This window comes from Pedobacter sp. JCM 36344 (genome assembly GCF_046546555.1).
Lineage (GTDB): Bacteria > Bacteroidota > Bacteroidia > Sphingobacteriales > Sphingobacteriaceae > Pedobacter.
This window is the reverse complement of sequence record NZ_JBKHKK010000008.1, coordinates 1-57671: the sequence shown is the minus strand read 5'-3', so window position 1 is coordinate 57671 and position 57671 is coordinate 1. Positions and strand designations below refer to the sequence as shown.

The 57671-nt window shown below is 40.1% G+C and carries 44 protein-coding genes; 11 read left to right on the top strand and 33 right to left on the bottom strand.

The annotated features are described in order from the left end of the window. Position 1 precedes the first annotated feature (1 nt). Positions 2-1132: a polymerase gene (locus tag ACHFIZ_RS09375; RefSeq protein ID WP_410885128.1), complete on the top strand. Its 1131-nt coding sequence runs from the start codon at positions 2-4 to the stop codon at positions 1130-1132. 510 nt (positions 1133-1642) lie between these two features. Here the strand turns inward: ACHFIZ_RS09375 and ACHFIZ_RS09370 are convergent. Then, the gene (locus ACHFIZ_RS09370) at positions 1643-2425 is read right to left on the bottom strand and encodes an O-methyltransferase (protein ID WP_410885126.1); all 783 of its coding nucleotides are present in this window, start codon (positions 2423-2425) and stop codon (positions 1643-1645) included. Between the two features lie 35 nt (positions 2426-2460). Here ACHFIZ_RS09370 and ACHFIZ_RS09365 point away from each other — a divergent pair, with 35 nt between their 5' ends. Continuing rightward, positions 2461-3330 (top strand): transglutaminase-like domain-containing protein, encoded by an 870-nt coding sequence (locus ACHFIZ_RS09365; protein ID WP_410885124.1) that lies wholly within the window; start codon positions 2461-2463, stop codon positions 3328-3330. Here the strand turns inward: ACHFIZ_RS09365 and ACHFIZ_RS09360 are convergent. From ACHFIZ_RS09360 to ACHFIZ_RS09350, 3 genes are all read right to left on the bottom strand, one after another. Further along, on the bottom strand, positions 3325-4239 hold the full coding sequence (locus ACHFIZ_RS09360; protein ID WP_410885122.1) for an alpha/beta hydrolase: 915 nt from the start codon (positions 4237-4239) through the stop codon (positions 3325-3327). The two genes, ACHFIZ_RS09365 and ACHFIZ_RS09360, sit on opposite strands and share 6 nt — an antisense overlap. Before the next feature lie 2 nt (positions 4240-4241). Further along, positions 4242-5316 (bottom strand): peptide chain release factor 2 gene (gene prfB, locus ACHFIZ_RS09355; protein ID WP_410885120.1). Its coding sequence is split into 2 segments (ribosomal slippage): positions 4242-5255 and positions 5257-5316, totalling 1074 coding nucleotides; the frame shifts between segments, so codons are not numbered across the junction. Positions 5317-5372: 56 nt separating this feature from the next. Beyond that, positions 5373-6677 carry an amidohydrolase gene (locus tag ACHFIZ_RS09350; protein ID WP_410885118.1) on the bottom strand — a complete coding sequence of 435 codons (1305 nt, stop codon included), beginning with the start codon at positions 6675-6677 and terminating at the stop codon, positions 5373-5375. 120 nt (positions 6678-6797) lie between these two features. On the opposite strand from ACHFIZ_RS09350, the gene pgi reads away from it, so the two are divergent. Further along, positions 6798-8444, top strand: a complete 1647-nt coding sequence (gene pgi / locus ACHFIZ_RS09345; protein ID WP_410885116.1) for a glucose-6-phosphate isomerase — start codon at positions 6798-6800, stop codon at positions 8442-8444. A 110-nt stretch (positions 8445-8554) separates the two neighbouring features. Continuing rightward, positions 8555-9091: a DUF4251 domain-containing protein gene (locus tag ACHFIZ_RS09340; RefSeq protein WP_410885114.1), complete on the top strand. Its 537-nt coding sequence runs from the start codon at positions 8555-8557 to the stop codon at positions 9089-9091. A gap of 25 nt (positions 9092-9116) precedes the next feature. Here ACHFIZ_RS09340 and ACHFIZ_RS09335 read toward each other — a convergent pair whose 3' ends face one another. The 15 genes from ACHFIZ_RS09335 to ACHFIZ_RS09265 all read right to left on the bottom strand — a co-directional run bounded on the left by ACHFIZ_RS09335 (position 9117) and on the right by ACHFIZ_RS09265 (position 32037). After that, positions 9117-10205, bottom strand: a complete 1089-nt coding sequence (locus ACHFIZ_RS09335) for a glutaminyl-peptide cyclotransferase (RefSeq protein WP_410885112.1) — start codon at positions 10203-10205, stop codon at positions 9117-9119. Next, a complete protein-coding gene (locus tag ACHFIZ_RS09330) occupies positions 10186-10548 on the bottom strand; it encodes a YraN family protein (protein ID WP_410885110.1) in 363 nt (120 codons plus the stop codon). The genes ACHFIZ_RS09335 and ACHFIZ_RS09330 overlap by 20 nt, the downstream gene beginning before the upstream one ends. Then, a complete protein-coding gene (gene dnaG, locus ACHFIZ_RS09325; RefSeq protein WP_410885108.1) occupies positions 10548-12500 on the bottom strand; it encodes a DNA primase in 1953 nt (650 codons plus the stop codon). The genes ACHFIZ_RS09330 and dnaG overlap by 1 nt, the downstream gene beginning before the upstream one ends. 21 nt (positions 12501-12521) lie before the next feature. Further along, positions 12522-13187 carry an SGNH/GDSL hydrolase family protein gene (locus tag ACHFIZ_RS09320; protein WP_410885106.1) on the bottom strand — a complete coding sequence of 222 codons (666 nt, stop codon included), beginning with the start codon at positions 13185-13187 and terminating at the stop codon, positions 12522-12524. 61 nt (positions 13188-13248) lie between these two features. After that, positions 13249-14199, bottom strand: coding sequence for a hypothetical protein (locus tag ACHFIZ_RS09315; protein ID WP_410885104.1), 951 nt, complete (start codon positions 14197-14199; stop codon positions 13249-13251). Next, a complete protein-coding gene (locus tag ACHFIZ_RS09310) occupies positions 14196-15383 on the bottom strand; it encodes a M20 metallopeptidase family protein (protein ID WP_410885102.1) in 1188 nt (395 codons plus the stop codon). The genes ACHFIZ_RS09315 and ACHFIZ_RS09310 overlap by 4 nt, the downstream gene beginning before the upstream one ends. Further along, the gene (locus ACHFIZ_RS09305; RefSeq protein WP_410885100.1) at positions 15373-15828 is read right to left on the bottom strand and encodes an SPOR domain-containing protein; all 456 of its coding nucleotides are present in this window, start codon (positions 15826-15828) and stop codon (positions 15373-15375) included. Before ACHFIZ_RS09305 ends, ACHFIZ_RS09310 begins: the two co-directional genes overlap by 11 nt. Positions 15829-15842: 14 nt before the next feature. Further along, positions 15843-19154, bottom strand: coding sequence for a preprotein translocase subunit SecA (gene secA, locus ACHFIZ_RS09300; protein WP_410885098.1), 3312 nt, complete (start codon positions 19152-19154; stop codon positions 15843-15845). Positions 19155-19280: 126 nt separating this feature from the next. Next, positions 19281-19583 (bottom strand): hypothetical protein, encoded by a 303-nt coding sequence (locus ACHFIZ_RS09295; RefSeq protein ID WP_410885096.1) that lies wholly within the window; start codon positions 19581-19583, stop codon positions 19281-19283. 64 nt (positions 19584-19647) lie between these two features. Then, a complete protein-coding gene (locus ACHFIZ_RS09290; protein WP_410885095.1) occupies positions 19648-20427 on the bottom strand; it encodes an NIPSNAP family protein in 780 nt (259 codons plus the stop codon). A 7-nt stretch (positions 20428-20434) separates the two neighbouring features. Further along, positions 20435-21706 carry a phosphoribosylamine--glycine ligase gene (gene purD, locus ACHFIZ_RS09285; RefSeq protein WP_410885093.1) on the bottom strand — a complete coding sequence of 424 codons (1272 nt, stop codon included), beginning with the start codon at positions 21704-21706 and terminating at the stop codon, positions 20435-20437. Between the two features lie 27 nt (positions 21707-21733). Further along, positions 21734-22804: a mechanosensitive ion channel family protein gene (locus tag ACHFIZ_RS09280; protein ID WP_410885092.1), complete on the bottom strand. Its 1071-nt coding sequence runs from the start codon at positions 22802-22804 to the stop codon at positions 21734-21736. Between the two features lie 30 nt (positions 22805-22834). Further along, complete coding sequence (locus ACHFIZ_RS09275) at positions 22835-29005, bottom strand: MG2 domain-containing protein (RefSeq protein WP_410885091.1); 6171 nt, start codon at positions 29003-29005, stop codon at positions 22835-22837. A gap of 174 nt (positions 29006-29179) precedes the next feature. Next, positions 29180-30928, bottom strand: coding sequence for an alpha-L-rhamnosidase (locus ACHFIZ_RS09270; RefSeq protein WP_410885089.1), 1749 nt, complete (start codon positions 30926-30928; stop codon positions 29180-29182). Between the two features lie 8 nt (positions 30929-30936). Further along, on the bottom strand, positions 30937-32037 hold the full coding sequence (locus ACHFIZ_RS09265) for a glycoside hydrolase family 105 protein (protein WP_410885087.1): 1101 nt from the start codon (positions 32035-32037) through the stop codon (positions 30937-30939). A gap of 260 nt (positions 32038-32297) precedes the next feature. Between ACHFIZ_RS09265 and ACHFIZ_RS09260 the strand changes: the two genes are divergently transcribed. Further along, entirely contained in the window at positions 32298-32825 is a 528-nt protein-coding gene (locus ACHFIZ_RS09260; RefSeq protein ID WP_410885085.1) for an OmpA family protein, read from the top strand. Between the two features lie 122 nt (positions 32826-32947). Here the strand turns inward: ACHFIZ_RS09260 and ACHFIZ_RS09255 are convergent, their stop codons facing one another. Next, the gene (locus ACHFIZ_RS09255) at positions 32948-34093 is read right to left on the bottom strand and encodes a redoxin domain-containing protein (RefSeq protein ID WP_410885083.1); all 1146 of its coding nucleotides are present in this window, start codon (positions 34091-34093) and stop codon (positions 32948-32950) included. A gap of 98 nt (positions 34094-34191) precedes the next feature. Further along, positions 34192-35373 carry a formimidoylglutamase gene (locus tag ACHFIZ_RS09250; RefSeq protein WP_410885081.1) on the bottom strand — a complete coding sequence of 394 codons (1182 nt, stop codon included), beginning with the start codon at positions 35371-35373 and terminating at the stop codon, positions 34192-34194. 76 nt (positions 35374-35449) lie between these two features. On the opposite strand from ACHFIZ_RS09250, the gene ACHFIZ_RS09245 reads away from it, so the two are divergent. The 6 genes from ACHFIZ_RS09245 to ACHFIZ_RS09220 all read left to right on the top strand — a co-directional run bounded on the left by ACHFIZ_RS09245 (position 35450) and on the right by ACHFIZ_RS09220 (position 42834). Beyond that, complete coding sequence (locus ACHFIZ_RS09245) at positions 35450-36424, top strand: NAD-dependent epimerase/dehydratase family protein (protein WP_410885079.1); 975 nt, start codon at positions 35450-35452, stop codon at positions 36422-36424. Continuing rightward, complete coding sequence (locus tag ACHFIZ_RS09240) at positions 36421-37719, top strand: HAD-IB family phosphatase (protein ID WP_410885077.1); 1299 nt, start codon at positions 36421-36423, stop codon at positions 37717-37719. Before ACHFIZ_RS09245 ends, ACHFIZ_RS09240 begins: the two co-directional genes overlap by 4 nt. Positions 37720-37728: 9 nt before the next feature. Beyond that, positions 37729-38691, top strand: a complete 963-nt coding sequence (locus ACHFIZ_RS09235) for a tryptophan 2,3-dioxygenase family protein (RefSeq protein ID WP_410885075.1) — start codon at positions 37729-37731, stop codon at positions 38689-38691. A 23-nt stretch (positions 38692-38714) separates the two neighbouring features. After that, entirely contained in the window at positions 38715-39779 is a 1065-nt protein-coding gene (locus tag ACHFIZ_RS09230) for a branched-chain amino acid aminotransferase (protein WP_410885074.1), read from the top strand. 133 nt (positions 39780-39912) lie between these two features. After that, a complete protein-coding gene (locus ACHFIZ_RS09225; protein WP_410885072.1) occupies positions 39913-42030 on the top strand; it encodes a DPP IV N-terminal domain-containing protein in 2118 nt (705 codons plus the stop codon). Positions 42031-42033: 3 nt separating this feature from the next. After that, positions 42034-42834, top strand: a complete 801-nt coding sequence (locus ACHFIZ_RS09220) for a family 16 glycosylhydrolase (protein WP_410885070.1) — start codon at positions 42034-42036, stop codon at positions 42832-42834. 3 nt (positions 42835-42837) lie between these two features. Here ACHFIZ_RS09220 and ACHFIZ_RS09215 read toward each other — a convergent pair whose 3' ends face one another. The 12 genes from ACHFIZ_RS09215 to ACHFIZ_RS09160 all read right to left on the bottom strand — a co-directional run. After that, entirely contained in the window at positions 42838-44580 is a 1743-nt protein-coding gene (locus ACHFIZ_RS09215) for a hypothetical protein (RefSeq protein WP_410885069.1), read from the bottom strand. Between the two features lie 100 nt (positions 44581-44680). Continuing rightward, entirely contained in the window at positions 44681-46492 is a 1812-nt protein-coding gene (locus tag ACHFIZ_RS09210) for a hypothetical protein (RefSeq protein WP_410885067.1), read from the bottom strand. Positions 46493-46540: 48 nt separating this feature from the next. Then, positions 46541-47383 (bottom strand): hypothetical protein, encoded by an 843-nt coding sequence (locus ACHFIZ_RS09205; protein ID WP_410885065.1) that lies wholly within the window; start codon positions 47381-47383, stop codon positions 46541-46543. Position 47384: 1 nt separating this feature from the next. After that, complete coding sequence (locus ACHFIZ_RS09200) at positions 47385-49835, bottom strand: TonB-dependent receptor domain-containing protein (protein ID WP_410885063.1); 2451 nt, start codon at positions 49833-49835, stop codon at positions 47385-47387. Positions 49836-49920: 85 nt separating this feature from the next. Next, positions 49921-50916: a FecR family protein gene (locus ACHFIZ_RS09195; protein WP_410885061.1), complete on the bottom strand. Its 996-nt coding sequence runs from the start codon at positions 50914-50916 to the stop codon at positions 49921-49923. 10 nt (positions 50917-50926) lie between these two features. Beyond that, positions 50927-51541 (bottom strand): RNA polymerase sigma factor, encoded by a 615-nt coding sequence (locus ACHFIZ_RS09190; protein ID WP_410885059.1) that lies wholly within the window; start codon positions 51539-51541, stop codon positions 50927-50929. 9 nt (positions 51542-51550) lie between these two features. After that, the gene (locus ACHFIZ_RS09185; protein ID WP_410885057.1) at positions 51551-52024 is read right to left on the bottom strand and encodes a hypothetical protein; all 474 of its coding nucleotides are present in this window, start codon (positions 52022-52024) and stop codon (positions 51551-51553) included. Positions 52025-52080: 56 nt separating this feature from the next. Then, the gene (locus tag ACHFIZ_RS09180) at positions 52081-53163 is read right to left on the bottom strand and encodes a DegT/DnrJ/EryC1/StrS family aminotransferase (RefSeq protein ID WP_410885056.1); all 1083 of its coding nucleotides are present in this window, start codon (positions 53161-53163) and stop codon (positions 52081-52083) included. Next, positions 53160-53540: a sugar 3,4-ketoisomerase gene (locus ACHFIZ_RS09175; protein WP_410885054.1), complete on the bottom strand. Its 381-nt coding sequence runs from the start codon at positions 53538-53540 to the stop codon at positions 53160-53162. Before ACHFIZ_RS09175 ends, ACHFIZ_RS09180 begins: the two co-directional genes overlap by 4 nt. Further along, positions 53524-54531 carry a glycosyl transferase gene (locus ACHFIZ_RS09170; protein WP_410885052.1) on the bottom strand — a complete coding sequence of 336 codons (1008 nt, stop codon included), beginning with the start codon at positions 54529-54531 and terminating at the stop codon, positions 53524-53526. Before ACHFIZ_RS09170 ends, ACHFIZ_RS09175 begins: the two co-directional genes overlap by 17 nt. Further along, entirely contained in the window at positions 54524-55324 is an 801-nt protein-coding gene (locus tag ACHFIZ_RS09165; RefSeq protein WP_410885050.1) for a TIGR04325 family methyltransferase, read from the bottom strand. The genes ACHFIZ_RS09170 and ACHFIZ_RS09165 overlap by 8 nt, the downstream gene beginning before the upstream one ends. A 113-nt stretch (positions 55325-55437) precedes the next feature. Next, positions 55438-57671 (bottom strand): hypothetical protein (locus ACHFIZ_RS09160; protein WP_410885048.1); only part of this gene is annotated, 2234 nt, incomplete at its 5' end.

Below are 57671 nucleotides of genomic sequence, written 5' to 3'. Positions count from 1 at the left end.
AATGAAGAAAATTTCACTTTTCACATTGCTTATCATTATCGTTGCAAACGCATTTGGGCAAAAGAAATTGATTGAACGCTACTTTTCCAACAAAACTGATTCCTCCAGAAAAGCCAGTTTTATGCCATTACCGGTAATCAGATATACTCAGGAGGTCGGGATTGAGTTTGGATTAGGAGCGCTGTTTTCTACCTACCTAGATAAAGATGATTTAACAAACAGAAGTTCCAACTTTTCAAGCATAGTCTCCATTTCAACAAAAGGTCAATACAATTTGACCATTAAAAGTGATATCTGGACCAAAAGAAACAAATACCACTACGTCGCCGAAACCCGTTTTAAAAAGATGCCCTTCGATTTTTATGGCATCGGTAATCAAACGCTGGAAGCTAATAAAGACCGACTGGTACAGGGATTTGTCGAAATCGTTCTGGAAGCCGAAAAGATGCTGATGCGCCATTCGTATACAGGAATTTCATTAGATTTTGAAAATTATCACTTTGAAGACAAGGTTATAGGTGGGTTATTTAGTACCGATCAGTCTCTCATTCATAAGATTGGTGGTTCTGTGCTATATACTGGCGTGTCACAAAGCTACGATACACGAAATTCAAATAATTATACTACCAAAGGGTTCATGGGCCGGCTAACCTATCAGTACGCGCCAGACCTATACGGAGGAGAGAACTTTACGGGGAGCCTAATTAAATTGAACCTTAGAAACTTCTGGCCACTCTCGCGTAAATTCGTGCTGGGCGTAAACGGTCTTTTCCATACTATTCAAGGTGAAAACACGCCATTTTATTTATTGCCACAACTCGGAAATGATGAGATTATGCGTGGCTATTACACTGGAAGATATAGGGGAAAAAATCTATTAGCGGCACAAACAGAACTGCGCTACCGCTACAACAGCCGTTTCGGTTTGGTGGCATTTGCAGGCGGCGGACAAGTGTTCGACAATAAAGATTTTGCAATAAAGGGATTCAAACCCTCCTACGGCGGTGGGGGAAGGTATTTCTTTGACCCTGAGAAAGGCTTGAGTGTTCGGGTAGACTATGGCATTGGCGAGAAACGTCCAAATGAAAAACGCCAGACTGGCTTTTACATCAGCCTGGCTGAGGCGTTTTAAAAGCATTATTTGATTCCAAAATGCTTAAACTTATTACTGGCAAAATCGAACTGAATAGAGTGGTGTGTCAAATACATTCATCTATACTTTCACCACAATGGTTCATCTCAATATCATATGACTACGCTATCTTAGATTTTACTTAAACCCGAGATTGGGTTATATTCGGTTATTAGGTAAACAGAACTTAATAGAAAGTTAAGCCGAAGTTAAAAAGGAGTTGACAGGGGCAATATCCCTGTTACCTCCCTGTTACCTCCCTGTTATGTCCCTATTATATCCTTATTATATAAGAGCACATTATGATCTCTATAGCAATCTGCTACCTACAAATCCCTTGATTATGTCTTTAAAGTTAAGTTGAATTGTTTGCATTTCCAGCCTCTATTATAGTTTTGATACTCTATAGCATTTGATTGCCTATTTATCCAACGTGCATAACTATCATTGCCCTGTTTTGTATTTAATGCTTAGGTCCAAGAATAAGGTGATGGAACAACCAATTTAAGACTAGTATTTTATTTTAAAGTGCTCTTTGACCTGGCCTTTTCTAAAAAATACCAGGCCTATCCAAAACAAATCAACCGTAACAGTAACCTGGGGGTTGGCTTTAATCTCCTCCCAGGCCTCCTTCATCCCCTCACTCCAATAGATATCATCAAAAATCAACAACGAGCCCTCATGAACCTTGGGTAAGCACCAGTTAAAATAGTTAAGAGTTGCATCTTTACGGTGGTTACCGTCTACATAGACGAAATCAAGTTGAGGTTGTTCCGCAATAATTTCAGGCAGTAGCAAATCAAAATTTCCAACCTGCAATTCTACATTTTCCAAATCTAACTGTCGGAAGTTGTTGTAGGCTACCTTTGCGGTCTCCGGACAACCTTCAATAGTGATTATATCTGCATCAGGACATGCCTTGGATAAATATGCGGTTGTAATCCCTAAGCATGTCCCTAATTCAATAATGCGCTTAGGATCATTATTTTTCGCTAGTCGATAAATCAATTGAGCAAGCAACGGACTCTTTAAGGCATTCTTAGCAATCTGACGAACCTTCTTCTTATTATTTTTATTTAGATGCGATCCCGCCCCTAAGTCGGTGACTTTGACTATGGAATCGTCATTCAAAAGTTTTTTTCGTTGAGCCTCAATGCTTTTATAGTCATCTTTAGACTTAAAATCGTAAATTACCTCATCAGTCAACTTATAAACGAACGGAGAGTGAGTTCCATGCCTACTTTTTGAACTGAGGCGATGCTTAATGTAATCGCTAATGAAACTAAAAACCATAATCGCAAAAATAGGGATTCATAATTGGATGTTTAATGGAAAACGTTAAAGAAATAAATGCGCTAGTGAAACTTCTTGATGATCCTGATCAGGAAGTTTTCCAGCATGTGGAAGAGAAGCTATTAGAATACGGTAATGAGGTTGTTGACTTTTTAGAAAACACATGGGAACATTCGTTAGATGCATTGCTACAACAAAGAATTGAAAACATTGTTCATAAGATTCAATTCAATAGCGTAAAAGAAGATTTGAACCTTTGGTACCAAAGTGGAGCTTTTGATTTGCTTCAGGGGGCTTTAGTGATCAACCGTTACCAATACCCCGATCTAAATGAAGAAAAGATTATCCTGCAAATGGAGGAGATCAAACGTGAAATTTGGCTGGGTTTGCAATATGAGATGAGTTCTATTGAGAAAATAAAACTCATTAATCACATCTTCTACAATGTATATGGCTTTGGAGGGAATACTAAGAATCATTTGGACCCGCAAAACTCATTTATCAGCCAAGTGATGGAAAGCAAAAAAGGAAATCAAATTTCCCTGGCTATCATCTATTCTACGCTGGCACAAAAGCTTGACATCCCTGTATATGGCGTTAACTTACCACAGCATTTCATTCTTGGATACATCGATGAGAGCAAACGAGAAGAGCATGAATTTGGTGTGCTATTTTATATCAACGCATTTAATAAGGGTGCAATCTTTGGAAAGCATGATGTAGACCAGTTCCTTCGTCAGCTTAATCTTGACTCCCAGCCAGGATTTTATGCGCCCTGCAGCAACGTAGAAATCATAAGACGTGTAATTAGAAACCTGATTTCCGCGTATGAAAATGCAGGAGCTAAAGAAAAGGTAGATGAACTGAAACAGCTTCAGGAAATTCTGGTAAACCCCGACCTATAAAAATTTGTTAGATTTCATCCAATTATGAAGTCGTTCAAACCAATCGTCTGTTGTGGTCTTGTTATTCAATCCAAAACCATGTCCACCAGCCTGGTAAATGTGCATCTCCCCTTTAACCTTGTGTTCTACTAATGCCGCATTGAAATCCATACTGTTCTGAACAGGAACTGCACCATCATCATTTGCATGCACTAAAAATGTAGGAGGCGTATCTGCTGTAACATGTTTTTCATTAGAGAAATATTCTTTCTGTGCATCTGTAGGGTTAGGGCCTATTAGGTTAGCCATTGAGCCTCCATGGGTATATTTACCGAAAGTAATCACGGGATAGGCCAAAATAGAGAAATCAGGACGAAGACTAATCTTCTCCTTATTCTCTATTTTAACATCGTTGTAATGCACAGTTAGCGTAGAAGCAAGGTGCCCACCTGCGGAAAAGCCCATGATACCAATCTTCTTAGGATCAACGCCCCATTTTGCAGCATCCTTTCTTACCAGATACATCGCTTGTTCTGCATCCATCAAAGGCCCAAAAGATTTGTCGACCATTATGGCATCACTTGGCAATCTATATTTTAACACAAAAGCTGTAACTCCGTATTCATTGAAACGCTTTGCGATATTAAAACCCTCGTGATCAATAGCTAGAATTCCATAGCCACCACCCGGGCAAATAATTACAGCGGCTCCAGTAGCTTTACCCTTCTCAGGTTGGTAGACAATCATGGTAGGTTCGCTTACTTTCGATGTTCGGGTAATCTTATCTTCACCTAGCGGCGATTCTTCTTTATAATCAGACGGCGCTGGCTTAGAGCCAGGGATAATGCCTTTATAAAGTTTTATAACTTCTTGTCCTTTAACCGTGTTGAACAAACAAATTACCATAAACAATGCGATGTAGTGTTTCATATTTAGAATTCCATTAAGTATGCTTTTAAAAAATCATTGATATCACCATCAAGAACAGCTTGTGGGTTAGATGTTTGGAAGTTAGTTCGGTGGTCTTTTACCCTTCTATCATCCAGCACGTAACTTCTGATTTGTGACCCCCATTCAATCTTCTTCTTATTTCCCTCCACCAGTGCAGATGCTTCCATACGCTTACGCATTTCGGCCTCATACAATTGGGATTTCAGTAATCGAATTGCATTTTCCTTATTCTGCAATTGTGAACGGGATTCCTGGTTTTTAATCACAATACCTGACGGCTTGTGATATAAACGAACTGCGGTCTCCACCTTATTCACATTTTGACCACCTGCACCACCTGAACGGAAAGTCTCAAATTCAATCTCCGAATCTTTAACTTCTATTTCGATGGTATCGTCAACAAGCGGGTAAACGTATACTGATGCAAAAGAGGTATGCCTGCGGGCGTTAGAGTCAAATGGTGATATCCTCACCAAACGGTGTACGCCGTTCTCTCCCTTCAAATACCCGTAAGCGAATGCGCCTACAAACTGGATCGTTACTGACTTAACACCGGCAACTTCCCCTTCCTGGGAATCTTGCTCTGTAATTTTGTAACCGTTCTTTTCACCCCACATCATGTACATCCGCATGAGCATATAAGCCCAATCGCAACTTTCTGTACCGCCCGCCCCAGCGGTAATCTGCATTACAGCGGGCAATTGATCCTCTTTGTTTTTAAGCATGTTTTTAAGCTCCAGAGTCTCTACAGCTTCCTTACAAAGGTCAAACTGCTCTTGCATCTCTTCCGTGGAGGCATCACCTCCCTGGAAAAAGTCAAATAGCACTTGTGTATCTTCCAGTAACCCATTGGCTTCCTGCCAGGCATCAGTCCACACTTTCTTAGAATTGATCTGCGCGATGTGTTGTTCTGCTTTCTTGGGATCGTCCCAAAAGTTGGGCTGCAGTGTCATTTGCTGCTCAACATATATATCTTCTAAACGCGTTTCGACGTCAAAGATGCCTCCTCAGCGACGTTATTCTGTCCCTTAAATCCTGAATTTGTTCTTTTGTCATAATCGCAAACTTACCTAAAATTGTTAATTATATCCGATAGAAAGAAATGGCATGTGTTACTTCTTCATTACCATAAAATCGATAGCCAGATTACAAAGGGCGTTTACACCAAGCGTAAAGCCACTCTCGTCAATAAAGAAATCTGGCGTATGGTGTGAAGGTGCCTTAACAGGATCCCCATTTTTGGGCATCCCTCCTAGGAAGATGAATAAGCCGGGAACCTTCTCCTGATAAAAAGAGAAGTCTTCAGCTCCTGTAACAGGTGGCTTTAGTTTTACATGCTCCCTCCCAGCACTCGCCTGTAAACTCGGCAACATCTTTTCTGTAAGCGATACATCATTGAACGTTACCGGATAATGTGCGCTGTAAGGAATGATAACCTCTGCTTTACCTCCGCCAGCTTCGGCAGTTTTGGTTGCAATGGTCTTAACGCGTTCGATAAACATCGCCTCGTCTTCTTTGCTAAAGTTCCGGATGGTTCCCAACATTTCTACCTTCTCGGGTATGATGTTAGACCTTATCCCTCCGTTAATAGACCCGATGGTAACCACCCCAGGATTTTCAGTAACATTCAGATTCCTGCTAACGATTGTCTGCAGGTTATTTACAATTTGAGAGGAGATGACAATTGGATCAATACTACTCCATGGATAAGCACCATGCGCTTGTCTGCCAGTAACAATAATTTTCATGTCGTTAACTGCTGCCATTGTTCCCCCGGGACGATAAGTTATATCGCCCACCGGAGTTTGCGAATTAATATGCAATCCGAACACTGCATCAACTTGGGGATTCTGTAACACTCCTTCCTTTACCATCAACTCGGCACCACCTTCCTCCCCAACAGGCGCGCCTTCTTCTGCGGGCTGAAAAATAAACTTGACAGTACCCGGAATGTCTTTTTTCATGGAAGCCAACACTTCAGCTACTCCCATCAAAATGGCTACGTGTGTATCATGCCCACAAGCATGCATTACCCCAACTTCCTGACCATTATAAGTTGCTTTAACTTTCGAGGCAAAAGGTAAGTCCACCCTTTCTGTAACTGGCAGGCCATCCATATCAGCTCTTAGTGCGACAACCGGACCAGGCTTTCCGCCCTTCAATATCCCTACGACTCCTGTCTTGGCGACACCTGTTTTCACTTCAATACCTAATGACTGAAGGTGCTTCGCGATGATGCCTGCAGTTCTTGTTTCATTATTTCCTAATTCAGGATGTTCATGCAAATCCCTTCGCCATGCAATTACCTTTTGCTCAATGCTCAAAGCCTTACTTGAGATCGCTGTTCTTAAAACATTCTTTTGTCCTAAGGCGTTAAATGAACTGAGCACAAACAGTATAAAGTAAAGTTTTTTCATGGATCGGCCATTTTCTTTTAAATATAGTATTATAGACCGATGATTTTGCCTGAGATAATATCATAATTCAATTTTAGCAAATAAAATAAACAATTACATTTACAAAAAACACAAGACCATATGTTCCCAACTATAAATTTCACAGAAACAGAAGCCTACAAATATCTTGCTGACCATTTCATCAGCATTAACGAAAAAAACTTAAAGCAACTTTTCCAGGAAGACAATGCAAGATTTGAAAAATTCTCACTCTTGTTTGAGGATATACTTGTTGACTATTCAAAAAATAGAATTGACGATACTACCATTGCACTTTTAATTCAGCTTGCGAGAGAGTGTAAGCTTGATGAGGCAATTAAATCAATGTTCAGCGGAGAAAAAATAAATGAGACTGAGGGCAGGCAGGTGCTGCATGTAGCACTTAGAGCACCGGCAAATTCAGAAATTCTCGTGGATGGCAAGAACGTTGTTAAAGATGTTCATACAGTACTTGATAAAATGAACAAATTCTCTGAGCAGATCATTTCTGGAAACTGGAAAGGTTACACCGGGAAAGCAATCACTGATGTTGTCAACATTGGTATTGGGGGCTCAGATCTTGGTCCGGTAATGGTAACTGAAGCGCTGAAGGCATATAAGAATCACCTGAACCTACACTTTGTATCTAACATTGATGGAACGCACATCGCAGAAACATTAAAGCTGGTAGATCCAGAAACTACTTTGTTTTTAGTCGCATCGAAAACTTTCACTACACAGGAGACCATGACAAATGCGAATACTGCACGTACTTGGTTTTTAGATAAAGGCGCTAAAGAAGAAGATATTGCGAAACACTTCGCTGCCTTGTCGACGAATGCAAAGGACGTTGCAGCCTTCGGTATTGATACGGAGAATATGTTTGAATTCTGGGATTGGGTTGGAGGAAGATACTCTTTATGGAGCGCCATAGGATTGCCGATAGCCTTAAGTATTGGTTTTGACAATTTCAAACAACTGCTTGCTGGTGCACATGCTGCAGATCAACATTTCGAGAATGCAGAATTTGAGATCAACATCCCGGTAATTCTTGGTTTGATTGGCGTGTGGTACATAAACTTCTTCGATGCAGAAACCCAGGCTATACTTCCATACGATCAGTATATGCACCGTTTTGCAGCCTACTTTCAACAAGGGGATATGGAAAGCAATGGTAAACATGTAGACAGGGATGGTAAGGATGTAACCTATGAAACGGGTCCAATTATTTGGGGCGAACCCGGAACTAACGGCCAGCACGCGTTTTACCAACTTATTCACCAGGGCACACGCTTAATCCCATGCGATTTCATCGCACCGGCACAAAGCTTGAATCCGATAGGAGAACACCACCCTATACTGTTATCTAACTTTTTTGCACAAACAGAGGCTTTAATGAATGGTAAAACCAGAGAGCAAGTAGTAAAAGAATTGGAAAAAGATGGTAAATCTACTGAAGAGATTGAGAAACTAGCGCCGTTTAAGGTCTTTGAGGGTAATAGGCCGACAAACTCAATCATAATTAAAAAAATAACGCCATTTAGCTTAGGAAACTTGATCGCAATCTATGAGCACAAGATCTTTGTACAAGGTGTGATCTGGAATATATTTAGCTTTGATCAATGGGGGGTGGAGCTTGGAAAGCAATTGGCAAAAAGTATTTTACCAGAGCTGGAGGGCAATAAAGAGGTGAGCAGCCATGACGGTTCTACCAATGGGCTCATCAACCAATACAAAGCCTGGAGATAATATTGGTCCTCTGAAATTTCTTTCTTAGCAACGTAACCTTTTGACTTCTAATTTGTTCTCTTATTAGAAGTCAAAAAAATTACGTATATTCACATAAACAACCACGTATTATGAAAACGCTAAAAAACATGTTATTAATTGCCGGGCTTTTCACGGCAGTTCAAGTATCAGCTCAAACTGATAAAGCCACCACGATCAGATTGGTAGAGGGTAAGAATTTCATTTTTAATGCAACAAGTGCCCAACCAATGAATTCGGTAGAGATAAGTGCTATTTTTAGCAGAATACCTGGTGCAATGGCGGGAGCCTCAGTTCCACTACGGAGTGATGTTTATCAACTTAATGTATCCAATGATAATGTTGAAGCCTATCTTCCATACTATGGTAGGTCATACAATGCACCAAAAACCTCAAATGAGGCCGGCATAAAATTCAATACAAAAGAGTTTAGCTACAAAGCAGACAAAAAGAAAAAAGGAAATTACGTTGTTACCATTAAACCCGCTAACACAAAAGCAGATGTCCAATCAATGACTTTGCATATCAGTGAAAAAGGTTACGCTTCTTTAAGTGTGATCAGTAACAACAGACAAACAATTAGCTACAGTGGTTTTATTAGCGACCCTGCCAAGTTAGCTTCAAACTAAGATTTTTCTTCAACGTTAGTTCTTCCTATTGGGGAACTAACGTAATTTCAAATAATTTAGGCCACTTTTTGCCAGTCACAAATAGCCGGTTATTCTTCCTATCCCAGGCAATGCCATTTAAAACATCAATATTAGTATCGGTCGATTTTCTGTTGTATCCTTTCTCAAGCAGTCTGCTCAAATCAATCTTTTTCTCTACTATACCAGAATTTGGATCGATAACTACAATATAGTTCTTGGTATAGACATTTGCATAGATCTTTCCTTCGATATATTCTAGTTCATTCAACGAATTCACCGGGCCATCATTGTCATAGACTTCTATTGAACGCTCTTCTTCGTAAGTATCCTTATTTAGGAAATAGAGTCTGTTACTGCCATCAGATTTTATGAGTTCTTTACCGTTAAAACATAGCCCCCAGCCCTCGCGACTCGCTTGATATGGAAAACTTGATTTTTGTACAAGAGTTTTTGCATCAAAAACAAGCCCTATACCATTTTGCCAGGTAAGCATTACAATTTTATCACCTACCAAGGTTGATCCCTCTCCAAAATACTTTTTATCCAGGTCTGCTTTCTGTAATGTTTTACCCGTTTCCAGGCCTACCCAGCGCAACGTAGAGCTACCATCCAGCCCAGTGCTTTCTAAAATCCGACCATCATGGTATTCCAGTCCCTGTGTATACGAAGAGGTATCATGGGGAAAGACGCTTTTTACTTTATAACTGTAAAGTTCAGGCTTGCTCCCGGGCAACATAACAATATTTACGGTAATGGTATCCTTTGCAGACCCGTTAACAACTATAGCCGTAATGATTTTATAACCGACAGAAAAATTCGTTGTCGGAATTAAAATTGAATCTGCAGTATTTTTGACTGCAACTTTCTTGCCATCAATAAGATAGGTGGCAGATTTGAGATTCATATTCTGGGGGACATCCAGCTGAATTGCGATTGACTTACCAATAGCAACCGTTTGGCCCTGTTCTGGAAACTTAAAACTTACGCTGCTTGCAACACTAGGCTCGTTTTTACAAGAGCTGATTAATGAACTTGACAGGATACAAAGAAAGAAGACTAGGTAATAGTTACTTTTAACTTGGCCAGAATGCATCTTCAATATGATTTACAATATAATTGTTCTTATTCTCAAAAGTGATTGCTATAATATCAAAACGAATTTCGCCCTCATGATTACTCTGTTCAATAAAAAAAAGGGAAGCAAACTCAAACTGCTTTTCCTTCTTCCAATCCACAAACTCTTCAGGCTGACCGAAATTGGTAGAACTTCTAGTTTTAACTTCAATAAAAACTAAAGTATCTTTCTGCTTTGCAATCAAATCTATCTCTGCTCGTTTATGACGCCAGTTCATCTTTAAAATCTGATACCCTTTATTCTCAAGATATTCTTTAGCTAGTTCTTCCCCCCTTTTTCCAAGGTCATTGTGACTTGCCACTATTTCAGTATTACAGATCCCAGGAATTTGGAAATCTCTTTCTCAACGCCTTTAATGAATGAATAACGTTGCATTAATATCTCTTGATTTACAGGATCTTCTTCTGTTTTGATCTCCTGCAATAGCTGAAGCAACATTTTGTCTACCTTACGCTTTTTTAGATGGTATATGCCACCGAGTATAGTCGCCTTAAGATTCACGGTTTCATCCCTCACATAAATCTTATGCTTATTGTACCAATTGTCGCTCAACATATATGGGGAGGTAGATAACGTAATGGCGAGATCAGCAATCTCTCTTTTTTCACTTTTGATAAATTGATTTGCAACGGGCAAGTGTCCATTCTCAATTTCCTCGCGGTACGTATCTATCACTTGTTTGCATAAGGCGTCTTGAAAGGTTACATCAGATAAATTTTGCATGATAAATGAACCTATATACATATTGTCGATTTTATCCCAGTTGACAAGCTCATGGCCAAAAGCTAGAAGTAACCTCACAATTTCCTGCTCCTGGATAGAATCATCATCTACAGATTCTTCGTTTGCAACAACAACTATAGAGGGATCTGGATTTTCAAAGAGCTTATCTGGCGGACCGTCTAAAGGCTGGTTGTAAGATTGCGAGGCATTACTGGCTTTCTTAAATTTGGCAGCCCTCATCTTATTGAGTTCAGATAGTAAGATCCGCTCCTCAATCTGCAATAAACCGCTACACTCCCTGATAAATATGGAAGCTTTAATATCGTCTGGAATCTTTGAAATACTTTCCACGATATCCTTGATAATCCCAGCCCTTTTGATGGGGTCGTTGCCGGCTTCCTTTAATAGTATATCAGCTTTATAAAGAATGAAGTCCTTACGTGAATTCTCAATATAATTCTTGAAGGCAGCAGCACCCATATGGTGCATGTAAGAATCAGGATCATGTCCGTCTGGAAACGAAACTACCTTCACGTTCAGGCCTTCTTCAAGAATCATGTCCAAACCTCTTAATGAAGCCTTAATCCCTGCTGCATCTCCATCATAAAGAATGGTTACATTCTCCGTAAAGCGACCAATCATTCTAATCTGCTCAACTGTCAGCGAAGTTCCAGAAGAGGCAACTACATTCTCAATTCCCGCCTGATGGACAGCGAGTACATCGGCATAGCCTTCAACAAGATAACAGTTGTTAGTATCTCTAATCGACTTTTTTGCATGAAAGAGGCCATACAATACGCTCGATTTATGATAGATATCACTCTCAGGAGAGTTGACATATTTGGGAACGTTCTTATCCGTTTTTAGAGTCCTCCCACCGAATCCAATTACTCGTCCAGTGAAGTTGTGAATAGGAAACATAACCCGACCTCTAAAACGATCATAGACCTTTCCTTTATCGTTTCTTATCGCTAGTCCAGTCTTATCAAGGTACTCTTCTTTATGGCCTGCTGCGACTGCATTTTGAATCAATGCATCCCATACATCAGGCGAATAGCCCAACTGAAACTTCTTGACAATATCTTCTCTGAAACCACGCTCTTTAAAGTAACTAAAACCTATGGCACGGCCTTCTTCTCCCGTAAAAAGTTCATTTGCGAAATAGTTAGCTGCGAATTCAGAAACAATATATAAGCTTTCCCTCGCATTCTGCAGTTCGATATTCTGAGGCGACTGCACAGTCTCCTCAACTTCGATATTGTATTTGTTCGCAAGGAATTTTAAAGCTTCTGGGTAGGAATATTTCTCATGATCCATAACAAAATGGACCGAGTCGCCTCCTTTGCCACAGCCGAAACACTTATAGATACCCTTTGTTACAGAAACGTGGAAAGACGGGGTCTTCTCATTATGAAATGGACAATTACCAATCAGGCTTGTACCACGCTTCTTTAAGGCCACAAAATCACCAACAACTTCCTCTATTCGGGCAGTGTCCATGATCTTGTTTATGGTATCCTGATTAATCATATTGTAGGGGCAGTAGTAAATTTATTTTATTAACGGCAACAACTTATCGGCTAATGTTTGGTTTCCCAATGTGTTTAAATGCACACCATCGGAAGTTAATATCCCATTTTCTTTGTTGTCAGGATTATTCGCAGCATCATATTCTTTGAAGATTGTTCTCAAATCACATATGCGCAAATTATTCTTGGTAGCAAGCTCGCGGATTGCTCCTGAGTATTTATCGAGGTCAGCATCCATTTCGTTCTCGTTATTTTTCCTTTCTCCGATAACAGCAGGGGTACACAAAACTACTTTAGCGCCATTGCTCTGGATCTTCGTGATTAAACCTTGATAAAATTTAGAAAACTTATCGAAATCAGTACCCGTCTTGCTTAACGCTTTATGCCAAACGTCGTTAACTCCGATATAGATCACTACCAGATCAGGCTTCTTTGTCAACACATCATCTTCCATCCTAAAGAACAGATCATATACTTTATTACCACCTATACCAGCTCCGATAATTTCGTATTTGGTTGGGTCAAGCGCTTTTTTAATAAGGTCCACATAGCCACCAGGCTGAACACCGGCTTGAGTGATAGAATCACCAAAAAAGATGATCTTTTTAGGTTTAAAATTCATTGCAGTAAAAAGCACTACCATCATAAATGCAGATAGAAATGCCATTGATCTAAATAACGTTTTCATTTAATAAGGTTTTAATTTTAGTTAGGCCTGCCGATTCGCAGCGCAGTACGAAGTTAGAAAATTACTTGCCTTTTCCAAGCCGATAATCCTTGTGAACGATCAAAAAGCTGGCGCGTTCTTCCTTTTTAAAAGGGTAGTCCCAATTACCTTGATACGTAATTTTTGTAGGCAATTTCTCTCCTCCGAAGTAGCTCATCTCAATGTTCATCTGCACATCAAAATCGAATACTATATTGCTGTACTTCATATCTACGTACCTACCTAAGATGGCAAAGTTTCGTTTGTCGAAGATGGTGGTCAGGGTCTTGATCATCAGACCATTTCGGGTACTGTTACTAATGTCTTTTTTTACGGCAACCTTGAATCTGTAGACAGGGATTGAATCCAGGTAGGTACCACTGTCATACGAGTAATCGTAATACTGACGCATGTTTGCGGTAAAAATCTGTGTTTTATCCCCTATGAACGGTAGTCCTTTGATTGGTCTTCCTGGGCTAAAAATCAAAGTCTTCAATTTGTCTTTATAGCTTTCGTTGGTTCCTTTTCCTTTCGCACTAGTAGTCATTGGCTCATCGGTCACTAAATCCGAGTTGTATGGATTCATGAAAATGTAATCAAACATTTCAACTGTATACAACTGATACTTACCGTTTTTCTTAAACAACTTACCGACATCTTCCTTTGCAAGGTATTCCATCTTGTAAGGCCCATCGTTATTATGTCTGATCTTTCTATAGATCTTTCCTTCTACCTTATTACTTTTATCGTAAGTATAAATTCGATTCTCAGCTATGAAGGTATACTTCTTCATATTTCTGAAAGACTGATAAAAACTCTCGTCGGTTATGATGGCATTTATAAAGGTTTCTATCCCAAATTTCCTGGCGGTTATCTTTACAGTCGAGTCAAGTTCAATGGTCTTGATCGTATCGGGGTTGAAACGGTCTATAGCCTGCCCGAAACCGGGAAGAGTGAAAATAATCATCAGTCCTGAAAGAAGAAGCTTTCTCAATTTCCCAATTGTTTTAATGCGACATATGCCATCAATCCTGTCGAAACCTTTAATGCATCTTCGTCAATATCAAACTTTGGTGTATGTACAGAATACATGGTATCTTTTTCTTCATTACCTGTACCCAACCTATAAAAACAGGCATCGGTAACCTGAGAATAATAAGCAAAATCTTCCGCAGCCATCCATATATCTAAGTCTACAACGTTATCTTTCCCTAAATAGTCTTCTGCATGAGCACGGGTATTTGCGGTCAATTGTGGTTCATTGATCAGGAACGGATAACCATTCATGATTCTAAAATCACAACTTCCACCCATACTCTCTGCAATACCTTCCGCCATCTTCTTCATCAGACGTTTCGCTTCCTTTCTCCAATCCTCATTCAATGTCCTGAAAGTTCCTTCCATCTTCACCTCATTTGGAATAATATTGGTAGCCCCGTTAGCCTGAACTTTACCAAAAGAAAGTACAGATGGTAACCTCGGATCAGCATTGCGACTAACAATCTGCTGCAGCGCAATGATAATATGGGAGGCAATCAGTACTGGGTCAATATTTTGGTGTGGCTGTGCGCCGTGACCACCCTTTCCATGTACAGTAACGTACAGCTCATCCGTTGAGGCCATATAAATTCCGGAACGGAAACCTACTTTACCGCTTTCGATCAATGGCATTACATGCTGACCAATTATTGACTGTGGTTTAGGATTATCTAACACACCCTCTCTGATCATGATACTTGCCCCTCCAGGCAGTACTTCCTCTGCAGGTTGAAAGATCAATTTGACAGTTCCGCCAAACTCAGCTTTTAAACTATTTAGTATGAAAGCAGTACCTAATAGCGAAGAGCTATGTACATCATGTCCACAAGCATGCATGACACCTGTATTTTTGGAAGCATAAGGTTTTTCGTTTGCCTCTAATATAGGCAGGGCATCCATATCGGCGCGTAATGCGATAACTTTATCAGAAACTAAGTCCCCCTTAATTAATCCCACCACTCCAGTATTGGCCATATCTGAAAATGGTATACCCCATTCTGTCAAATGACTTTTAATATAGGCCGACGTTTCAAACTCTTTATACGAAAGTTCTGGATTCGCGTGAATGTGCTGACGAAATCCAACTACTTTCTCAAAAATTTCACCTGAAAGTGCCTGAATCTTTTCTTTATCTATCATTGTTGTAATCTAAACTAGGAGCATTTATCTTCTCTCTGAAAATGAAAAGCGTAGGGAAGGTTCCACGAAGTTCATTCATAAACTTTTGAGCGTCAAGCCTGGTTCTAAAATCACCAACCCTTAAATAATAATTGGGCTGCTTAAAGGTAATGTATGTGTTGTGAGAAGGATAGAGTCCATTAAACTTTGCTTGCTGACTAAATACCTGTCTCCGGTCTGAACCATAAAAAACCTGGACCCGGTATCCCATTTGAGCTACAATAATTCCGGGCTTAGTAATTACCCCCCCAGCGCTTGGGGCGCTGGAGGGTGTAATACTCAATTGAATTCTCTTTGCAATTAAACTATCAATTAGCGGGTCTTTCTCAATGGTTATCCTACCTCTGGTTTGCGCAAACAAACTAGCAGAAAAAAAACAACACAATAATAAAAGTCCAAACTTCATCAATAAACTACGATTTACAGACCTGCACCATGGCAGTTTTTATATTTCTTACCACTTCCACAAGGACAAGGTTCATTTCTTCCAATAGTAACTTCTTTACGAACTGGCTGCTGAGGAACCGGCTCACGGGTATCTTCCAATTCAGGTATACCCGTACTGGTAGACTGCGCGAATTCTGGCTTTGAAGTTCTGAGTCTGTTAGCAGGAGGACGTGGAGCCTGAGCTTCTCTTACATCTCCAGGATCTGTTTCTACCGGAATACCTCCTTTAAATAAGAAACTTACCACCTCTTTGTTAACTGCATTCAACATGTTCTTAAACAAATTAAAAGCCTCCATTTTATAGATAATCAAGGGGTCTTTTTGCTCATATACCGCATTCTGAACCGACTGTTTCAAATCATCCATCTCACGCAAGTGTTCCTTCCAAGTTTCATCAATTAGCGCTAGTACAATTGTTTTTTCGAAAGATTTAGTGATTTCTCTTCCTTTATTTTCAATTGCTTTCTTTAACCCCACAGGAACCTGAACGCTTCTGATACCATCAGTAAAAGGAACCAGGATCTGCTCTATCTGCTCACCTCTTTCATCATATACTTGTACCAAAACTGGCATCGCCTGATTTATGATTGCATCAGATTTTCTTGCATAAAATGCAGTGACCTCATCAAACAATTTGTCTGTTAGGGTATGTATATTTCTTGAGGCAAATTCAGCTTCATCTATGGTTGTATCTGCAGAGAAGTTTTTGATAACTTCCAGCTTAAAGCCTTCATAATTTCCTGCTTCTTTATATTCTGTAACGATATCCTCAGCAACGTCAAATGCCATATTGCTCATGTCTACGTCAAGACGCTCACCAAATAATGCATTTTTGCGTTTTGAGTAGATAACCGAACGCTGTGAGTTCATCACGTCATCATACTCCAATAAGCGTTTACGAATACCAAAGTTGTTCTCTTCTACTTTCTTTTGCGCACGCTCAATGGATTTGGTAATCATTGAATGCTGGATCACTTCTCCATCCTCAATACCCATTCTTACCATTACGTTAGAGATTCTCTCAGAACCAAACAACCTCATCAAATTATCCTCTAATGAAACAAAGAATTGAGATGAACCAGGGTCACCCTGACGACCAGCACGACCACGTAACTGTCTGTCGACGCGACGAGACTCATGGCGCTCTGTACCTACTATAGCTAAACCGCCAACTTCTTTGACGCCAGCGCCTAACTTGATATCCGTACCACGACCGGCCATGTTAGTGGCTATAGTAACCTGTCCTGGTTGACCAGCTTCGGCAACAATATCAGCCTCTTTCTGGTGCATCTTAGCATTCAGCACGTTGTGCTTGATGCCCCTGAGTTTAAGCATGCGGCTTAGCAGTTCAGAAATCTCTACAGACGTAGTACCTACCAACACTGGTCGGCCTGCTTCTGTCAACTTAACGATCTCCTCTGCAACTGCATTGTATTTTTCACGTACAGTTCTATACACATAATCCTGGTGATCTGATCTGGAAATGACACGATTCGTTGGAATCTCCACAACATCTAATTTATAGATAGACCAGAATTCGCCAGCTTCAGTAGTTGCAGTACCCGTCATACCACAAAGCTTGTGGTACATACGGAAAAAGTTTTGCAAAGTAACTGTAGCATAAGTCTGTGAAGCATCTTCTACTTTCACGTTCTCTTTCGCTTCAATCGCCTGGTGTAACCCATCAGAATAACGACGGCCATCCATGATACGACCTGTTTGCTCATCTACGATCTTGATCTTGCCTTCATCAATGATATATTCTACATCGATCTCAAATAACGTATATGCTTTGAGTAATTGGTTTACAGAATGAATTCTTTCTGCTTTGATAGAGTAATCACGCATCAAAGCATCCTTTTGAGCAATCTTATCTTCGCTACTCAAATCAGATTTCTCAATTTCCGCAATTGAAGTGCCTACATCTGGCAACACGAAGAAATTCGCATCTTCGCCAGACTTGGTGATCAGCTCAATACCTTTTTCGGTAAGTTCAACCTGGTTATTTTTCTCGTCGATATAGAAGAACAATTCGCCATCAACTTTGGGCATATTCTTGGACTGATCTGCCATATAATGGTTTTCAGTTTTCAACAACGTTTGTTTATTACCACCCTCACTTAAGAATTTGATCAGGGCTTTGTTTTTCGGTAAACCACGATGCGCACGCAATAATGCTAAGCCACCTTCTCCTTCCTCAGTTCCGGATTTACCATCATTCATTAATTTCTTAGCTTCATTTAAGGCTCGGGTCACATATTCCCTTTGGGCAGAAACAAGCCTTTCAATACGCGGTTTAAGCTCATGGAATTCATGCTGATCTCCAAAAGGAATAGGACCTGAAATGATCAATGGAGTACGTGCATCATCAATCAAAACTGAATCGACCTCATCCACCATCGCAAAGTGCAGCTTGCGCTGAACTAGTTGATCTGGTGTTTGCGACATGTTATCCCTTAGGTAATCAAATCCAAACTCGTTATTTGTTCCATAAGTAATATCAGCAAGGTAAGCATCTCTTCTTTCCTGTGAGTTCGGCTCATGCCTATCGATACAATCAACTTTCAATCCGTGGAATTCAAACAATGGACCATTCCACTCAGAGTCACGTCGTGCCAGGTAATCATTCACTGTTACAATGTGAACCCCTTGTCCGGCAAGGGCATTCAAGTAAGCAGGCAATGTACTTACAAGTGTCTTACCTTCACCTGTAGCCATCTCTGCAATCTTACCATTATGCAACACGATACCCCCAATTAATTGTACATCATAATGAATCATGTTCCAAAGCACCTCAGTTCCGGCGGCGTCCCATCTGTTTGCCCACTGCGCCTCATCGCCTTTGATCGTCACATTTCCTTTTCTGGCAGCATAGTCTCTATCAAACTGAGATGCTGTTACTGTTAAGAACTCGTTCTCAGTGAAACGTCTTGATGTCTCTTTTACCACAGCAAAGGCTTCAGGCAAAATCTCCGATAATACCATTTCTAATTCCTTGTCGCGGTCTTTTATCAACACATCGATCTGATCGTAAATAGCGGTCTTCTCTGCCAAGGCCAATTCTTGATTGTCTCCATCAGCTTTTAATCCGCTAATTTTACCATCGATTTCAGTCAAAGCTTTCGCTATAACTTCTTTAAAGTATACCGTTTTATTGCGCAGCTCATCATTGCTAAGCAAAGACAACTTAGCGTACTCTTCATTTATTTTCGTGACTATAGGCTGGATAACCTTAATATCTCTTTCTGATTTGCTTCCAAAAATCTTGGTTAAAAATCCTAACATGTTCTATATTTTGTATTTAATGTATTATTATGTGAAAAACAGTAATTACGGCAACTGTCTACTCCGACCGAAGAACCAGAATATTAGTTGTCTGATGCATACTTGCATACTTTGATCAAATCAGCGCTAAGGACTGTTGTTTTTTGGTGTTTCTTTTACAGTAAGATCAGCGATATTTTGATTGTAGACACGATATCCTTGCTCTGATTGCTGTGGAGCAACGCCAATTGAGGTCAACTCACTGTAAGACAAAAAGAAGGGATACCTTGGATCATCAGGGTTACTCTGACTGAAACAAGTAGTAACAGAACTGGTTAGCTGTTTATCGCAGTACTGTCTGTTTAAGATCCTTAACCCTTCAACACGCTCCGCCCTTGCCAATTGCGTAAGGCTGAAAAATACGAGGGATAAAGTTACTATGTGTCTCATCTAAGGCGCAAATCTACCTGTAATCTTTTATATATAGAAATCTGAGCCAGTAAAAAGACCTCTGCTAGATATCAGAGTAGTCTGTAGGATACAAAAAAGTAATCGTGCTTTTGGATACCGTGTTCTTGTATTCTTCCATTGCCGACAATGTTTTCCATTGGCTATCGTTGACAAAAGCATCCCAATGCTTGTCCCTGTCCGCTTTATTTGCAAAGGTTGTCATGTACATTAAATTAGGCATTCTTGATCCTGCTATTACAGATCCATAAAAAACAGCGTTAAAACCCAGACGTTTGAAAAGACCGATTTCGTCACCAGTATTAAACATCTTGACCTTGCTTTTATATAGCTTCTCTGTAGGCCCTTCATAACTTCTAAGTTCGTAAACACGCTCAGCTTTGGATGCAGTAACAGCAGAAAGATTGAAGCGCGGGCTCATTTCGAAAGCATTAATCAAGATCGTTTCGATTCGATCGTAAGGAACCATATTATAAGCAGCATTTAAGTAACCAGCGCCTACTTCATTATAAATTTTGTCCTTATCCAGCTTTAGCTCTGTTTTCACTATGTCGTCTGCAGATTTGTATGGAACAAGTACGTAGATAAGTAATTCATCCTTTTTATCTGCCGAGGGAGATTTAATGTTTTTAAATACACCAGCTTTCGAAATACCTGCGCGGTGAAGTGCCGGTAGATAAGCTTTTTCCAAATAGCTTTCTACTACAAGCTCTTGCTCTGCATTTTTCAAATGATAGATTTTGATCTGATAAAGATCTTTTGAGGCAGAAAATGCCTGGGAAACGATTAGGACCATAAAGGTCAGCGCGATAGTGATTTTTTTCATGTGTGTTTTAAATAAGGTCAAAGCCAATGTCTTCTCTAAAATATTTACCGTCAAAATATATTCTTGCAGCATCGGCGGTCGCACTCTGCAAAGCTTCGAACTGGGTGTCCTGCAAGCTGGTGATAGCAATCACCCGACCTCCATTAGTCTTCACAACGCCGCCTTCCAACGATGTGCCGGCATGGAAAGCGGTAGACTTCCTGATATTATCTATACCTGTTATCGCCTTACCCTTTTCGTAGTCTCCCGGATAACCCCCGGCTACTATCATTACTGTGGCCGCAGTCTTTTCGCTTACGTTCAACTGGTAATCCATGAGCTTCTTATCCGCTACTGCTTGAAATAATTCTACCAGATCGTTCTCTATCCTTGGAATTACGCTTTCTGTTTCGGGATCACCCATACGGCAGTTGTATTCGATGATAAGCGGGTTGTCTCCTACTTTGAACAGACCAAAGAAGATAAACCCGGTATAATCAATACCATCCTTTTTTAATCCTTCAATCGTGGGAATGATGATGCTATGTTCTACCTCGTTTAAAAATTTCTCATCGGCAAATGGAACCGGAGAGACTGAACCCATTCCACCAGTGTTAAGTCCACTATCTCCCTGACCAATCTTTTTATAATCTTTTGCTTCTGGAAGAATCAAATAATTTTGGCCATCTGTTAATACGAAAACTGAGAGTTCTATTCCTGTTAAGTATTCCTCAATAACAACCAGCGAACCGGCGTTACCAAACTTTCCTCCAAGCATGAGTTTCAATTCTTCTTGAGCCTCAGCAACAGTTTCACAAATGACAACTCCTTTACCTGCAGCGAGGCCATCAGCTTTGAGCACTATGGGTAGAATGTGGCTATTTAAATAGTCCAATCCTTGCTGTAAGGTTTCAGTGGTGAAAGATTGAGAAACTGGAGCAGGAATGCCATGGCGGACCATAAATTGTTTAGAGAAATCTTTGCTTCCCTCCAAAATTGCGCCTTCCTTTTTTGGTCCGATCACATGAATCTGGGCCAATGCTGCATCAGCCAAAAAGAAATCATGAATACCATTTACTAAAGGTTCTTCAGGACCAACAACGACCATCTCAATGTTCTCCTTTAAAACGAGTGCTTTAACCGCCTCGAAGTTATTTGGATTGAGGTTTACATTCTTTCCGAAAGCACCTGTGCCTCCATTTCCAGGAGCGATAAACAGCTGTGAACACAAGTCAGATTGTGCAATTTTCCATGCAAAAGCGCTCTCTCTGCCCCCTGATCCTAAAATTAAGATATTCATGAAGCAAATATATAGGATTTAATAAGACTAAGCATCCTCTCCTTTCAAAGTTACTCTGTTCTTAGGCAGAGCCTCAGGAAAATAATCGCGTATGTAAGAGATCATTTCTTCTCGGACAATACAGCGCAAATCGAATGCCTGAGAAGAATTTCGTGCGCTTATTAGAAATCTGACTTCTATGCTGCCTTGTTTGGTATCCGTAATCTGCACCACGTTAACCCTTTTGTCCCACAACGGACTGGAGCTAAGTATTTCCGTTAGCTTCTCTCTTAGTGGCTGAATGGGCGTATCGTAGTCCAGGTACAGAAATACGGTTCCAAGTAACTCTGAAGATCCGCGTGTCCAATTCTGAAAGGGCTTCTCGATGAAGTATGTTATGGGAAGAATCAAGCGCCTCTGATCCCAAATATTCAATACAACATAGGTCAATGTGATTTCTTCGACGCGACCCCATTCCCCCTCTACAATTAAAACATCATCGATACGGATGGGCTGTGTAAAAGCAATTTGAAATCCTGCCAGTAAATTCCCCAGCGACTTCTGTGCGGCAAAACCGATAATGATACCCCCAATTCCTACACCTGTGAGTAGCCCTGTTCCAATCTTCCGCATGCTTTCGAAACTCAAAAGCACCACCGACATGGCTATGATGATGATTACTGAAACTAAAAATTTACGCACAAACTGAAGTTGTGTTCGAACCTTTCTCTCTCTTAAATTATCTTCCTTATTCAGATCGAAATGAAGGTGAAGCTGCTCCTCCATGATCTTCATGATTCGTACTAATATAATTGCAAAATTGATGATTAATGCGATTTCAATGGCTTTGTTCAGTCCGTTAAAATATACATCATCCATCTTCATGTAGTCCAGGCTGCCATTCACAAACACGAGGGGAAGGAAGGACGTAATAGGACCGCCAAGGTATTTAATGGTAGAATGAATGAGGTGTAGGGGCCAGAATTTAGCTAATAAATTAAAGACTGCTCTCACCAATACTTTAGCGAGAAGTCCCAGCAGGATCGCTAAAGCTCCAATAATCAAATTTTGAAGTAAATGTGGCAAATGGTAGCCAAAAATTGTATCAATTTGCATCATAATTATTAACAAATCACCTAACGGTTTGTTTTATTTCACAGTCATCCTCAGTCCCTCAGAATGCGTAATGTACTCTGGTGCATACATACTTTGAAGGCTGGTTACTCCGTTTGAAAAGTTACCTGAAATGTTTACCCTCAGTGGATATTCGAACACATAAATCCCTTTCGGCATATACCCGATGAAGAAGTTGCTGGAAGCATCTTTAGTACTTTCATAATACCCAAGTCCATCCTGATATTTATACTGAGAAATCACATTTATAGGTTCAAACCCAGCAGAGCGCATATCTTTCAAATGCAAATACTCCATTGGCCTGTCGCAAAGAATCTCTATTCTGACTTTGAGCAGGTCTCCCATTTTCAGAATATTACTTGAGCTCAGTCTGGTTAGTAAAGGTCCCCTAACGGTTTCAGTCTGCAAAAACAACTCTTTTTTAATAGTTATACCAGTTCCTGAGTTTGTGACTTTATCAGCTTGTTCGAAATACTGCCAGTAAAGCCCGCCCCAAGCGATGGACTTGTTATTGTTCTTGATCGAAATGCTTCCCATCTCAGGCTTAACTTTTGGTCCCTCAACTATGATTTTCTGATATCCGGTTCCGGCTTCTTCAACCGGAGTTGCTAGCCCGAGTTGTGCGGTAGTTTTGCCGCCAATTGTGATCTCTGGTGCTGCGGATTCATTTACTAAATCGGATCCCCGCATCAGTAATGCATAACACGCGGCGGTGGTCGCTTTAGTAGTCCGCCAGTCATTGGCTTGTTTATTCTTCAACAACCATATTTTCATTTCTTCTACAGCTACAGCATCATTTGCTACCTCATCAAAGACTTCGATCATCAATGCCTGTGCTTCGACCGGACTCTGATACCACCACCAGCCTAATCGGTTATCGGGCCAGAACATTCCTAGTTCCTCGCTCTGTTGTATGCGCTCTTTTAAAGAATTAACAATTTTCATCGCCTCCAAGTGTCTGCCATTTCTATGCAGTACTAGTGCAGCTAATCCTTGTTCGTAAGTACTCATTTTTAACCAGTTGGCGGTTACCTGTCGCATACTTTCATTTAAAGCATCCCTGAATACCTTTACTTCGTTGATCTGTTTACTGTAACTTCTGGCATACAAATAATGAAGCGGCATCGAGTAGAAGCCTTTGAAGGGACTCTTTGTCGTGAAATCCGCACTAAATTGGCCATCGAGATAGATCAATGCCTTGTTTAGCATACCACTAAATGCTGGATAGGTTTCCTCATCTATCAACTTCAAATACTTCAATTGCGACATGTTCAACACAATCTGCTGGGTGATGTAACGATCTTGCACCATCCCCTTAAACCATGAAAATGATCCGTCTGCATTTTGCAGGCTCGTTAGTTTTTCGAAGTTGGCTTTCAACTCTGAGCTCATTCTATTTAAGTTGAACAAAACCCCAAGACGCTTTTTCCGTTCTCCTTCATCTCCAGCATTCCTAACCCAGGGTGTTTCTTCCAGAAGCAAGGCTTTCAATTGCGCGTTCTTTTCCAAATTAGAACTTAACAAATTGCTTTCAGACTTTTGCCACACTTCAAATACCGCTTTAATCTTCGGAGAACTGTTCAAGATACCCGTCGCAAAACTATTTGCATAAAACCTACTCATCGTCTGTTCGGCGCATTCGTAGGGATATTCCATTAGATAAGGCAGTGCTTGAATGGCGTACCAAATTGGATTATCAGTGAACTCTAGTGTCAAACTTTGATTGAGGATAGTTGTTGAATTCCCGGACTGCAAAAGTTTATCCAGTGTAAAGGTTTTACTCGTGTTCCCCCGAACGTTCAACGGAATGGCCTCCGTAACCAATATTGAATTGGTCAACACAGGAACCGTGCTTTCTTCCCCATCACTATACTTCCCAGATTCTGCAACAACTTTATAGGTAATAGCACTGACTCCAACAGGAATAATCAAGGGCCAGTTGAGCACGAAATTATTTTTATCACTCAACTCAAAATTCTGTGTAGCTTGGGTTTTTGGTGCAAAGATGCTAATCACATTTCCGGTCACTGCGTCACGCAGTTCCAAATAAGCCTTTCCTCTAAGCATTTTACCAGACATATTATTTAGCTTGGCAGCAAGTACAATGGTATCTCGTTCCCTAAAGAACCTTGGCGCATTAGCAGAGATGGCAAACTGTTTTTGTGTAATCAATTCTCTACTGAAGTATAAGGTTTCAAATGCTTTAGTATGCGCGAAGCCCATCATCTTGTAACGCGTTAAAGACTCTGGAATGGTAAATTCTATATCTATTTCGCCGGCTGAATTGGTTCGCAATTGCGGATAAAAGAAAGCACTTTCAGAAAAATTGCTTCTAGGTATAATGCGCCCTAAAGACCCGGGATTACCTGGGTCGATCCTGTTAGGAAAACCATCAGTATAGGAATTTTGTATATTTAAACCTGCAACTTTTCCCTGCAGAAGTTGTTCCACATTTCCTACAGGGACGTCTACAACTTCCTTTCCCGAAACAATGAAGGTCGACCCGGTGGTAACTTCTCTCGTTCTTTTGACATAGCCCCTAATTACCACCTCGCCTAAACTATTTATGATCTCTTTTAGTACTATGTCATGCCTTTCCAACTTAACAACATTTATCGTCTGAGTCGCAAAACCTGCTGAAGTAAAAGTTACCTGATCTCCAGCGTTTGCATTGATAGCATATACGCCAAATTGATCAGTACTTCCCGCCAATTTATAATTAACCATGATTTTGACATAAGGAATTCCGTAACCTAAATCATCCTTAACCAACCCATAGAATTTACCTGTATTCTTGAATACCTTTACTTGCTCCAAGGCTTTTTTCAAGGAGCGCTTAAGCACTTCAACTTTAACGCCTTCTAAGAAATTAGCGAAACTGAAAATTCCATCGGCATAATTGGAATAACTATACGTATTAAGTCGTTCATATACTTTAAAAAGAATATTTGGTGTGTTACTGCGGTTTAAAAAATATACACCACCCAAATCTCCCTCAGTATTAATATCTACCTTCCAACTCTTAACATTAGTGCTACCCCTATTATTGTAAAATCTATAATCCATTGGATTCAACATATCTAAAGAAGCATCGTACAATGTTGCGGCCAGTTCCACCATCTTCTTTTCACCTGCCATGTTTGTTATTCTCAACTTCCAATTATCCTTTTCCCCTGGTTGCAGCTTGTCTCTAAAGCTTAGAAATTTAACGTCTAGCTCTTTTGATGGATCGGCTACATACACTTTGCTTTGCCACTGGTGCCACTCCCCATCCTGCACCATCATAAAGGCAACATTAAAAACATCGCCATAACTCTCCTTAACAGGTACTTTTAAAATAGTCTGTATTGGAGATGCTTTGACCCAGCCATGTTCTACAACTTTTTGTTTAGCCGTAACTTCATAGTAGACATTTGTACCATCCCTAAAACCAGCTACCCTGAACATGGCATCTTCACCAAGGGTTAGCTTTTCATTTTGCAAGACCACCCACTCTGATCGGACCAGTATATAATCTGGTTTTTCATCAAAGACACGGTAAACCCTTGTATAAACCCCGGTATCTAAGGCTTCACTGACTGCCGTAACGATCCTTCGATAATACCCAGGCTTTAGATGGCCCTTTTTAATTGTGAATCGGATCTCCCCATCCATTGTTGTAATATTCTGTTCGAATGCTAAACTTGTTGCTTTCCAATTATCCACATTATCCGAACTGCGGTATTCCCAACGCAGGGAATCTCTTTCGAGATTGCGGGGCGGTTCCAACTTCAGCCACTTTATCTGTACTTCTGCTTTAACGGCATTGCCGCTGTTTGTGTGAACATAAAGGGTTGTCTCCCGCGGCTTTTCAAGAAAAATTTCTTTTGAATCATTGGGCACACCAAAAGAAAGTCCCTTCTTATTGACCTGCAAATATTTATTCGCCATCCTGGTTTCCCCCGATAGGTCGATCACCTCTACCGAAACATTGTATTCACTATAGCCATTGCCAATCTCATCCTTACTTAAAGGGAAAAATGCCACTTTAAAATTACCAGCCCCATCAGTGTTTGTGCTTCCAATAGCTATACTACGACTGCCCCAATTTACCTTATATTTTACTGTTACATTTGCTATTGCATAACCAGCATAGTTTGTCGCGACACCGTTGACTCTTACGGTATCATTATATAGATACTCTTGCCCCGTGTTTTTGAATTTCACTTCAAAAGTCGGCCTTTTATACTCTTCTACACGTACATTTACAGAACCGAAGTCTGTGAGTATTTTCATTGTGCCGTTTAACTTGCCGGTTGGAATGATAAAAGACCCATGAAAGGATCCGTATTCATTGGAAATATGCTCCTTTGTGCTCAGATCATCATTATTTACATCTTTGAAGATTAGTGAAACTTTTTCGGATACTGTGATCGAACTTTTATGGTCTTTTTCCTTTAATACGATTCCTTTATAGAATATAGTTTGACCAGGTCGGTAGATGGGCCGGTCAGTAAACAGAATAATCTTTGTCTCCTCCTCTTCTTCACTACTATTACCATAAAACGTTTTTATATCTAAATAAGTAGAATCTCCATCCAAGGTCACCAATACTTCATCTTCACGTTGAGAAAAATTGCTGGCACTTGCGAAACCATCAGAGTCCGTGAAAATTGCGAGGGACTTGTCGCCGTTTTTAACTTTTGTATTCGGGAGCTTCTCGATTTTAACACCTTTTACAGGCAGACCGCCTACGGACTCTAAAACCCTATATTCGGTTCTATTTTTCGATAACGTGCGTTTACTAACAACCAGTCCACTAACCTTAAATTTTATGAATCTGTTAATAATTCCTTCATTAAGGGTATCAAGAATGGGTTTGTTTTGAACAATTAAAATGTATTCACCAACTGGAAGACCTCCAATAGTATCCGATAAGTAATGTCCGCGGTGGTCATCAGACAATGGTGTTAATCTGCTCCAACTACGCATAGGAGTAACCCGCTTCAAGAACTGAGTGTAATTTGTGACTATTCCCAAATTTAAAACAGCTGCTTCTAAGGAAGTTAAACGATATACACTGAGATACAGCGAGTCCATATTTTTATAGTTATACAAAACATCTATAATTTGTCCAGGCGCAACAAATCCCCTTATTTTAAGGCTTAGCTGCAGGCCTCTTATTTGCGTCAATAAGAACTGAGCGCTGCTAGCACCAGACCCTTTAGGATAAGCCTTTATCGCTTTTCCTGCAAGTTCAACAGCTACCTTCAAATTATTCACACCCTTATCCATTTCCACTTTATCATTTCGATAAAGCAGGGCGATCTCGTACAAAACATCTGAATAAATTTCGGTGCCTTCAGATCTTTTTAGAAGCTCATTGAGGGAATTATAATAAGGACGATTCTCCAGAAACCCGTTTGCATCTTTATGAAAATACTTCAAACGTGCCAGTTCTGCATCACAGTACGCCGCTTTGTTACCGTTTTTTTGGTGATAATTTATGATATTTTCGAAAATCCCTTTGGCTCTGTTTGCAGACTTCACCTCGTCTTCTGGCAAACTACTCAAAATATTTAGCCTCGAATCCCTGAAAATAGGCAAGGCACTATTAGCTAAAAAATCATAGAGTGTTGGTCGTAAATACCGTGTAGACTTATCACCTATCAACACCTCCTCAAAGTTGCTTATGGGTGAATTTTGAAGTAACGTAACTTCAGATAGTGAACTCATGTAAAGGCCGGTTACTTCCGACAATAACTTTCGGATTGACCAAGTCTGCACGTCATTCCCAACGTCACCATCTACTTCAGTTCGCAGACTAATTTTATAATTATTTCGAGAAAGGTAATTCCAATACGTTTCGGCCAACAAAGACTGCAAAATGCTTTTTTCGGGCTGTTTGGCAACTTGAATATCCTGACGAAGCAAATTGATTTGACTGACAATGTCATTCCCATCAAGATAGGTCTGAAAAAGCCGCCGATACATCACAGCCTTGATTACCATGACAGTATTTCCCTCCTTCCTGGCTCTCATATTCAGCCCGTTTATCAGTTCAAGGGCAGGTTTGGCTTTCTGATCGGCAGCTAGCAAATCTATCCGCTCGAAAACATCATCATAACTGGTTTTTTGTGCAAATAATCCTGAGCTGCTAAACATCAAGATTAGAATCAAAGCTGCAAATCGGAGAACATGTTTCATAATTAGCTTCTAATTTATCAATTTACTCGTTTGGTGATCACAAAACCGAAGACCTTATCAGCTACACCATAGAGTTGCAATCCTTCAGCCCCAATAATTTTGAGATAATAATTCGGATCATTTCGAACTATATATAAATTTCCTGCTCGACACAATGAGAGCATTTTCCATAATTTAATTTTTAATAATACGAACTTCCTTTGGCGCAGTAATGTCAGACTGCACCTTTCCGTTGGCGAGCTTTGTATGCTTTACCCTAACTATTCCATATTTTGTGGGGAAGGCTCCTTCAGCAAACTTCAAATCTCCCAAATGTGGAACAACTCTGATTGCTTTACCACCAGCTTCTACAACTGAGATTCCCAGCACATGTTCTGTTAACCATGGTGTTGGTCCGGATGCCCAACCATGCGCTAAACTATGTCGGAAGCCGATGTAACAGTAGGCACCGAAATCCCCGTGAATGTCCTTCATTCCTGCCGGGACAAGCTGATCAATACCTGCAGCATTTGGCAGCCAATCCATATTGAAATCTTCCCAGAACGTAGTCGCGCCAAGCTTCAGCATTGCTCCCCAATAAGTACGGATCACATCCATGGCCTGTTGGTAATTGCCTCCCTTAGCCATCGCTTGAAGCATATAGTATCCGTAAAAAGTAGAGAAATTTTTAGCGCGACCATCCAACAATACCTTGTTGGCACTTTCGTTAGACATCAGCCCGGCAAGTGAATACAATGCCGCGGCTTGTTTTGACCCATTAATATCAGGAATATTTTTCTTCAGGCGTTCCACAGCCGCTCGATATTTAGCCGCCGCAGCGTCTTCCTTTAATACCACACACATTTCGGCTCCCGCATTCAACGACATCACCATCAAAGCCTGTAATCCCGCATGAATCGCTGGCTTATTTTCGCTCGATGGCCAGTCCAGAAACTTGCCTTCGAGATTTTCTGTATTGTCATCGCCTATTTTGGTCACCAGTAGATCTAGCAATTTGACCATGTAATCTTTTTGTTCTTTTAAATAAGCGAGGTTACCATTGTTTTTATAAAGATCACGGTGGATAATTATCCACCACATTGAGTATGCACTGATTCCATTCATCCACTGGGGTAAAGGTGTGATGTCACGTGAAAGGTCAAGACTCTTCGCAACCACTTCGTTATAACCGAATACGGCATTGATTGTGGTGACTTCTGGATGCATATCACCCACCCAAACTAACCTATCACGTTTAACACCGTCCCAAAGATAATCCTGCATGTTCAGGTGAACCGTATAAGCTCCCGTTTGCCAGATCTTATTTAATAACGTGTCACTGCTGTTAAAGGATCCCAAATAAGGAATATCCCGATATACCGCCATGGCGTTAACCTCTTTCAAAATTACCGTGGCGTTAGTATCCACTATATCAATTCTAGCAAACCTGAACCCTGAGTTTCCAAACTCAAGCTTTCCAAGCCATGGTAAGGCAGTCACAAAATCACGAAGCGCATGGTCATTTGTAGCACTTGAAGAATTCACGTCAGACATGGCCTCACTTACGGACTCGCCCAGTCTTATTCTAACACGAACCGGCTTATTTCCTGGCCATATGCCAGTAACCAGTTGAATTCCGCCATGAAGCTCTTTCCCAAAATCCAATAAAATGCCCGGCTTAGTGTCTTTATCGCTTTTTAGAACACAAAGGTTGCCTGAATTCAAATCAGCTTGGCCATTACCCTTTTTCAACAAACTCTCGGCATTTGAAATGCGATCTCCAATTTCGCTTTTCCAGACAATTCGTACTGGATGAATTCTTTCTTTAACGGTTGGTTCCAAGATCGGCTTTGCTGAAATTTGAGCATGAGCATTGGAGGGTGTTAAACTGCTACAAACTGTGACACAAAATAAAAGTGCTTTCGATATTCTGAGTGATGACATAAACTGATTTATTTTTTATTCAATTGATACAATTCGCTACCTGCGAGCAAGAATGCACCTACCCCATAAACGTTGGTGCTATCGTAACCGGCAGCCCCAGGCTGATCTCCTACTTTTTGTACATAGCCTAGCTTCCCGTTGGGATGAACTGAAGTGCTTAATGCCATCCAGGCCTTTTCTATAATTGGTAAATATTTTTTCTTAGGCAGCAACCCCTTACGTATTCCCCAAGTCATTGCATAGCAGAAAAAGCCAGTCCCGCTCGTTTCCTTTTCACTGTAACTTGCCGGATCAAGTAAGGAAGCATGCCAACTACCGTCTTCCTGTTGCAAGCTAGCCACTTTCTCTGCCATCTCAACAAACTGGCTTTCAAACTTCTTTCTATTAGGGAAGTTTTTAGGCATGTTATTCATCATGCGGACGAGCCCACCCATTACCCAGCCATTTCCACGTGACCAAAATACATTTGCTCCATTGTTTTCTCTCCTATCAAAAAAGCGACTATCGCGATAGTACAAATGGGCCTTTTTATCATAGAGATATGCTGAAGTCTTCCACCAAAGTGTATCTGCCTTCTTCAAATATTTTAAGTCTTTTTTTGCAGTAGACAAATAGGCTAGCGATGGTGGGCCCATAAATAAGGCATCACACCAAGCCCACTCTCGTAGGTTGATATTCGGAACTACTTTTAAAGGCTCATTAAATTGATGGGCAACTATAGTATCCGCAAGAGCGACCCATTTATTGATCATTTTTGGATCTTTATACTCCAAATAAAGCTGCGTATACAGCTGAGCAACGCAATAGTCATCGGCGAAAAGTCGGTTCCGGCCCATGTCCCAACGATTGCTCTCACCAATGCCGTACAGAAAATCATAATATACTTTGTCATTATCAACACTTTTCAGCGCCATCATACCAGCATAAAGGGCTCCATTTTCCCAGTTTGTCTTAGGAATTTTCACTTTACCCTCTTTAAATTCATTGATCTGCCAGGCTCCGACCTTTTTCATGTTCTTCAATATGGACTCCCTGGCAAGAATGGAACTTTGAGCTGTCGCAACATTTGAGTAAAGGGCGGTAATGCATATTATTAGAAATCTGATCATTAGTTTATTATTCGGCTTTTTAAACCTAGGAATAATTATTCAAAAAAAAGCGTTTGTAATAACTTCGTGAGAATAAATATTAATTTCGAAGAATATGATGGAATTGAGAGTTTATACTCTTGAGGATATAACTAAAGATCCAAGACGTAAGAAAACATACTTAGCTTCGTTATATAATCACAATGTTACAACATTTATGGCGCGAAATATGGCTAAACATTTTATGATTGCAAATAATTAAATTTAAACAAACAACACAAATGAAATTAACAAAAAGTATCTTACTTCCTGTATTATTCGGGCTATTGAGCATCTCGCTCTTTTCCTGTAAGACAAAAAAACTAGCTGCTAAACCTGTACCAGCACCCACAGTTAAAGAGACGCAAGTAGTGACTAAACAACCTGAAACTCCTCCAGTTCAAAAAGTAGAAGAACCAACGCCTATAGAAAAACCGAACTTTAACTTCAAAAATGTACAGTTCGAGTTTAACTCGGATGTTCTAAAAACTTCCTCCTACGCAATTTTAGATAAAGTGATTGCGGAAATAAAGAAAGAGCCAACTGCGAAGTTTGCTTTAAATGGTAACTCTTCAGCAGAAGGTTCAGCAGAGCGTAACATGTCTCTTTCTGTAGACCGTGCAAACTCTGTAAAAACCTACCTCGTTAACGGTGGCCTAGCTGGAAGTAATTTTACAATTAACGGTAACGGAGAGTCCAAACCAATTGAAGACAATAAGACTGAAGCTGGTAGAATCATAAATAGAAGAGTAGAAATAACAAGAAATTAACGAGGAAACCGCTCGAAGCCGATTCCAAAAGCAAAATTATCTTCTCAGAAGACGCCTTGGAATGTTTGCCCTCCTTCAAGGGCAAACATTCCAGCGGATGAAGAGAACGGTGATTTTGCTCGTTACTTAGTACCCCTATTTAAAAGATCTGCTAATTTCTTTTGTAGCTCCTCACCCCTAATGTTTTTAGCGACAATCTTTCCAGTGGGATCAATCAGATAATTGGCAGGTATAGCCTGGATACCATATTGTTTAGCTACCGCATTGTCCCAGAATTTTAAATCCGACACGTGTGTCCATGTCAAACCATCCTTTTCGATAGCTTGCAACCATGATTCTTTCTTACCCGGTTGATCCAAGGAAACACCCAACACGGTGAAATTTTTGTCCTTATAAGTTTTGTAGGCGGCAACTACGTTCGGATTTTCTGCCCTGCATGGTCCGCACCACGAAGCCCAGAAATCAAGCAAAACATATTTGCCTTTGAAATCAGATAGCCTCACCGGCTTATCATTCACATCATTTTGTATGAAATCTATAGCCATCTGACCAACTCCACTTATATTGGCTGCCTTAAGCTGACCTGCAATGGTTTTTCCTAATACACTATTCTTAACATTTGGGGCAAAACGCTCAAACTCAGGAGTCAGTTTAACCGCATCAATATCATACCCCATATAGTTCCTAAATGCTACTAAGCCGATATAATACTGCGTATTGTTAAATGCAAATTTACGGTTTACATCAGTCATCTTACTACTAATTGCTTCGGCGCGAGCATTCAAACCATCCATAAATGCTTTGTCTTTTCTCTCCTCCAGACTCTTACTCATGTACTCTATGTTTAAAGCATTCATCTGAAGGGTGTAGGGCATCAAACTTTCTTTAAGTCTTTGGCTGTCCCAATTCACCCAAGATCCTTTGATCTTAGCATTCTTAATGGAATCAGCCGATGAAACAGTAATAGCTGTATTTTCAAGATAAAATGCCAATGCGTCAATTGCCATTCTCTTTTCCGGATTAGCAGGAACTGCATCATGTTTGATTCTAATCGTTGCAGACGTTGGAGAGGTAACATTACCACTAAAAGTAAATTCTCCATTTTTTAGAACAGTAGAATCAAGAACTTGTTCTGTACCCGATCTATAACTTAAATAAGCTTTGGCAGGAGCATTTAGAGAGCCTACTTTTCCTTGCAAAGTAAATTCCTTTTGCGCAAATGAGGCAATGGGCAGTAGGCACATCGCAATAAAAACAATCCTTTTCATATATTTTCAATACTAGAGTATAACTTATAACTACTACATACGTAGTAAAAATCAAATATAACTAGTTAACGATTTAAAGATAAAGGATAAGTGTAAAATTATAGTAGTTTTTGAAACGTTCTCCACCATAAATCAGGCATTTCACCCGTTACTGCTGTGGTATAGTCTTCATAGCGGCAAGGCACCAGGTGAAACCGCTCATTTTTGGATACCCCTGTTGGATAAGGAACCTGCATCCACCAGCGATCAGACTTCTTGCTTTTTACAAACAACATCTCCCCAGATCCATCATTTAAACTTGCTCTGTAAATGAGGTATTGAGATTTTGGAGTGAGTGGAAAATCTTTCTTACGATTGTAAAAGCCGTCCATGAAGTACCAAACAATTTGTGCTAGCAACATAGCTGTCTGCCCATTCTGATCAAAAGCAGGGTTGAATTCATAAAACCCAATTGAAGTTAATTTATCACTCATTCCTGCATAACGTGAAATTCGACAAGCTTGTTCGCCATAGAAACCGTTGGGACTGGAATTAGCGTTGGCTCCCGCATCTGATGAACGTATGGAACCAATATCAAAACTGATCATGTTCGCATTGCGCACAATCGGTTCAGCTAAAGCCATGTCGTCGCTAAATTCTCCAAGCCTATGCACGTCGAAATACAACTTACTCATGACCTTAAGACTGTCCTGATTTACAAAATAGGTTTGATAACCAATGTTGCTAAAATTAAATAAGTAATTGGGCTGATGTAAAAGGATCTTGTTTAGATAAGTGTCAGATTTAGCAGATAATCCATCTTGATCTTCTTCATCTAAATCAAACTTACTATCAATAACCACCAGATCTACTTTTTGCTCCAGCAACTCGTAAGCAAGATATTGTGCGTAAGTAAGGTCTTGTCCGCCACCAATAATTACCGGAACGATGTTTAATTTAACAAGTTCAGAAACCACCATTTTCAATGCCACATACGTATCAGAAATAGATGCGCCCGCTCTAATATTACCCAAATCAACCAATCTGGTAAAATAAGGCCCCTCATGTAAAGTATAGAATTGTTCTCTAAAATAATCAGGAGCTAAAGCACATCCTTCATTGTTAACTGCAGCCCTGTCGTCTTGAACTCCTACTATAGCCATATCGTATTTATCTTCTCCAAGATCCGGAAAACTATCTTGAAAAAAGGTAGCCTTCAAACCTAACTGGCTGGTGTAGAAACCCGCTTTAGGCGTAAATTTTTCAAGGTTTACCGGCGAAAAAAAATCGGATAAAGACATATAGCACTTAAATGTATGGCCTCAAATATCTATTTTTGAGCTCATATTTTTGATAAACAGCCCTAAAAAAAATGAAATGATATTAATTACAGGGGCTACAGGATTTTTAGGATCAGAATTAGTTCATCAGCTAACCAACCAGGGCAAAGAAGTACGTGCCCTTAAGCGTGCGCAATCTGCTATACCGGCGCTACTGAAAAACAATACAAATATAGAATGGTATATTGCCGACATCCTGGATCTTGCCACTCTGGAAGATAGCTTTGAAGGAATTCACCAGGTTTATCATTGTGCGGCATTTGTATCTTTCAATCCCAAAGATAAAAAAAAGCTGCTCAAGACAAACATTGAAGGGACAAGCAACATTGTAAATTTATGTTTATCAAATCAAGCAAGACTCCTTCACGTCAGTTCTGTAGCAGCACTTGGTAATGCTAAAAAAGGCCAACTTATTACTGAAAAGGATTTTTGGGAATATGATGCGAAGGCTCATAGCTACGCCATTTCAAAATATGAAGGAGAGATGGAAGTTTGGCGAGGTATTGCAGAGGGGCTGGATGCTGTAATCGTTAATCCCTCGGTAATCATAGGCGCCAATTCAGGTTTTTCCGGTAGCGGGGCAATATTTGAATTGGTCAAAGAAGGGCTTTCCTATTACACACGAGGTGCTACCGGAATCGTGGATGTTGCAGACGTTGCAAAAAGTATGATCGCGCTTATGGAGAGTGCAGAGCAATCAAACCGTTTCACCATTTCAGCAGAGAATTATTACTATGAAGAATTCTTCAGAGAAATTGCTGATGGCTTTGGGGTTAAGCCCCCCTCAAAAGAAGCTACACCATGGATGTTAAGCATTGCATGGAGAGCAGCAAAAGTAGCTTCCTTTTTCACATCTAAGACTCCAGCGCTAACCCATGACGCAGCTAAGAGCAGTATAAATGAAAGCCTTTATGACAACGAAAAAATCAAACTCACAACCGGAATACAATTTAAACCCCTAAAGCAATCCATAAAGGAAACCTGTGAGGCGTTAAAAACACATTTAAAATGAACCAAAAAAATTATTACATCATTGATTTCGATAGCACATTTACGCAAGTAGAGGCGTTAGATGAGCTGGCCCGTATATCTCTAAAGAAACACCCTGATAAAGAAGCAATATTTCAAAAGATTGAAGAATATACTAATCTCTCTATGGAAGGAAAGCTGTCTTTTAGCGAAAGCCTTGCACAAAGGGTTAAGCTTTTAGAAGCCAATGAAGACCATCTAAAACAATTAATTACCAGGTTAAAGAAAAAGGTTTCTGCGTCTTTCTCCAGAAATGCAGCATTTTTTAAAGCACATGCTGATGAAGTTCTTATCATTTCTGGCGGCTTCAAAGAATTCATTACACCTGTAGTAAGTCAGTATCATATTAAAAAGGAAAACATCTACGCCAATACCTTTGTCACAACTGGGGATGGGAATATCATTGATTATGACCACGCTAATCCATTAAGTGAAGAAGGCGGCAAAGTAAAGCTCGTTAGTCAAATGAACCTGGAAGGTAATTTGTACGGTATTGGCGATGGATATTCCGACTTCCAATTAAGAGAAAGTGGTCTAATTAAAAAATTCTATGCCTTTACTGAAAATATTTCAAGGGCCAGCATAGTTGAAAAGGCTGATCACGTTACCCCTAGTTTTGATGAATTTCTATATGTAAATAACCTTCCAAGGGCTATTTCATACCCAAAAAATAGAATTCTTTGCTTGGTAATAGGAGATGCGCCTACCGAAAGTCTGGAGATGCTGAAGAGAGACGGATTCTCTATAAGGCATAAGGCCACATTTGAAGAAAAGTACGTAGCTGATGTCCATATGATGCTACTTGCCGATGGCGAAAAGATCGAAGCAGAGAAATTGGAAAGAGCCTTAAAACTTAAAACAATAGGATATCTAGGCAGTGCGAAAACTAAGCTGGACATTACTGCATGCACTCAAAAGGGAATAGTGGTGTTTGACGACCTCAAACAGAATCCCCGACATGCAAACTTTATCCCGAAAAGAATGATTGATTTCATGAACACAGGAACTACATACCTTAGTAATAATTTCCCTAATCTGCAGCTACCAAGAATTGACAAGTCACATCGCCTAATTCACATTCATAAAAATGTACCAGGTATCATGGCTCAGGTAAACACCGTTTTCGCTAACCATGATATCAATATCGTAGGGCAATTCCTGATGACGAACTCAGTTATCGGATATGTGATTACAGATATCAATGCACAATATGATGATCAAGTGTTTAAATCTTTGAAAAAGATCGAACATACGATCAAATTCAGAGTTCTTTACTAACCAATAATTATGGACCTTACCCCAGAGATCAAAGAAAAATTAGACAAGTTACAGGAGAAATATGCTGCTATGGGCCAGGATATGTCTGCATACCTAGATGGCTTGCTTTATGCTGACTTCCTCACCTACTGGGATTATATCCATTTAGACACCCTATTAAGCCTTCAAAGTCCTAAGACTCCCTTTCCTGATGAAGAGATTTTTATCATGTATCATCAGATCACGGAGCTGTACTTTAAGCTTTCACTCCTCGAATGCGAACAGATTGCCAATCATCAGCAACTTACAGCAAAATTCTTCACCAATCGGGTGAAACGAATCAACACTTATTTTAACGCCTTAGTCACCTCCTTTGACGTAATGGTAGACGGAATGGAACGGGACCAGTTCTTAAAGTTTAGAATGTCACTCTTACCTGCCAGTGGTTTTCAATCCGCTCAATATAGAATGATAGAAATCTGTGCTACTGACTTCATTCGGTTAGTTGATAAAAGTAGAAGGGAGGAATTACAGAATACTTCGCTCGAGGAACAATTTGAAAATATCTATTGGAAGTTCGGTGCAACAGAACTGGCAAGTGGCAAGCAAACATTGACGCTTAAGCAGTTTATTAGTAAGTACTCAGACCAACTTTTAGAACTTGTAAAGAAAAGGCAATACAACAACTTTGCTGCATTGTATCACAGATTGGAAAAGGAAGGACAAGACACTTCTCAACTGGCAGCTGAATTAAGGAAATTGGACTTACATGTAAATGTGGAATGGCCATTATCTCATTACAAATCTGCCGTTCGATATTTGGAGCGTGATCCTGTAAACATAGCTGCAACTGGCGGCACCAACTGGCAGAAATATTTACCTCCGCGATTCCAAAAGAGGATATTTTACCCCTTCTTATGGACGGGCCAGCAGAAGGAGGAATGGGGCAAAGGATGGGTCATGGAAGCATTAAATAAAAGTAATTTTACTTAGATTTGCAGCAAAGCACTACCAAAATGAACGAAGCATTAGATATAAAGGTAACAAAGGCACAAGAAAGTAGATTAACTGGAACAGATTTTTCTCAACTACCTTTTGGTAAAGTATTTTCAGACCACATGTTTCTTGCCGAATATGACAACGAAAAATGGGGTAACCTGCAAGTTTTGCCTTTCGGACCTATTCCTATGAGTCCTGCAATTTCAGCACTTCATTACGGTCAGGCAATCTTTGAAGGTATGAAAGCGTATCGTCAGGAGAACGGAAAGATTGGGGTTTTTCGTGGGAATAAAAACCATGAACGGTTTAATAGATCTGCCGCCCGAATGTCAATGCCTTCGATATCAAGTGATATATTTATGCAGGGCATCGCAGCGTTGATCAAGATCGATGAAAAATGGGTTCCTGCACAGGATGGGTATTCCTTATATATCCGTCCAGTAATGTTTGCGACTGACCCTTATCTCGGCGTTAGACCATCTGACAAGTATACATTTGCACTATTGACCACGCCGACTGGGCCTTACTACAGTAAAGCCTTGAAAGTAAAGATAGAGACTGAATTTACACGTGCTGACGAAGGTGGCGTTGGTTTCGCAAAAACCGCAGGCAACTATGCCCGCTCATTATATCCTTTCGCTGAGGCACAGAAAGAAGGCTATGATCAATTGATTTGGACCGATGCAGTATCTCACGAATACATTGAGGAAGCTGGGACGGCTAACCTTATTTTTGTAATAGACGGTAAATTGGTTACTCCATCAGTGAGAAGTACAGTATTAGATGGTGTGACAAGAGATACCATAATTACCCTCGCAAAAAAAGCTGGTATCGAAGTAGAAGAGCGACGTGTTAGTGTTAAAGAAATATTAGACGGAATCGAAAGTGGAAGCGTAACAGATGCCTTTGCTGCTGGAACTGCCGCTACTGTTACTCCTATTGGTGAAATCGGATACAATGGCAAGATCTTTACACTGCCAGATCCGTCTACAAGAACCATTTCGTCTAGAATTGCTAAAACACTCAATGATATCCGTTATGGGTTAATCCCCGATGAGTTCGGCTGGAACTGGATCTTGTAATCCAAAACGATACTGGCTCCAGGTTATATTGAATGGCCTTCGATCGCTGTCCTATACTACAAGCGGCTAAAAGGCGCCCTTTTTTGTACCTTCCACCCTTCTTCTCCAAATCATAAAAAACTACCAGTCATAAATGAAAAAGTCTTTTATCATTTTTTTAACCATGTCTCTCTCTCTTAATGCAGCTGTACAGGCGCAGATGAAAAAGCTCAGCAAGCAGCAAATATTCGACAACATCCCGTCATTGACTCAGCCAGTAAACGAAATAACCGGATGGAGCGATGACAACCATTACATAGAAGTAGATAGCGCAAAAAAAATGTATGCGGTAGACATAACTATCGGAACTAAAACACCATATACACCACCTCCCAAAGTTAATATCAAGGTATACAGCAAAGACAACGACCTATACATTCAATATGGTGTTCAAGATCCTAAGAAGCTGACAGACAATAAAGACGAGGAAAAGAACCCAATACTTTCTCCTGATGGCAAATATGTCGCCTTCACACGCAACAGCGACCTTTACGCAGTGGAAGTGCAAACCTTGAAAGAGCTGAGATATACTACAGATGCCACCGATGTAATTTATAACGGGTGGTCATCCTGGGTATACTTTGAAGAGATTCTTGGTCGGGCAACCAACTACAAAGCTTTCTGGTGGGCACCAGATAGCAAGCACCTCGCCTTCATGCGTTTTGATGACACAAAAGTTCCAATGTTTCCAATCGTTAGTGCAAGCGGACAACATGGTTATACTGAAAAAACAAGATATCCAAAAGCAGGTGATCCGAATCCTCAAGTAAAAGTAGGCTTCGTTCCAACTCAGGGTGGAACGGTTACTTGGGCGGATTTCAATGAGAAGGACGACCAATATTTCGGCACACCTTACTGGAGCTTTGATGGAAGTAACCTCATGGTGCAATGGATGAACCGCGGACAAGATAACCTGAAATTCTATTCGGTGAATCCTACCACTGGTACTAAGAAAGAAATCTATGATGAAAAGCAACCCTCATGGGTAGATTTGGACTTCGACGGAAGAATTGAATATCTGGAAGATAAAAAACACTATATTCTTAAAAGTGATAGAACAGGCTGGGCTCATTTCTACCTTTATTCCCTCGCCGGCAAACTCATCAACCCAATTACCAGTGGAAAATGGCAGGTATCAAAACTCGTTAACGTCGACGAGAAAAATAAAGTGATATACTTTACCGCCCGCAAGGAGGCCTCAACAAGAACAGATTTCTATAGCGTTGGCTACAACGGTAAAAATCTCCAGCGATTAACCTTTGGAGATTATACCAATTCAATACAAATGTCGCCCGATGGCTCAAAGTTCATCTCCACTTATTCTAACGTGACGACCCCTCCAAAACGGACTTTGTTAGATAACAAAGGTAAAGTAATCAAAGAGCTTAGCGATAGTAAATCTGCTGACTTTACTACCTATAACTATGGTAAAACTGAAATGATTACTATACCGACAGATGACGGTTATAACTTGCCTGCAGTAATCACTTATCCTACAGACTTTGATCAAACCAAACGTTATCCTGTTGTGATGAGTATTTATGGTGGCCCAAATGCAGGAACGGTTACAAACACCTGGAAAGGAACAGGAAATCAATGGTGGGCTAATGAAGGGGTAATCCAGATTGCAGTTGACCACCGTGCTTCTGGTCAGTTCGGAAAAGAAGGCGTTGCCTTAATGCATCGCAACCTTGGCAAATGGGAGATCAAAGATTATACAACTGCAGCAAGGTGGCTGAAGGCTAAGCCCTGGGTGGACAATAAAAAACTGTTAATCACTGGTCATAGCTACGGTGGCTACATCACTTGCATGGCGCTAACTATGGGAGCTGACGATTTTGACTTTGGTTACGCAGGAGCACCGGTAACAAGCTGGGAATTATATGATACCCACTATGCGGAGCGTTTCATGGATACACCACAAGAGAATCCTGAAGGCTACAAAAATGGGTCAGTGTTGACCTATGTAGACAAATATAAAGGCTTGCTCAGGATCATGCATGGCGATATGGATGATAACGTTCATGTTCAAAATACCATTCAGCTAATAGATAAATTACAGAACGCAAATAAGCATTTCGAATTGATGATCTATCCAGGAAGCCGACATGGATTCGGTGTAACTAAAGCCCCGCATGATAAAGCAGAAAGAATTAGGTTCTATTATCTCAACCTACTCGACAAACCCATCCCCGAAGAATTATTAAAATAAGATATGAAAACTGTTTTAAAAACCGCAGCTGTTTGGCTCATCTTATTGACAGGAGCCAGCTACACTACATTTTCGCAAGCGAAAATTAAGAAGCTAATCTGGAGCGAAGAATTCAATTATAAAGGATTACCCAATCCAAAGAAGTGGGGTTATGAAACAGGTTTTGTTCGAAATTCCGAAAAGCAATATTATACGAAAGATAGGCTGGAAAATGCGGAGGTTAAGGGTGGCAATTTGATCATTTCATCGATCAAAGAAGACTATCAGGGAGCTGCTTACACGTCAGCAAGTATTAATACTTTGGGAAAGCAAAGTTTCGAGGGAAACATACGGGTTGAGATCAAAGCAAAACTACCTGCAGGAAAAGGCATCTGGCCTGCACTCTGGATGATGGGAACTAATGTAAATCAAGTGGGCTGGCCTAAATGTGTTGAGTTTGACATTATGGAGTTTGTAGGTCACACGGAAAATACTGTGTACGCTAACCTCCACTGGTGGGATTCAGCTTCCACGCAATCCAATAAAAAGAGCTCGCAAGGGAATAACATGAACTTTTCCGATCTGCACACGAACTATCACGTTTATGGCCTGGAGCGCCGCGGGGATTCGATCAAAGTCTTCGTTGACAACCAAGTCTATCTCAGTGTAAAGGCTCCCGAAACAGCTTTTAGCAATTCTTTCAAAGACCCATTATACTTGCTAATAAATACCGCCGTAGGAGGCGAATGGGGAGGGCCGATAGACGATAGTATCTTTCCGCAAAAATATTATGTCGATTATGTTAGGGTATTCAGGTTGGAATAAAAGCTAACGGCCATCATTTGACCTCCTTCTTTTTTCTTTAAGGCTTCGGCGTTTATCGCGGTCAATTTTGATCTGCTCAAACTTCTGAATTTTTCGATAAATCTCTTCTTCCTTTTTTGGGGTAACACCCACACTGTATTTTATTCCAACAAACAGCGTTCGCCAGATGAAACTAAAGAACGAAGCTGTTTCAGTCCGTTGGTAATTTATAGGTGCGTTGATAAACACGCCATCTTTACCCGGATTATCAGAATTGATCACCATCGCATTTGCTAAAAGGGACATCCATACTTGTCTTACCAGTTTGTCTTCTTCCTTATCCCGTTTCAATAAAGCAACCGACAAATCATTATAGGCAAACTGCAAGGACCCCTTAGCTTTCTGATCATTGGCTTTAATATCAAAGGACAATTTTTTCGCCATTCCACGTTTAACCTGCACCATACCTAGTGGCATAGTCACCTCATTAAGTACTCTCCCATCCATATTCCCTAAAGCACCAGAATAAGAGAAGGCTCCATCTTTCGCATCAAGGTCAAATCTAAAGTTTACGTCGAGTTTACCCTCACCCATAATGTAAGTGGTAAGTTTCGCAAAAAGATAAGGACCTTTGGCCTTAATCTTTTCTACATTGGTAATGTTGGTTATTGTTCCAGAAGTCCTTTTGAAAGTTATTGTTCCCTTCTCTTTGCTGTCCCGATCATATTCCGCATAACTAATGTCAACATTTGCCAGGCTGAGCAGTTTGACTGTGATCGCACCTTTTAATTGTTGCAACAATTGATGAGGATACTTACCATTCCTGATTTTCTTCCTTGCAGGAAGTTCATTGTTATTAAACACATCCAATGCACCGTCCATAACATTCATTTGGGTAGCATACAGCTCTCTTTTCTTTATGTACAAGGGGAAGTTTATCCCCTCAAGATCAATCTTTCTCATCGATATCTGGTACCGCTCCTTGGAATAACCGGCTGTCTTGGCAAAGTTCATTTCAGATAGGCGAGGCGTCACTTTAAAGTTGGTAATGTTCAACTTACCAGAGGCAGAGCTGAAATTGAAATGTTCCCAATTCACATGATAAAGACTGTCTGGTGTAGCATATGAGTAGTCATTTAGATTAATCATAACATTCTGTAGCGCATAAAGGCGTGTAGGATCCTTATCAGACTCCTTATCGATCAACCAGCCCTTTAGATTAACATTCAGTTTATCAACAGAGTCAATCTCAGGCACTTTTCCATTGTTGTTGATGTATTTGAACTTCACATTTCTGAAGGAAATTTCATTTACCCTGAGCTCCTGCAGATATTTGGAAATGTAGTCGTAGGGTGATTTTTGTAAGTACGAAGGCTTGTTTTCATTGAAATCAAACTGAGTGTTCACCATCACCACATCTGGATTATCGAATAATAATAATTCTACATTTAGCTTTTTGAACTTAAAGAGATTCTTTGGGTGAAAGTTTTTTATAGATAGGGTTTTTAGCCTAATGTAGTACACGTTATTGGGTGCTCGCTTTAAAGCAATCAGGCGCTTAAAAACGTTGGTATCAGGTATGAACTTGACATCGGTTAAGGAAGCTCCCTTTGTGAGCAAGTTGAGGCTTAGATCTGAAAACTCTACACTGTACAAGCTGTCCGTAGCGTTCAAAACCAGATCCTTCAATTCTGCCTTAATGATTGGCTTAAGTCTATTTGCAAAATAGTTAGCCGTTAGATAGACACCAAGTAACAGGATGATCATTAATCCCGCAACCCATTTTACTGTATTGTAACTCTTTCGGCTTTTCCCCTGCATAGACGCAAACGTTGCTTACAAGATACTCTTTTAACGATGGTAACCGCTATTGCTCCTCCTTTTTCTTCTTGTCTTTTCCCTTTTTACGTTCCGCTCTTCGCTCTTGTCGTTCCGTTCTCCGTTCTTCCTTCTTTTCAGCCACCTTTTTCATTGCCTGTTCAGGAGTTTTTACAGGAACAATTCCCAATCCTATAGTTTCACGCATCCCTATAAGTACTCCCTTCCAAAGTAGGTTAAAGAAAGATGCAGCAGGCGTCCGTTCAAAAGTTACATTCGCTATTCTTGGAGGATCGTTTTTAGTGGGGTTGTCATCTTTAATCAATACTGTGTTCGCAATGAACGACAACAGACCCTTCTTCTTTGTTGGTTCTCCAAGCTCACCGTCTTTCAGCAACTTGACTTTAAGGTCGGTGTAGTAGAATGCAACTGTACCAGAGGAACCATTTTTGTTAGCCTTAATATCAAATATAGTTTTCTGCATCTTGCCACTCTCGATCTCAACCAATCCCATATTCTTAGCTACAGTATTCAAAACCTTTAAGTCCATCGCGGCAACGCTTCCTTTATAAGTAAAGGCAGCATTCTTTGCAGTAAGATTCAAATCCATTGCAATGTCAATCCTACTTGTTTTCATTACCATTGCGTGCAACTTAGCTACTGCATGATTATTGTTTTTGAGTTGCAAGGAATCGTTAGTCAAGTTGTAAATATTCCCTCCGAAATTCTCAAAAAAAACGGTGCCCTTTTTTAAACTTAGCGGATTATATTCCGTATAGGCAACATCCAGGTCCCTCAGTTTTAAGGTATCAATCACAGTCGGAATAGGTAACCTCCGTAAAGCAACGTGAGGGAAGTTTCGAACTTTGTCAAGCCCCGGAGGAGCTGGTAGTTCACGATTTACAAAAATATTCACCTTAGCCGGCCCAATACTCAACGAATTGGCATGTAGACTCCCCTCGGTATTAAGCTTCAAAAAGTCTACACCCGCAAAAGTAATGTGATCAAACTTTAAGTCGTACCGGTCTTTACCATACTTATACATCCTGCTAAATTCTAGATCTGAATGCAGAGGAATCATTTGTAAACCTACAACCCTCAAGCTCTTACCTCTCGCCGATCCAGTTATGGTGTCTACCTTAATCGTATACATCTTATCTTTGCCAGTACTTTTGTACCCCTTTAGTACAAAGTTAATGTCCTTAGTATAGTAAAAACGACTGGAGTCAGATTGCGATAATGAATCCACTAAAAAATCAATGACATTAATGTCCAGATGCTTTACTGAGTTCAAGGCTTTTCCAGTCTCCCCATTCATATAGTCCAAATCCGCATCTACTACCTTTATGGCTTTTACGTGAATTGAATTAAGTGCCTTCGAAATCTGCTCATATAGCGTCTTTTCCTCCTGTAAATTATCATCCTTTTTTGGAACATTGAAATGGAGAATATTTATTGAAGGATGATCAAGAATAATAGCATTCAGCTCCACCTTTTTTTTAAAATAAGCTGTCAATATGCCGACTCTATTAATCCGTAGCTTCTCAAGTTTAAGTTCGTATAAGTTTGCAGGAGCAGTTTTTTTTGATCTTAACTGATTATATATGGCAGTATCGGGTATCAACGATACCCTGTCAAGCGTAGCACTACCGGTTAGGAGATTTAAATGGATGTCCTCAAAATTCAGTGCGTATAATCCCTGAGAGGCATTATGGACACCATTCTTCAATTTTTCAGTAACAAGGGGTTTCCATTTTACACTGAGATATATTGCAGATATGCCGATCAACAATATCAGGGATCCCAAGATACCGGCAATCCACAATAAAACCTTAAAATTACCCCTTTTTTTCTGCTCCATGATATTTAAGTAAGCTTTTGTCAAGCAATATCAAGGCCATAAATTACACTATAACTCCTTAGCTCGATAGCGTCTAAAATCGACGTCAACAACAGAGAAAAATCCTTGAACATTACCAGATACATTGCCATCTACATTTACCGGCACACCGGAAAATAGCCCGTTCCAATCGGTTTCCATAAAGACAGAATACAAGTACTGAGAGTATTTTCTGGAAAGGGAGATCTTATAAATGTAGATAAACTCTTCAGGCCGCAGCGTAAATGCCCGCTTTAGATTATTTAGCGGATACAATGAGTTTGGAGAGCCCAAAAAATGAGTGTAACTGTAATAATTAGTCTGATCAAATTTTGATGGATTCCAGAATGGGGTTTCTCCATAAGAAATATACCACTTATTTGGATTTAAGTATCCGAAGGTGTGCTTAGGGATATTTCCCTCTACATTTTTCTCCACATTAATGCGGGTGGATAAAGGCAAAAAGTCGTCTACAATATTTACTACTTGCCTAAGGGTATCCACTGCTATGTACGATTTTCCATCGTACTTTATCGTCAGCTTGTATGCATTGTTGTAGTTTGGATCTCCTCGAAAAATACCCACATAAACTCCGGGTGTAGCCGATTCTTTATACACAATATTAACCCTGCCGTCATTCACTACAATTGATGCTTTACGGATCGGCGCTGGAACTGAATCCGGGTTCAAGGAAGGTTTAGTGAGCCTGATGTACTGACTTATCGTGAGGGTATTGAATCCGCCCTCCACAGCCATATCGTACTGCTTTCCTGGCGTCAGGAAAAATTCCTCTCCGAAATTACTTTTCTTACAGCCGTTAACAATAAGAGCTATTACCAGTAAGGAGCAGCATATGTAACGAAATCTTTTCATCTTAAATTTTAAAACTATAAGCGATCCATGGGTAAAAACCAAAGCCATACTCGATAGCTGTCTTGCTTTGTTCAAATGATGATGAATTTAAATGGTAATATAACGGGTTTTTTTGATTATATACATTATAAATTCCTACCGAAACGGTATGTTCAAGAGAACGTTTGCCTGAAACGCGAGTTTGAAATTTGTACTTTGCAGATACGTCTACCCTACTAAAATCAGGAAAGCGGCTTGTATTCCTGCCTTCGAAAATCGGGACCTTCAACCCGTCATGTTGATAATAACCCACCGGCAGCGTAAGGGGCCTGCCTGTGGAGTATATGAAAAAGCTTTGAAAAGAGAGTTTCTCGTTAAGTTGATAATCGGCGGTAAGCTTCAGCTCATGAGGAATATCATAGCTTGCAACGAACCGATTCCCAAAATTTATATCCTGGATCTTTCTATACACACGCGAATAACTATAGGCTAGAGTTCCCGACAATTTCCCCTCAGTCTTGTTAATTTCGAATTCCAATCCATAGGCATCAGACGACCCGGACCTGATCTGGCTCTTTACAATTGGATTACGTATAATTTGTGCATGTCCAAGTAACTCTGGTTGATTTTCTAGTCTTTTAATATAACCGCTTGCAGAGAAGATGTATTCCCGTGGCGCAAAACGATAACCTAGAGATAGGTGATTGGATCGTTGTGGCTTATTTTTTTTAGAAGCCGGTACCCAAGGTTCCAGAGAAGAAAAAGCAAGGGTACTATTCTGGACTAGCTGCAGATACTGATAGTTCAAATTATAGCTTAAAAAAATTCGCTGGTTATCGGCAGGCAAATAACTAATATTAAAACGTGGCTCAGGATTTACAAAGACCGAAGTTTCATCGGCCTTAATCAGGTTGCCTTCGTTGTCATAGACGTTTCGCCGCTCTTGGAGGTTATAGAACCCCCCTAGTCGTAGTCCATAGTTTAGCTCAAAAACGCTGCTTAAATTTAACTGCTGTGTAAAATAAAGTGCGGATTCGACCGACTTGTCCCTTGGGATGTTATACTCCAATTCTTGCAGTCGGTAAGATTCACCAGGCATAAAACGATGGTAGATTACAGCTGCACCAAATTTTATCTGATTAGTAGGCGTACGATAATAGGTATAATCGGCTTTCACAGTCAAGTCTTTTACCGCAGTGCTCCATTGGCTTTTTTGAGACAGGGTGTCAGCGTTCAAATCCAACAGGTTACTGTAGTTGCTGTAGATCGCAGAGACGTTCAGGAAAATACTCGAATTTACCAAGTGGTTCCAACGCAATGTTGAAGTAACATTACCCCAATCGTTGGAGAAAGATTCTTCAGATAAGAGGTGATCCTTACCGTAATAGACAGAGTAAAACAAACTGTTGTTTATGTCTATCTTATAATTTGCTTTGGCATTCAAATCAGAGTACACTGACCGTGGATTGAACAGCTTGAACTTATTTTGGAAAACATCTAAAAGACTTCGGCGGTAAGCGACCAAAAAAGATCCTTTGTCTTTCACCAAAGGACCTTCGGCTGAAATTCTGGCAGACATCAGATTGATGCCACCGCTTACATGATATTCCTTGCTATTTCCTTCTGTCATCCGGTTTACGATAACAGACGAGAGGCGACCTCCATAATTAGCAGGCATGTAATCTCTGTACAACTGTACGTTGTTTACGGCATCAGCGTTGAATACTGAAACCAGTCCATATAAATGAGAAGGATTGTAAATGATCGCTTCATCGAGTAAGATCAGATTTTGATCCGCATTCCCGCCACGAATAAAGAGACCGGAACTGCCTTCTGTTATCGCCTTGATTCCGTTTTGCATTTGTAGTCGTTTCAGCACATCCGTTTCACCCAGATAGTAGGGTGCACGTCTTAACTGCTTGATGCTAAAATTCTGCTCATTCATTAAAATAGGATTGGGTGTCTTAGTCGATTTACTGATCACCACCTCTTCAAGTTTATTATCTTGAGGATGCAATTCAACATCCTTAAGCACATCATCAATCAAGCGCAACTTTAATTGCTGTGTTTGATAACCCGCATATGAAATAAACATATTATAATCACCTTCAGGAACAGAAAGGGAATAAAAGCCATATTGATTGGTTGCAACCCCTGCACGTAGTTCTTGAATCTGAACGGTGGCTCCAATTAGTTCCTCGCCATTTGCACGATCTCTAACACGACCACTTATCGTACGTTGCCGCACGCGATTTGGAGCAATCACAATATCATTTCCGACAAACGAAAATCCTAGTCCTGTCCCGAAAAGTACTTTAGTTAAAATCGTTTCGAGTGGAGTCTGGACAAAATTACCTGATGCCGATTTTTTATTTCGCAGCTCATCGGGATCAAAAGCAAAATTGAACCGCGTGTGTTGTCCTAAATTAAACATCGTTCTGATTAATGAATCAGATGCAATCTGGATGGTCACTTTGTGTTTTAAAGGATCTTTAACTTGCGCATAAAGATTCGAGAAACAGAAGAATAATAGTAGAGTAATTAAAAAACCAATTCGTTTAATTATCCGATAGAACATAAGTGCCTTTTTCCCTGGTTATTTTACACTGCAAAGATGCAGAAATAACAGCTAATGCACTATCAATTGTTTGATAATGAAGGTTGGCCACAGTAAATTTTCTATTATTTAATACATTTCCCCTAACAACTACTGGTACTTGATAAACTTCCTCCAACTGAGCTGCTACTTTGGAAAGCACCATACCATCGAAGTTAAAACGCTTATCTAACCAGGATTTATAATTTAAATCTGAATTGTCTGCTAACGCCAGCCGTTTAGTACTCGAGTTAAAAGTCCCCATTTTCCCTGCACTAAGCAGCAATTTTTGATTTGTTCCTTCATGCTTCAGCGCTACTTTGCCTTCCTCAACTGTTACAGAAACGTTGCCATTTTCATTTTTAACATTGAAACTAGTACCTATATCCTCTGCCTCGACATCACCAGCAATAACTTTGAATTGTCCCCCTGCATGTTTTACAACCTGAATAAACACCTCCCCGCTCAACACCTCTAAATCTCTGTCGAACAAGAAGTTTTCCTTGTTGTATCTAATTTTAGTTCCCGCGTTTAGGTTTACAATAGTTTCATCAGGCAATACGATACGGGTTACATTAGCAGTCCCTGAAGTGCTTATTACGGCGTACTTTCCTTGAGCCATAAAATAATAACCCAATGATGAAACCAATAATAGCACCGCTGCAATCCGTAAATAAAATCCAATATTCAGTTTTTTAGCCCTGATCTTAAAGGTGGGGTTTTCTGGTATCGAAAGCTTTTTGTCAAGCACTTCCCAGGAAGCATCAGCATTGCCATTTGCCCCATAAAGTTTATCAATACTCGCTTGAACATTTAAAAACTCTAGATAAGTGCGTTCATTGGCGGCATCAGCAGTTCTCCATTGTTGCAGGATCATTTTATCCTGAATAGCAATTGTTTCTTCCAGATCTTCTATGATCAGCTCGTAGATCAACTCCTCATTATTTTGATGTGCCATTTTTTTGAGATTAAGGCGTTATAAATTTTAATAGCAACATTACCCAAATCGTAAGCTGCTGATGTTTTTTCAAATGCTCCCTTAACTTTTTGAATCCATACGTTAAGTGATTTTTCACAGTTTTAATAGAAATCTCCAGTTGATCGGCAATTTCCTGTTGTTTTAATTTCCCGAAGCGACTCAAGTACATTACCTGCTTGCATTTCTCCGGCAATTGTGCAAGCGCATCTTCTAGTCCCTTTAATAAAATCTCTTCCGCTTCGGTCGCTTCACTCTCCACAATTTCCAAACCCTGTTCATGCACGATCCTGTATGCGGATTGCTTTTCCATCTGTGTTTTCTCTTTCTTGATGTAGTTCAAGGAAGAATTTACAATAGACCTGAACAGGTAGCTTTTCATAGAGCTTTGAATATTCAATTGATCCGACTTATTCCAAATATTAATAAACACATCATGCACTATTTCTTCGGCTGTCTGCGTATGCCTAACATATCTGTAGGCAACAGTAAATAACGGCCTGTAAAATTTTTTATAAAACACCTCAAATCTCCTCCTATCCCGCGTTTTTAAAGCGTCGATAATATCAAGATCTTCTTCTGTAACTTCTGATACCTGGTTCTTCATGTGCCCAACCTATTGTTGTTTGTAAGTAAGCACGCCAGAGATCTCTGGTGACATTGTCGCTGTGTTTACAGTTACAAACCAAAGTCCCTTTAAAAAGTTTCTCTCCTGCAAGGGCGTTAGTTCAAATCCTCCCCTGACTACAGATAGTTTTCCATTTTGGATATTATAAAGTTCTCTAACAAAAGTTCCTACCGAACCTTTCGAACCGTACCTCAAAGTCATAACCTGAGGTTCGATATCAATATAATCGATGCTATAGCTCAGCACCTTTGTCTCTTCATCATAATTGCCCCTAAGCACTGCAGATCCTGCAGAGTTGCTATTAGTGCCTTTTTTATCCGCACGTGCGGTAACTATATATGTTCGAACAGGCGGTTTTATTTTCGCCGATTCTATGCTCAATTCCTTCTTACAGGCTCCCAAAAAGCAAAGCACAACTGCTAAAACCAGCCTCACAAATCCCTTAGTATTACTATCTTTCATTTTAGTATTTTACCTAAGGGCAAAAATACTAATTTTTGATAGATAATGAACGCCCGTCAAAAGGCGTTCATTACTTCTATCACTTCCTCTACCTGTGGTGTGGTGTGGTAGAACGAAATGGGTAAACTTATAGTTGTTTGGTGTATTAGTTCTGAGATCGGGAAGGCTCCTTTAAGCCTGGTCTTTAAAGCATTCTGTTGGTGCGGTGGAACTGGATAGTGTATTTCCGTACGGATGTTATTAGCAAGCAAATGCTCCCTTAACTTATCCCTCTTCGGGTGTCTAACTGCATAAATATGAAAAACATCATCAAAATCTTCATTTAAAGCCGGCAGAATGAAATCAGACTTCAAACCCTCTTGATATAATTTCGCGAGTTTCTTCTTATGGAAATTGATTTCATCCAGGTGTGTCAGTTTAACTGACAAAAACCCTGCTTGTATTTCATCTAATCTAGAGTTTATCCCAATGTAGTTGTTGTAGTACTTTTCATGGCAACCGTAGTTACGCAAGGCTTTTATTTTAGTGATGGCATCAAAATCGTTCGATAACAATGCTCCTCCATCTCCCAGGGCCCCAAGGTTTTTAGTGGGGTAAAAACTAAAGGCACCAAATTCACCAAAGGTTCCCGTTTTCTTACCTTTATAACTTGCTCCATGAGACTGGGCGCAATCCTCAATTACTTTTAGCTCATATCTGCTGGCAAGATCCATGATCATCTGCATCTCACAGGCCTTCCCATATAGATGCACCACCATGATAGCTTTTGTACGAGATGTAATCTTTTCCTCTATCCTTTGCGGATCTATATTGTAGGTATGTATATCGGGCTCTACCAAAACTGGAACGAGACCGTTATTATAAATCGCCAATATTGTAGCGATATAGGTATTGGAAGGAACGATAACTTCCGATCCTTCAGGAAATTCAAAATATTTCAGCGCAAGTACCAATGCATCCAATCCGGATGCTAATCCCGCACCGTATTTACTGCCACAATAGGTAGCAAACTCAGTTTCAAATGTACTTACCTTGTTTCCTAATATAAACCAACCCTTGTTCAAACTATCAGAGAAACTCTCTTTATAGCTTTCCATAAAAGGCTCGTTCAATAAAAACAAGTTTTCGTACTCAATCATATCGCACACTTAATTTGATAAGGAGTATGAATGTAATCTGCCGCTTCAAAATACTCTGAAGCAAGTACCATTAAAATCGCATCATCGCTGAAACTATGCATAGTGTGCCAGTCTTCCGGTTCAATGATTAGACATTTATCTGGACTATCTAACAAAACTGATGATTCTTCCAGGCCATTATCATTGTAAATCGTACAATTTCCACGGATACAGATGGCAGCTTGCCTTGTTTCATAGTGCCTGTGGCCACCTCGCTCTGAATCATCAACACCGTAGATGTAAAAAATCCTTTTGATGTCAAAAGGCACCACCCTTTCAATCACTGTAAGGTTTCCTCTTTTGTCGGTAAACGTTTTTAAATTAACTAAGGAAGCCATATTCTAATGCATTTTTTTTATAAATATTTTTATAATAACCACGAAGGAAGAATAGCAATGACCTACCTGGCACTTTCTTAATCCAGCTGATATCGTCTGTTACTTCGTGAGAAACAATCTCTTTGTTATAAGCATTAATTATTTTTTCTGCTTCGGATAGAGCTGTGCCATAAGCGCGATAAATGTGCCTTACATGATTTCTTTCGAGCTGATACGTTTCGTTTGACAAGCTATAAGCATCGTTTTTTGTATAGTGAAAACCGTGGTAATGATAAAATACCAGATTAAATCTCTCATTGGTAGCGGTTTCTCTGCCCAAAACCTTTGTCCCTTCTGTCTTGAAGTCGTATTGCTGAACATTCCAGGGGGCAACGCCACCCCCCAGATGTTGCAGCACGTGGACAGTACTAAATCTGGTAGTCCAATCGTCAAGGTATCTTTGATCTCCAAATTTACCATCTTCGATGCGGTTAAAACACCATGTGATACAGGCATCAACCCACCAGTTAAGCACTTCCATACCCCCCCAGGTATTTCTAAATGTCATAAACTGAACACAATATTTCCCATTACTTACAGCTTGCATATAACGGGGAGAAAAGCGGTGCTCGGTGATTAAGACTGATTTCTCTCCCATCTCCTCTAGTAAAATTGATGGATCTTTAAAGAATAAAAGATCTGCATCTACGTAAGTGCAATGGTCAAGATTGAATGTTTCTATGCAATATTTTATGCTAAATGAAGCGCATGTCCAGCAATACTCGGCGTCAGTTCTGTCATTTTTAATCTCTAGCAATCTTTCATTTTCAAATTGTTTCAGGCTTATGATCGTTGCGCTCTCCAAACTAAGCCTGGTTAAAAGATCAAAGCAGTGGTCATCAAATGCAACGATGTACAAATGGAAATCAGCGGAATACTTTTCTAATGACCGGTACATTGCCAGGCCTCTGGATAAATAGGTAGTGTTAAATAAGGTGCAGAAATTAAGCATGGAATGACTTATTTATTAGATAAAACCCTTTATCGCTGCCCGCGGGCTTGTTATCAATATTCAATATTTGCTCGCCGTCTACATAGGAAGGGAACTCAGCAACTATTTTGTAGTGTTGTGAAAAATGACTTAGGAAAAATTCCTGATTAAAAAACCAGGAAGGGTAAGATGCAGGATATATTTCGGCAGGAACAACTTGTAGCGTTAACCTATCGTCGGCCTTATTGTTAAAAGCCGTTCTATCAAAAATCAGGAAATCAAAACCATGGTTTATCAGTTGCTTTAAAAACTCATGAGGCTTCTCCAAGTATTGGATAACGCCTGAAAGTATCACGAGACTTATCTTTTTTGCAGCTCTGCATTCTTCAATAGTCGGGTAAAATTTAAGGACTTCATCTTCAAAAAATTCCTTTCCACAGGTTACGTAATGTGCTTGTTCTATTACATTCCAGCTTGCACAAACTTCTTTGGTAAGGTATTCCTTAATTTGGTAATAGGTGCTTCCAAGCGAGCCACCAAAGTCCATTACATGAATGGCAGTTTTTTTTAAGGCAGCGCTCAATTGCAAATATGCTAAAAGAGCATATGGACAATGTTTTTCCTCAAAAATAACGGAATCACGCTCATAAACTGCCTCGCCATTTTTCACTTTTAAAATGGCCTCTTTGGTAATGTTTAGAATGATATCTGCATCGTAACCAACAGCCACAGCACTTACTGCAGCCCAGGAGGAATAATTCCCGAACCAGCCTGAAGTATTATTTTTGCGCGTTGAAAACAAGTTATTAAACATCTATTAGTCCCGATTACTGCATACAAGACAACTAGAATTTTAAATAGTCCTATATGATTCTCGAAATTAATTTTCAGGGGCCATTATTGTGTTGAAGCAGTAAAGCGCCCGCGCTACTGAACCTTAATCTTTTGCCGTAACGTTCCAATACCACCATTCAACCCAACACCCTCCATACTTATCGTATAAGTTCCAGTAACATCAGAAGTATAAAATTTAACCTTTGCTCTTCCGTTGGCATCTGTTAATACATTGGGCGACCAAAACACAGTAGACCTCACATCAGCTTCTGCAACATCAGAAGGCTTCAATCCATACTTCGGACTATAAAACTCTTGAGGATACATTATTGGTAGCGGTCTATAGGTTACGAAATCAGGTCTGTTATTTTTAAAATAGCCAGTTCTGTTTTTTGTTGTGATACCAATTACAGCGAATTCTCTTGTTTTGTTGGTCAGCACATTTGCCCTTGAATCAAGATATCCTCCGCCTTTGAAACCAGGGGTGTAAAATTCCCCCTTCCCACTGTCTGGCTCTGACCCTATTGCACCAGCACTTCTTAAGTTCATTTCGGATGCTACAATGTCTCTTGCAGTATAAGTCCTGTTATTATGCTTATCATAACTAACAAGATACTTTCTACTATACATTACCTCCATACCTTCAAACTGTGCAATCTGAAACTCACTCAGAGCTTCAAGTAAATCTCCCCTTGTTGGTCCAGCATTCAAATACAACGGCAATCCTCCTCCATCAATTTCAATAGTAACAAAATAATCGTTGAGCTTCAGCGTTGGAAGACCTGTATCCATCGTAATTCGTAACCCCGGCAGTTTTTGTTTTAACAACTGATACAAATTCATTACCGCAGATTCTTTGATGTCTTTCTCATCAAATACTAGATCGGCGTTACCGGGGCCATTCCTATTTTGCGACCCTTTAATGATCTTTTTCGTAGTAATATTAACTTCTTTGAGTGCAATACCTGCTTGCTTCAAGCTTGATTCCTGTTGCTTAAAAGCAAACTTCTGAACATAATTTAATTGTGCTTGATTAGTATTTACATACCAGGGCATTACTTTGTTTCTTATGGTAAGTGGTATATCAGGAGGTCTGAAACGTTCGATTTCTACGGCCCCTGTATTCTTTGATCTTCCTTTGACTGTTCTCGCCTGGATAAAAAAAGATCCCGAGTCAATCTGCGGCAGATTCTTGAATACAAATTGTCCATTTGCATCGGTATTTACTGTATTTATAAAGCTGGGCTTCTGTGACGATATCAACACGGGTGCTCCATTAACAGGCTTATTAAAAATATTGCTTACCCTTCCAACAATCATAAACTCTTTTTCTGCTTTGAACTTCGGAAACTTTGGCGGACTAAAAACATCTTTCCAGTCATAACCCGACCATCCTTGGGTAAGCATCAATAGATCCAAAGCCTTCAATACTTCTGGAGCTACAGAACTCAAATAATACCCAGGTGATTCCACAATCCCTTTCAAGTCTGACGTTAGTAAAAGCGAACTGAGCATACCAAAGTTACCACTGCTATCCGGGGTTACCTGAGAGTCATCTGTTACAGAGACAGAAAACCCTCCTTTAGCAGGCAAACCTCCCCTATCCTTAACTTCAACCAGCAATTCAACACTGTCTCTTTTCAGATATTTTTCCTTGTTTCTAGCGATCTTTATATCAAGACCCTCCTGATGATTGACAAATACAATTCGTTCATTGATTGGTCGTTTTCCCATCAATAAACTAAATCTCACAATACCCGAAGGAAACTTGTTTTTATTAATAGTAATCTTCTCCTGATCGTTAGGCGTCAACTTTTTAGAAAAGTAAACAACTCCTCTGGCGCTTCCAATCAAATAATAACTGCTGTCTGGGTTCAATGCATTTAGCCTCGACAATACTGAAACTTCAATTGATTCTTTGAATGGGTCGATATGTAAAACTTTGCCTACAATACTTATTGCCGGCAAATTGTAATCCACCGATGAGCCCTCAGGTTGTTTCAGTCGGGCTGTATAAGTCTCACCAGATAGTGGAACGAAATCAAAAGATCCCATTCCATTATGTGCCGTTTCAAAACTAGCTATAGCGGCTCCTTTAGAATCATAAACCTCCCCTGATACCGGAGTCGATCGCCCATCCTCTGCAAGGGCTTTAAAAGCAACCAGTGACTTTATTCCAGCCACTAGCTTCCCACTTTCAGGCAGAAACTGCAGATCTATCTTTTGCACACGCTTTACGTTCAATGGCACCTGCAACACCTGGTTTCCATCTGATAAATGGAGCGACTTTATTTCAGCCCGTAAATCCCGTCCATCTGTCTTTTCTT

Coding starts and splice junctions, on each gene's coding strand:
- ACHFIZ_RS09270 (WP_410885089.1), bottom strand. CDS start 30,928: ATGTCATCACTCAGAATATCGAAAGCACTTTTATTTTGTGTCACAGTT.
- ACHFIZ_RS09175 (WP_410885054.1), bottom strand. CDS start 53,540: ATGGCTTCCTTAGTTAATTTAAAAACGTTTACCGACAAAAGAGGAAAC.
- ACHFIZ_RS09275 (WP_410885091.1), bottom strand. CDS start 29,005: ATGAAACATGTTCTCCGATTTGCAGCTTTGATTCTAATCTTGATGTTT.
- ACHFIZ_RS09185 (WP_410885057.1), bottom strand. CDS start 52,024: ATGAAAGATAGTAATACTAAGGGATTTGTGAGGCTGGTTTTAGCAGTT.
- ACHFIZ_RS09260 (WP_410885085.1), top strand. CDS start 32,298: ATGAAATTAACAAAAAGTATCTTACTTCCTGTATTATTCGGGCTATTG.
- ACHFIZ_RS09205 (WP_410885065.1), bottom strand. CDS start 47,383: ATGAAAAGATTTCGTTACATATGCTGCTCCTTACTGGTAATAGCTCTT.
- ACHFIZ_RS09250 (WP_410885081.1), bottom strand. CDS start 35,373: ATGTCTTTATCCGATTTTTTTTCGCCGGTAAACCTTGAAAAATTTACG.
- ACHFIZ_RS09255 (WP_410885083.1), bottom strand. CDS start 34,093: ATGAAAAGGATTGTTTTTATTGCGATGTGCCTACTGCCCATTGCCTCA.
- ACHFIZ_RS09280 (WP_410885092.1), bottom strand. CDS start 22,804: ATGATGCAAATTGATACAATTTTTGGCTACCATTTGCCACATTTACTT.
- ACHFIZ_RS09225 (WP_410885072.1), top strand. CDS start 39,913: ATGAAAAAGTCTTTTATCATTTTTTTAACCATGTCTCTCTCTCTTAAT.
- ACHFIZ_RS09310 (WP_410885102.1), bottom strand. CDS start 15,383: ATGATAGATAAAGAAAAGATTCAGGCACTTTCAGGTGAAATTTTTGAG.
- ACHFIZ_RS09350 (WP_410885118.1), bottom strand. CDS start 6,677: ATGAAAAAACTTTACTTTATACTGTTTGTGCTCAGTTCATTTAACGCC.
- ACHFIZ_RS09265 (WP_410885087.1), bottom strand. CDS start 32,037: ATGATCAGATTTCTAATAATATGCATTACCGCCCTTTACTCAAATGTT.
- ACHFIZ_RS09370 (WP_410885126.1), bottom strand. CDS start 2,425: ATGGTTTTTAGTTTCATTAGCGATTACATTAAGCATCGCCTCAGTTCA.
- ACHFIZ_RS09230 (WP_410885074.1), top strand. CDS start 38,715: ATGAACGAAGCATTAGATATAAAGGTAACAAAGGCACAAGAAAGTAGA.
- ACHFIZ_RS09360 (WP_410885122.1), bottom strand. CDS start 4,239: ATGAAACACTACATCGCATTGTTTATGGTAATTTGTTTGTTCAACACG.
- secA (WP_410885098.1), bottom strand. CDS start 19,154: ATGTTAGGATTTTTAACCAAGATTTTTGGAAGCAAATCAGAAAGAGAT.
- ACHFIZ_RS09240 (WP_410885077.1), top strand. CDS start 36,421: ATGAACCAAAAAAATTATTACATCATTGATTTCGATAGCACATTTACG.
- pgi (WP_410885116.1), top strand. CDS start 6,798: ATGTTCCCAACTATAAATTTCACAGAAACAGAAGCCTACAAATATCTT.
- ACHFIZ_RS09165 (WP_410885050.1), bottom strand. CDS start 55,324: ATGTTTAATAACTTGTTTTCAACGCGCAAAAATAATACTTCAGGCTGG.
- ACHFIZ_RS09340 (WP_410885114.1), top strand. CDS start 8,555: ATGAAAACGCTAAAAAACATGTTATTAATTGCCGGGCTTTTCACGGCA.
- ACHFIZ_RS09170 (WP_410885052.1), bottom strand. CDS start 54,531: ATGCTTAATTTCTGCACCTTATTTAACACTACCTATTTATCCAGAGGC.
- ACHFIZ_RS09195 (WP_410885061.1), bottom strand. CDS start 50,916: ATGGCACATCAAAATAATGAGGAGTTGATCTACGAGCTGATCATAGAA.
- ACHFIZ_RS09215 (WP_410885069.1), bottom strand. CDS start 44,580: ATGATCATCCTGTTACTTGGTGTCTATCTAACGGCTAACTATTTTGCA.
- ACHFIZ_RS09320 (WP_410885106.1), bottom strand. CDS start 13,187: ATGAAAACGTTATTTAGATCAATGGCATTTCTATCTGCATTTATGATG.
- ACHFIZ_RS09180 (WP_410885056.1), bottom strand. CDS start 53,163: ATGATTGAGTACGAAAACTTGTTTTTATTGAACGAGCCTTTTATGGAA.
- ACHFIZ_RS09235 (WP_410885075.1), top strand. CDS start 37,729: ATGGACCTTACCCCAGAGATCAAAGAAAAATTAGACAAGTTACAGGAG.
- ACHFIZ_RS09365 (WP_410885124.1), top strand. CDS start 2,461: ATGGAAAACGTTAAAGAAATAAATGCGCTAGTGAAACTTCTTGATGAT.
- ACHFIZ_RS09375 (WP_410885128.1), top strand. CDS start 2: ATGAAGAAAATTTCACTTTTCACATTGCTTATCATTATCGTTGCAAAC.
- ACHFIZ_RS09305 (WP_410885100.1), bottom strand. CDS start 15,828: ATGAAGTTTGGACTTTTATTATTGTGTTGTTTTTTTTCTGCTAGTTTG.
- ACHFIZ_RS09190 (WP_410885059.1), bottom strand. CDS start 51,541: ATGAAGAACCAGGTATCAGAAGTTACAGAAGAAGATCTTGATATTATC.
- ACHFIZ_RS09220 (WP_410885070.1), top strand. CDS start 42,034: ATGAAAACTGTTTTAAAAACCGCAGCTGTTTGGCTCATCTTATTGACA.
- ACHFIZ_RS09295 (WP_410885096.1), bottom strand. CDS start 19,583: ATGAGACACATAGTAACTTTATCCCTCGTATTTTTCAGCCTTACGCAA.
- ACHFIZ_RS09210 (WP_410885067.1), bottom strand. CDS start 46,492: ATGGAGCAGAAAAAAAGGGGTAATTTTAAGGTTTTATTGTGGATTGCC.
- ACHFIZ_RS09245 (WP_410885079.1), top strand. CDS start 35,450: ATGATATTAATTACAGGGGCTACAGGATTTTTAGGATCAGAATTAGTT.
- ACHFIZ_RS09290 (WP_410885095.1), bottom strand. CDS start 20,427: ATGAAAAAAATCACTATCGCGCTGACCTTTATGGTCCTAATCGTTTCC.
- dnaG (WP_410885108.1), bottom strand. CDS start 12,500: ATGATTAATCAGGATACCATAAACAAGATCATGGACACTGCCCGAATA.
- ACHFIZ_RS09335 (WP_410885112.1), bottom strand. CDS start 10,205: ATGCATTCTGGCCAAGTTAAAAGTAACTATTACCTAGTCTTCTTTCTT.
- purD (WP_410885093.1), bottom strand. CDS start 21,706: ATGAATATCTTAATTTTAGGATCAGGGGGCAGAGAGAGCGCTTTTGCA.